We start from the raw sequence: 57,671 nt of genomic DNA, 5'->3' as shown, positions 1-57,671 counted from the left end.
CTCGTACTTCGACCAGCAGCCGCGCGGTGAGGTGCTCAGCCGGGCGACGAACGACGTCGACAACATCTCGCAGACCATGCAGCAGACGATGGGGCAGCTGATCAACTCGGTGCTGACGATCGTCGGCGTGCTGGGGATGATGTTCTGGATCTCGCCGCTGCTGGCCCTGGTGGCGCTGGTGACCGTACCGGTGTCGATCTTCGTGGCGACGAGGATCGGCAAGCGGTCGCAGCCGCACTTCGTGCAGCAGTGGAAGGTCACGGGCACGCTGAACGCGCACATCGAGGAGATGTACACCGGGCACGCGCTGGTGAAGGTCTTCGGGCGGGCCGAGGAGTCCGCGGAGGCGTTCCGCGCGGAGAACGACAAGCTGTACGAGGCCGGGTTCAAGGCGCAGTTCAACAGCGGGATCATGCAGCCACTGATGCTCTTCATCTCGAACCTGAACTATGTGCTGATCGCGGTCGTCGGCGGGCTGCGGGTCGCCTCCGGCACCCTGTCGATCGGTGACGTACAGGCGTTCATCCAGTACTCCCGGCAGTTCTCGATGCCGCTGACGCAGGTCGCGTCGATGGCGAACCTGGTGCAGTCCGGGGTCGCCTCGGCCGAGCGCATCTTCGACCTGCTGGACGCGCCGGAGCAGGAGCCCGACTCCCCGGCGGTGGAGCGGCTGCGGAAGGAGTCGCAGGGCCGGGTGGCGCTGGAGCACGTGTCCTTCCGGTACGACCCCGAGAAGCCGCTGATCGAGGATCTGTCGCTGTCGGTGGAGCCGGGTCAGACGGTGGCGATCGTGGGGCCGACGGGCGCGGGCAAGACGACCCTGGTGAACCTGCTGATGCGGTTCTACGAGGTCACGGGCGGCCGGATCACGCTGGACGGGATGGACGTGGCGCGCATGTCCCGGGAGCAGCTGCGCTCCGGGATAGGGATGGTCCTCCAGGACACGTGGCTGTTCGGCGGGAGCATCGCGGACAACATCGCGTACGGGTCCTCACGTGAGGTCACGCGTGAGGAGGTCGAGGAGGCGGCGCGGGCCGCGCACGCCGACCGGTTCGTCCGTACCCTGCCCGACGGGTACGACACCGTCATCGATGACGACGGTACGGGCGTCAGCGCCGGTGAGAAGCAACTGATCACCATCGCGCGGGCGTTCCTGTCCGACCCGGTGATCCTGGTGCTGGACGAGGCGACCAGCTCGGTCGACACCCGCACCGAGGTCCTCATCCAGCGGGCGATGGCACGCCTGGCCCACGGCCGTACGAGCTTCGTGATCGCGCACCGGCTCTCCACCATCCGCGACGCCGACGTCATCCTCGTCATGGAGAACGGCTCCATCGTCGAACAGGGCACCCACGAGGAACTCCTCGCGGCGGAGGGCGCCTACGCACGCCTCTACGCCTCGCAGTTCGCGCAGGCGGTCGCCGAGGTCGACTGAGGTCGACTGAGGCGGGAGTACGTGTCAGTCGACCGAGGCGGGAGAGTTCCTGCCTGTGCGGCGCCGCACCCGGGTTCACGGGGTGCGGCGCCGCCGTCAGTCCAGGTAGCCGCGCAGCTGATCCGCGTACGTGTGGTTGCGCAGTTTGCCGAGGGTCTTCGCCTCTATCTGGCGTATGCGTTCCCGCGTGACGCCGAAGATGCTGCCGATCTCCTCCAGGGTGCGGGGCCGGCCGTCGTCCAGTCCGTACCGCAGCTGTACGACCTTGCGTTCGCGCTCGCCGAGGGTGGAGAGGACCGCGTTCAGGTGCTGGCGCAGCAGCAGGAAGGCGGCGGATTCGACGGGGGACGCGGCGTCGCCGTCCTCGATCAGGTCGCCGAGCGCCACCTCGTCCTCCTCGCCCACCGGGGTGTGCAGGGAGATGGGCTCCTGGGCGAGGCGCAGCACTTCGCCGACACGCTCGGGCGAGACGTCCAGCTGGGCCGCGACCTCCTCGGCGGTGGGCTCGTAACCCCGCTCCTGGAGCAGCCGGCGCTGGACGCGGACGACCCGGTTGATCAGCTCGACCACATGGACGGGGACCCGGATGGTACGGGCCTGGTCGGCCAGCGCCCGGGACATGGCCTGGCGGATCCACCAGGTCGCGTACGTCGAGAACTTGAAGCCGCGGGCGTAGTCGAACTTCTCGACGGCCCTGATCAGCCCGAGGTTGCCCTCCTGGACGAGGTCGAGCATGGTCAGGCCGCGGCCGATGTAGCGCTTGGCGACGGAGACCACGAGGCGCAGGTTGGCCTCGATCAGCCGGCGCTTGGCCATCCGGCCCATGACCACGAGGCGGTCGAGGTCCAGGGCGAGGCGGGAGTCCAGGTCGGTGGCGGTGCCGAGCTTCTCCTCGGCGAAGAGGCCGGCCTCGACACGGCGGGCCAGTTCGACCTCCTCGGCGGCGGTGAGCAGCGGGATGCGGCCGATCTCGCGCAGGTACTGGCGGAACAGGTCGGAGGTGGGGCCGCTGTCGGCGCGGCTGCCCCGGCGGGGCTCGGGCACGTCGTCCACGGGATCCTCGATGAGGGTCTCGACGACGGCCACCCGGCCTTCGGCGTCGGGCTTCCCCCTGGTGAGGTGGAGGACGTCGGGGTGGTGCGGGTGGAGTGGGCGGAGCACCTCGGGGTGGTGCGCGGCGCGGGTCTGGGCCGGGACGGCCGGTGAGAGGGCCGAGACGGCCGGTGAGGCAGCCGGTTGTTCGGTCAGGTAGGCCGTGAGGTCTTTGGTCAGCGTCAAGGCCGGGCTCACGGACTGGGTCTGGGTCTGCACGGGGGGCGACCTCCAGGGTGATCACTGCCGGTTCGGGGGCGTGCGGCAGCGGGACGCAAACGGCCGGGCCGCATCCGTCCCGTACACGATGAGCGGATCCGCGGGGGGTGCGGCACCCGACGTGCGTGGGCCGGCCGCGCCCCGGGGACTCAGGCACCGCAACCAGTGTGGGGTACGACACATCGCCGCCACGAGGGGCGTGCGGGGTTTTTCTGAGTCCCGTGCGTGACTGGGCCGTTACGGAAGGGTGTCGTCCGGGCGGCGGGCGGGGCGCGTGGTGGCGGGCGGGCCAGGTCGGAGGGCGGCCGGGCCGGTCAGGGCGCCGCCGCACTCGTCAGAGCGCGGCCGCGCCCTGGTTGCGCAGGGACTGGCCGTACTGCTGGAGCACCCACAACTCGTTCTGTACGGCGGCGTAGTGCTCCGGGTCCGAGTGGGTGCCGAGGCGGGTCAGGGTGCCCGTGACGTCGCGGATCCGCAGGTCGACCGCGCGCAGCCGGACCTGGACGAGCTGCTCCCCCGCGTAGGTCTCGTCGATCGTCTTGCCGTGGAAGACCTCGACCGCCAGCTCCGTGACCATGGCGCGCACCGCGTCGTTGGGCGCGGCGTCGCGGACCCGGGCCAGGTACTCGAAGGCGGCGCCGACACCCTGTTCGGCCCCGCCCGCGTCCTCGATGGCGCGGCGCACGGCCGCGTACGGCTGGGCGGTGAACTCGTCGCCGCCGTACGCGTCGAAGGCCGGGGAGACCAGCTCCGGCCGCTGGAGGGCGAGCTTGAGCAGCTCGCGTTCGGTGCGGTGGGCGGGGCTGCGGAGGTTGAGCGCGGGGCCCGAGGGGCCGCGGCCCGCCGTGCCCTGGGCGCCGTGGGACCCCTGCGGGTCGTTGCGCCGGGAGCCGCGCTCGGGGGGCGCCGCGGGGCCGCGCCCGCCCCGGTCGCGTGCCCAACGCGCCACCTGTGCGACCCGCTTGACCACGAACTGGGTGTCCAGGATGCCGAGGATGCCGGCGAGCTGGACCGCGACCTCGTGCTGCGACGCGCCGTTCTTGATCCGGGCCACGATCGGCGCCGCCTCGTCCAGGGCGGCGGCGCGCCCCGCCGGGGTCTCCAGCGCGTAGCGCGAGACGATCTGGCGGATCGCGAACTCGAAGAGCGGCGTGCGCGGTTCGACCAGGTCCTGGACCGCTTCGTCGCCCTTGGCGAGGCGCAGGTCGCACGGGTCCATGTTGTCGGGGGCGATGGCGATGTACGTCTCGGCGGCGAACTTCTGGTCGTCCTCGAAGGCGCGCAGCGCGGCCTTCTGGCCCGCCGCGTCCCCGTCGAAGGTGAAGATCACGCGCGCGCTGCCGTTGTCCATCAGCAGCCGTCTGAGGATCTTGATGTGGTCGGCGCCGAAGGCGGTGCCGCAAGTGGCGATGGCGGTGGTGACGCCGGCCAGGTGGCAGGCCATCACGTCCGTGTACCCCTCCACCACCACGGCCCTGCTGGCCTTGGCGATGTCCTTCTTGGCCAGGTCGACGCCGTACAGGACCTGGGACTTCTTGTAGATCGCGGTCTCGGGGGTGTTGAGGTACTTCGGGCCGTTGTCGTCGTCGCGCAGTTTGCGCGCGCCGAAGCCGACGACCTCTCCGGAGATGTCCCTGATGGGCCACATCAGCCGGCCGCGGAAGCGGTCGATCGGGCCGCGGCGGCCGTCCTGGGAGAGACCGGAGAGCAGCAGTTCCTTGTCGGAGAAGCCCTTGCCGCGCAGATGGCTCGTGAGGTGGTCCCAGCCGACCGGGCTGTACCCGACGCCGAAGTGCTCGGCCGCCGCCTGGTCGAAGCCGCGCTCGGCGAGGAACTTCCGGCCGATCTCGGCCTCGGCGCCCGACAGCTGCTCGGCGTAGAACAGCGCGGCCGCCTTGTGGGCCTCCACCAGGCGCGTGCGCTCGCCGCGCTGGCTCGCCGGGTTGTAGCCGCCTTCCTCGTACCGCAGCGTGATGCCCGCCTGGGCGGCGAGCCGCTCGACCGTCTCGGAGAAGGAGAGGTGGTCGAGCTTCATCACGAAGGCGATGGTGTCCCCGCCCTCCTGGCAGCCGAAGCAGTGGAAGAGACCCTTGCTCGGACTGACCTGGAAGGAGGGGGACTTCTCGTCGTGGAAGGGGCAGAGCCCTTTCAGGTTTCCGCCGCCCGCGCTGCGCAATTGGAGGTACTCGGACACGACGGCGTCGATCGGGACCGCGTCCCGAACCGCCTTCACGTCGTCATCGTTGATCCTGCCGGCCACGCGTGGATTCTACGGTGGCGCTACGACATCGGCGGACAGCGCGGTCGGGGGAGGACCCTCGGAGCGGTCGGGTCAGGACCCTCGGAGTCGTCGGGGTCAGGACACCGGAATCGTCAGGTGCCGTCGGCGGCCAGCGAGGCGAGCGGCACCGACGGGTCGGCGAGCGCCTCCGGGTCCAGCCGGGCGCCGGAGCGGATCAGGCGCTGGATGTCCTCGGTGACGTCCCACACGTTGACGTTCATCCCCGCGAGCACCCGGCCGTCCTTGGTCCAGAAGGCGATGAACTCGCGCTTTCCCGCGTCGCCCCTGACCACCACCTGGTCGTACGAGCCCGGGGGCGCCCAGCCCGAGTACTCCAGGCCCAGGTCGTACTGGTCGGAGAAGAAGTACGGGATCCGGTCGTACGTCACGTCCTGGCCGAGCATCGCCCGGGCGGCGGCGGGCCCGCCGTTCAGGGCGTTGGCCCAGTGCTCGACGCGCACCCGGTCGACGGGCAGGCCCTCGCCCCAGCCGGAGAGCGGGAACGCGGCCACGTCCCCGGCCGCGAAGATGTCCGGGTCCGAGGTACGCAGCGAGGCGTCCACGGCGATGCCGCCGCCGGTGGCGCGGTCGGCGAGGGTGAGACCGGCCGCCTCGGCGAGGGAGACCCGGGGGGCGGCCCCGATCGCGGCGAGCACGTCGTGGGCCGGGTGCTCCTCGCCGTCGTCCGTACGGGCCGCCAGGACCATGCCGTCCTGGCCGACGATCTCGGTGAGCCGTACCCCGAAGTGGAAGCGGACTCCGTGCTCGCGGTGCAGGTCGGTGAAGAGCTGGCCCAGCTCGGGGCCGATGACCTGGTGCAGCGGGGTGGCCGCGGACTCGACGACGGTGACCTCGGCGCCGTACCCCCGGGCCGCCGCGGCGACCTCCAGGCCGATCCAGCCGGCGCCTGCGATGACGAGGTGGCCGTTGTCCCGGCCCAGGGCGGACAGCACCTGGCGCAGCCGGTCGGAGTGGGCGAGGCGGCGCAGGTGGTGGACGCCCGCCAGATCCGTACCGGGGACGTCGAGGCGGCGCGGTTCCGAGCCGGTGGCCAGCAGCAGCTTGTCGTAGTGCACGGAGGTGCCGTCGCCGAGGTGTACGCAGCGGGTGCTGCGGTCGATCGACGTGACCGTCTGGCCCAGGTGGAGCTCGACCTGGGACCGCGCGTACCAGGCGGGCTCGTGCACGAAGACGCTGTCGCGCTCGTCCTTGCCGATCAGGTAGCCCTTGGAGAGGGGTGGGCGCTCATAGGGATGGTCGCGCTCGTCGCCGATCAGGATCACCCGGCCGGTGAAGCCCTCCGCCCGGAGGGTCTCCGCGGCCTTCGCCGCGGCGAGCCCGCCGCCGACGATGACAAATGTCCGATGTGCGTCGACCACTTGGTGCCTCCTTTTTGCTCAGCCGCCATCTGCGAGCGTCCCGTACGGAGCGTAATGGGGGAAGAGGGGGCGCGCCGGTGCTGTGCGGCGGACGGCTGGCCCGGAGGGGCGGGGACGGCCGCCGTCAGTGCGTTCGTCTGTGGAGACCGCTGTGCAGGGAGCGGGCCGCCGCGTCCGTGAGGGAGGCGATCTGGTCGACGATCACCCGCTTGCGGGCACGGTCGTCCCCGGCCGTGTCGAAGAGCGCCCGGAACTGCGGGTCCAGCCCCTCCGGGGCGCCCGCCGTGAGCGCCTCGGCCAGCTCGGCCAGGACGATGCGCTGGTCGGCGCGGAGGGTCTCCTGCTCGGCCCGCTGCATGACGTAACGGTCGGCGACCGCCTTGAGGACCGCGCACTCGTGGCGCGCCTCGCGCGGGACGACCAGCTCGGCGCCGTACCGGGTGAGCGGGCCCGTGCCGTACGCCTCGCGGGTGGCGCCCTCCGCGGCCAGGCAGAAGCGGCCGATGAGCTGGCTGGTGGCGTCCTTGAGGCGGCCCTGGGCGACGGCCGAGCCGTCGTAGCCGTGCGGCCACCAGCGCTGTCCCATGAGGCGGTCCAGCGCGGCGGACAGCTCGGCCGGGTCGGTGTCCCCGGGGACGTACCGGCCTATCGCGACCGCCCAGATCGAGTCGCGCTCGGTCGCGGAGGAGAGCGCGGCCGGGTCCACGTGGCCGGCGTGCAGCCCGTCCTCGAAGTCGTGGACCGAGTAGGCGACGTCGTCGGACCAGTCCATGACCTGCGCCTCGAAGCACGTGCGGCCCGCCGGGGCGCCCTCCCGGGCCCAGGCGAAGACCGGCAGGTCGTCCTCGTACACGCCGAACTTGGCGGAGGCGGGCTCGGTGGGGTGGGCGCCGCGCGGCCAGGGGTACTTCGTCGCGGCGTCCAGGGCGGCCCTGGTCAGGTTGAGGCCGACGCTGACCGGCTCGCCCGTCTCCTCGGACACGACGAACCGCTTGGGCTCGATCCGGGTCAGCAGGCGCAGCGACTGCGCGTTCCCCTCGAAGCCGCCGCAGTCCTTGGCGAAGTCGTTGAGGGCCTGCTCGCCGTTGTGGCCGAAGGGCGGGTGGCCCATGTCGTGCGACAGGCAGGCGGTCTCGACGAGGTCCGGGTCGCAGCCGAGGGCCGCGCCCAGCTCGCGGCCCACCTGGGCGCACTCCAGGGAGTGCGTGAGGCGCGTGCGCGCGCTGGCGTCCCAGTCCTGGTTACGGGTCCCCGGAGTGACCACCTGGGTCTTGCCCGCCAGGCGGCGCAGCGCGGCGGAGTGCAGCACGCGGGCGCGGTCGCGCTGGAACGCGGTCCTGCCGGGCCTTTTGTCGGGCTCCGTGGCCCAGCGCTCGGTGGCGGCGCTGTTGTAGGGGGACGAGGGGGCCGGGGGGTGGGACGAGGTCGTACCGGTGGTGCCTGCCATGTATCGAAGGTAACCGGAGGGACTGACAGCGGATCCCCCCGGGCCACCGCATTTCGCCCGGAGGGTCCCGGACGGGCCCGGAGGGTCCGATCCTGTACGGTCCGGGCGAAAATGGAATGGTGAGTGGATTTCCCCAATGCGGTGGTGCGTATTGTGCGCACATTGTGGCCGAGTTGCGGTTCTTAATTTGCGAAAAGATTCCGTAAGGGCTCGAACACGCCGTGTAGTGTGCAATCGACCGCGGTGGGGGCTGCTTACGCGGTGGGGGCTGCTTAACGGAAAGCCTCACGCTTCACGGGGAAGTCCCGTGGAGGAAGGGGGGATCTGTGGAGACGATGTTCGCTGCCGCGTCGCAGAAGCGGCGCCAGGCCCGAGGCCTCTCCCCCCGGGAACTCTCCGCCCTCGTGCGGTACGGCGTGGGCCCGCTGAGCCGGGCGGCGCGTAGTAAGGATGCCCCGACTCCGTTGTCGGCGCGGGCCTGTGACGAGGCGTTGGGCGCGGACGGTGGGTCAGTGGCGCGCGCCGGGGGCGTGGCTCCGGCGGTCGCCGTCGGCGGCTCGCCCGGAGTCGGCACGTCGGCCGCGGCACCGCACGGGGCGCGTCACATCGCCGGCCAATTCCCGGAAGGCGTTCTGTACACGGATTTACGCGGCCATTCCCCGCACGGTCCCGCGGCCGGCCCGAGCGCTGTCCTCCATGACTTTCTTGGCGCGCCCGGCCAGGAGACGAGCGCCGGGCACTGTGCCCCGACCACGGGGCGGAGCCGCCTCATACGCCGTGCCCGGCCGATACGCCCCGTGGGCCGCGTGCCCCGTACCACCGCTGTGTCCGCCGCTCGCGTCCGTCGCACCGGCGTTGCGAGGGGCTGATGATGGCGGAAGGCGACTGGCGCCCGGTGATGCATCCCGCGGGCTCCGACACCGAGTTGAGGGTGGCCCTGGAGGAGGTCGCGTTCGGCCGGTGGATGTCCATGCGGACGCTGCTCGCGCGTACGGACACCTCGCGCTCCTGGGCGACCTGGACGTACCGCAGCCAGGTCCTCGCGGCGTCCGCCGCCGGCACCGACGTCGTCGAGGCCTGGGCGGACGACGAACCCGACGCCACCGCCACGGTGATGCTCGCCCGCGTCGCGTCCGAACGGGCGCTCCGGGCCTTCCGGGGCCGGCACCCGAACGCGGACAGCCTGTGGCACACGGCCCTCGGCGCCTGCCGGACCGCCGTACACGCGGCGCTGGACAACCCCGTGCCCTGGACCTGCTTCCTGGCCCTCGCCGTCATCGACGAGGACCAACAGGCGGGCGAGCACCGGGTGAAGGCCTCCGACCCCATGCTGCCGGCCGGACCCTGGGGGCTGCTGCGGCGGGCGGACGCCCTGGACCCGTACAACCGCGAGGCGTACCACCGGATGCTCCAGTACTGGCTCTGCCGGCCCGACGCCTCCGCGATCAGCCACGCGGACGGCTACACGCGGTGGGTGCTCAGCCGGGCGGAGCAGCCCGCGGCGGCGGCCCTGCTGATGCTGCCGGTGTACGTACGGGTCGAGCGGTGGCTCCGGCTTCCCAGGGAAGCCCTCGACATGCACTGGCTGAACAGCTACGCGATCCAGGACGCGCTGTCCGCCTTCCACGGATGGTTCGCCCTCAGTACGGAGGCAGAGCGTTCCGTACAGGACCTCAACTACCTCGCACACGCGCTGTGGGCCGGACAGCAGTACAAGGAGGCGGGGAGGGTGTTCCAGGCGATGGGGCGTCACATCACGCCGCGTCCGTGGCAGTTCCGGCTCGCCGACCCCGGTGACAAGGACGCGCTCGTCGATCACATCGCGCGCTGCCGCAGCCAGTGTCTGAGTGTCGCCGAGTCCACCGCGCGCAGGAGCCCGGCGCGGTTCGGCAGACACCGGCACCGGCCGGCCACCTGAGCGCGCCTCTCCGTCCCCGTACCCCGCCCGTCCCCGTACCCCGCCCGTCCCCGTACCCCCCGTCCCCGCCCCCCCATCCCCCACCACGGCAGAAGGACGACCGTTGTCTTCCTCGACAGGCACCTCACCGACCGGTTCGCCCACCGGCACCACTGCCACCTCCGGCACCTCCGGCACCTCCGCGATCGGCGACCGGGCCGACACACCGGACGCGCAGCGGCTCAAGGAGCTGGGCTACCAGCCCGTTCTGGCCCGGCGCATGGGCCCGTTCGGGAACTTCGCCATCAGCTTCAGCGTCATCTCGGTGTTGACCGGTTGCATGACCCTCTACGGATACGGCATGGGCCACGGCGGCCCCGCCGTCATGATGTGGGGCTGGGTCGGCGCCGGGGCCATGGTCCTGATCATCGGGATGGCCCTGGCGGAGGTGACGAGCGCGTACCCCACCTCGGGAGCCATGTACTACATGGCGCGCATCCTCGGCGGACCGCGCTGGGGGTACTACACCGGGTGGATCAACCTGCTCGGCATGCTGGGCGGCCTGGCGGGCAGCGGCTACGGCGCCGCGGCCTTCCTCGGCGCGCTGCTCAGTCTCCAGACGGGCTACGAACCCACACCCGGTTCGACGCTGCTGATCCTCGCGGTCATCCTGATAGCCGTCGCGGCGATCAACCTGTGCGGGGTGCGGATCGCCGCGTTCTTCAACGACCTGAGCGTGTGGTGGCACCTCGTCGGCATCGTGACGATCGTCGGCACGCTGTGGATCCTGCCCGACAGCCACCAGTCGCCCAGCTTCGTGTTCGGTGAGTTCGTCAACGACACGGGCTTCTCGAACCCGCTGTACGTGTGCGCGCTCGGCCTGCTGCTGACCATGTACACCTTCACCGGGTACGACGCCTCCGCGCACCTGTCGGAGGAGACCACCCAGGCCGCCGTCTCGGCGCCGCGCGGCATCATCAAGTCCATCGTGTGGTCGTGGATCGGCGGGTTCATCCTGCTGGCCGGCCTGACGTTCGCCATCCAGGACTACGCCGCCACGCAGGCGACCAAGACCGGGGTGCCGCCCGCCCAGATCCTCATCGACGCGCTGGGCACCGACGGCGCGACGCTGATGCTGCTCCTGGTGATCGGCGCGATGTTCTTCTGCACGATCGCCGTGACCACGTCGGGTTCGCGGATGGTCTTCGCCGTCAGCCGCGACGGCGAACTCCCCTTCTCGCACCTCTGGCGCCGCATCAGCCGCCGCACCCTGGTGCCGTACTGGGCCGTGTGCATGACGGTCGTCGCGGCCTTCGCGCTGACCCTGCCGTCGCTGTGGTCGACAACCGCGTACGGCGCGATCACGGCGATCAGCGTCGTCGGGATCACGCCGGTGTACATCATCCCGGTCTTCCTCAAGCTCGTGCGCCCCGAGCGGTTCACTCGCGGCCCGTGGCACCTGGGCCGCTGGAGCAACCTGGTGGGCTGGACCGCGGTGGTCTGGGTGACCTTCTGCACAGTCCTGTTCTGCCTGCCGCAGAGCTACCCCGTCACCATCGACACGATGAACTACGCCGTGGTGACGCTGGCCGGGGCGCTGCTGCTGGCGACGGCTTACTGGCCCTTCGCGCGCCGCGTCCAGGAGACCCGTACCCACTCCAACTCGCCCCGGGACATCCAGCAGATGGAGGACATCGTCTGACGCGGGCCGCACTGCCGGAGGAGGCCGGGCGCTGGACGCGCGGCCTCCTCCGGGCGTTTTCCACCGGCTCACCGGCCCGGCCGGGCCGTTGTCAGACCCCCCGCCTAACGTGGTGATCAGTTCGAGAACCAGAAGGTCGGGGAGGGGTCCTGCCATGGGTTGGATCGAAACGGCGGGCGGGTACGCCGTCTCGCTGGAGGGCACGCGGGTGCTGTGCCGCAATGCCGCCGGCAGGGCGCTGAAGCAGGTGCCGCCGAAGCTCAAGGACGACGTCGAGGTGGTCCGGCTGCGGCAGTTGGCCGAGTGGCTGGCGCGGCACGAGAGCGAGTGCCGGGAGCAGGTGGACGCCTGGCTGGTGCGGTCGCTGCCCGTGCCGGTCGCGCTGCTGGCGCGGGTGTGGCCGGACACGGCGTGGCAGGCGGCGCTGCGTGACCTGGTGGTGGCGCCGGTGACGGCGGACGGGTCGGCGGACACCGCGCGCGCCGGGTTCCTGCGGGACGCGGATCCGGTGAAGGGGCTCGGGATCGTGGATCTCGACGGGGACTCGGTGTGGCTGGACCCGGTCGGGGTGACGTCGGTGCTGATCCCCCATCCGGTGCTGCTCGAAGACCTGGCGGAGCTGCGGGAGTTCGCGGCGGAGCTGAAGGTCGAGCAGGGGGTGGAGCAGTTGTTCCGCGAGGTGTGGCAGCGGCCCGAGGGGGTCGCGGGGGCGACCGGCACGGACACGGCCTGGAGCGCGTACGCGGACGGGAAGTTCGCCCAGCTGCGGCATGCCACCGGGCGGGCGCTGACGCTCGGTTACCGGGTGCGGGGCGGCCAGGCGCTGTGCCGGCTGGTCGAGGACGGCCGGCAGTTGGAGGCGGCGTACTGGCTGGGGGGCGACTATCCGGACGCGGAGGCGCGGACGGGCGCGCTGGAGTGGCGGGACGGTACGGGGCGGCGGCTGCCGCTCGGCGAAGTGGGGCCGGTCGCCTGGTCCGAGGGTGAGCGGATGGCCGCGCTGGTGTTCGCGGGCCGTGTGGTCGAGAGCGAAGAGGAGGGGGCGCTGTGAGCGGGGGCGTGGTGAGCGGGGACGTGGTGAGCGGGGGCCTGGTGAGTGGAGGCCTGGTGAGTGACGGGCGGCTGTTGCAGGGCGGTCTGCCGGCTGCCGATCTGCCGGCCGTCGATCTGCTGGACGCCGGGGCGGTGCTGCCGCTCGGCGCGGAGGAGGGGGCCGCGCCGGGCGATGTGCTGACGGCCAGGGCGTACGGCCATCCGGTGCTCGACGGGCGCACGGTGGTACGGCTGGTGCCCGGCGCGATCGGGGCCGCCGAGGACCTCTCCGTCGAGTATCTGGGCTTCTCCGCCGCGGAGGTGGCCGAGGTCGGCCGGGTGAAGCGGCAGTCCCTGGGCTTCCCCGCGTGGGCGCTCGTGAACGACCCGGGGAACGGGCATCACGCCCTCGCCGTGGTCAAGGAGATGGAGCGGCTCGCACGGCTCGTGGCCACGAAGCCGGGGCTGGCGAAGGAGGGATTCGACGAGATCGGGGAGCGGCTCGACCGTTCCGTACCGCACTTCCTGCCCACCTTCTACGAACAGGTGGCGCGGCTCTTCCTGGCCGTGGAGTCCACGGCGCAGGCGGCGACGTTCTTCGGCAAGGCCAGGACGGCCGAGCAGCGGTACGCGCTGGCGGTGGACGAGGCGCGGCTGCGGGAGGTCTTCCTGGAGTTCGCCGCGGCGGGCGCGCTCAGCGGTAAGGCGCTGCGCGAGCATGCCAGGGGGCTGGCGGTACGGCTGTCTCCCGAGGAGGCGCACGCGCAGTTCAGGACCCTGTCCGTGGAGCGGTGCGCGGCCGGACTCGCCCCGTACGCGGGCATGCTGGAGGATCTGCGCCGGCTGTCGAAGGGCGCGGGGCTCGACGCGCGCGCCGAGGAGCGGTCCCTGCTCGCGGAGATCATCCACACGAGCGCGATGAACCGCGCGGCGGTGAGTTTCTGGCAGGCCGCCCTGCCGTCCCTGTCGGACGTGGCGACCGGGGACCGGGCGGTGCGGGAGCGGCTGTTGACGCTGCTGCCTGCTCCTGGCGGCGACGCGGCGGCGTTCGACGACTCGTGGCTGGCGCTGCTGGAGCGGTGCGGCGCGGTGGACCTGCTGCTGGACGGCTCGGTCCCGGCGGCCGGCTGGGTGACGTCCTGGGCGGCCCACCGGCAGCGCGGCTGGGGGCAGACCCCGCGGCTCGCCGCCGAACTGACCCTGGTGGAGCGGCTGGTGGACCGGCTGGTCGCGGACGCGGTGCCGGTGCGGCTGAGCAGCGGGACCGGGTGGCGGACCGGGGTGGACCTGGACCTGCTGGACGCCTGTCTGTCCTGGGGCGTGCCGGTCGGGGATCTCTCCGACGAGGGGAGAGAAGTGCACCTGGGCAGTTGGGTGTCCGACGAGCGGGAGGGCCGCAGGGATCTGCTGGCGGTGACCTCGGAGCCGCGGTTCGCCCCGGCGCTGCGAGCCGCCGTGGAGCAGGAGGCCGGCCGCGGCGGAGCGCCCGAGCTGCTCGAATCGATGGCCCGTCACCCCGCGCTGCGCACGGTGCTCGCGGGTTGGCTGGAGGAGCGGGCCGACGACCTGGCCCGGCCGTTCGGGCTGCCCGAGCTGAACGACAGGCTGCACCAGTTGTCGCGCTTCTCGTCGCCGTCCGTGCTGGCCACCGCGCCGGGGGCGGTCCGGCGGATCACGGCGGTGTCCCCCGCCCCCGCCCTGGCCAGGACCCTGCGCGCCGGGATCCTCGACGAACTGGGGCATCAGGGGTTGGAAGAGGCCCTGCCCCACCTGGGGAAAGTCACGAGGAAGGCCGCCTCGGGCGGCAGGGTCGGGCAGGGCGCGAACGAGCCGTACCGGCTGACGGACGCCTGGCCCGCCCTGCTCGTCCGCGTCGGCCTCCAGGTGGCGGCCGTCGGTCCCGACCAGGTGCTCGACCGGCGGACACTCACGCTGCCCACGGTCTCGAAGACCACGTGGGACACGACCCACATCGCGTACGTGGACGGTCAGTGGCTCGTCGTCAACGGATGGGGTGACGACCGGCGCGGTGTGTGGTCGGGCCGTCCCACCGAGGTCTTCAAGCCCCGGGGCGAGATCAACGGCCAGGGCAACGGCGGCGGCATGCCCTCGCTCCCCCTGGCCGACGGCAGCCGCTGCTACGGCGGCCGGCCGGTCCACCCGGGCGACATCTCGTTCGCGGACGAGCGCAGGCCGGTCGCCTCGGACGGTATCTCCGTCTGGGTCCTGCACGAGGACCACTGGTGGGAGTACGACCCCGCGTCGGCCCGCCGGGGCCGCGTCTCCGTGCCCGCCTTCTTCGCGACGGCTCTGACCGGCGACGCGATCCGGCTGCGGGAGAACGCCTGCCGGCTGCTTCCCGTGCGTCCCGGCCTGGAGTCCTCCCCGTTCGGGACGAAGGACGGACTGCTGGGCTGGTACGTGACGTACGACCCGGACGGGCGGACGCTGACGGCCTGTTCGGTCGACGGCAGCCGCGGCCCGGCCGTCCCGGAGCACTCCGGGGTCCCGCTGCCGCCGCTGCGGCTGCCGGGCGGAGCCGTCCTGCACCCGCGCGAGAAGGCGTCGTACGGCGGCGCGCGGATCGAGCTGTACGACGGCGAGGGAATCTGCCTGGCGTGGCACACCGCGGGCGGCACGGAGGAGACGTACGGCGCGGGCACCCCGCTCGTCCCGCCGACGTCGCACTGGCACGCGCTGCGGCCCCGCGACGAACGGGGATCGGCCGCGCTGCGCGCGGTGACGGACGCGGACGCGGAGTCGCTGCTGTCGGCCGTCGCCGGCGGTTCCGAGCCGGACGCGGCGGTACGCGCGCTGCTGCCGGAGGTCACCCACCCCGGGCTGGTGGCGGGGGTGGCCGGCGTGGTGAGGGAGGCGGCCCGGCACGCGGTACGCCTCGCGAAGCTCGCGGAGCGGGCGGAGCGGGGTCCCGGGGACCTGGCGGCGGACGGGCCGACGGTGCGTCATGCGTACGACAAGGTGCTGGAGGAGGCGTTCGAGGGCCTGGCGCCCGACGGGTACTACTTCGGCTACCGGAACACGTCCCAGGGCTCGACGGCGATCTTCGACCAGATCGGGCGGTTGTCGGCGCTGCTCGCGGCGGACGGCGTCCCGGGGCGGCCCGGGGCCGATCCCGAGAACAGCGGCTGGGTGCCCGTGTACGGATCCACGCTGGTGGCGCTCGCGGTCCGGGCCGCCGTACCGGTGACATCCGAGCCGCATCGGGAGGCCCTGCTGGAGTTCCTGGACGCGGCGCTGGCCGTACGGGCGGGCGGGGCGGGCGGGGCGGAGGACGCCGATTCCGGTGAGGACGGTCCCGGTGGGGGCGGCTCCGGTGAGGACGGTCTCCGTGAGGACGGCGGTGCGGCGATCATGGTCGATCCGCGCGGGCGGCTGCGGATCGTGGAGCTGCGGATGCCGGTCGGCCCCGAGGAGGACGCGGCGAACGCGGGGGACGCGGGGGACGACAACAGGCGGCGGCACGGCGAGGTGCGGCACGCGGGCGCGCGGCGGCTGTTGATCGTCGGCTGTTCGCGGGCCGACGAGAAGGAGGCGTACTGGCAGTGCCTGGAGTACGACCCGGCCGGCGTCTTCGGGGCCTGGGAGGGCACCACGGTCACCGGGTCCCGGGTGCTGGGCGCGGCGGACGATCCGGTGCGGGCGCCGGCGGTGCGCCGTCTGGTGGAGTCGGTGCGTGAGCGTGGTCCGCTGCCGTACCGCCCCGAGCGGGGCATCGAGTTCGCCGAGCGGGTGGGGATCACGCCCTCGGCGGGCGTGCTGTTCCAGCTCGGCTGCCCGGGGCTGAACCGCTACCGGGCGGATCAGGTCCCGGCCGAGTACCTGGAGCCGCTGGACGCGAAGAAGCCCGAGCTGGAGTGGGCGACGTCCCTGCTGAGCGCGCTGGGCAGCGAGCAGCGGCGGTCGTTCACCGCACTGCTGCTGCCGGCCGACCCGGAGCGGGTGGCCGACCTGTGGACGGCCGGGTTCCCGCAGGAGCCGCTGGTGGGCGAGTGGATCGCGACACGCGGCAAGCGGCGGGTCCTGCCTCCTTCGGTGATCCGTGGGGTGGCCGCCGAGTTGCACGCGAGCCAGGCGGTGGACGCGGTGCTCAATCCCGCGTGGCAGAGCGAGCTGACGGGCCGTACGGAACAGCGCCTGGTGGAGGGCGACCTGGGACCGGTCGACGCGGCGCGGCTGCTCACGGGGGACCGGCTGGGCAGCTGGGTCGAGGCGCTGCGCTGGCTGGCGTACCGGCTGCCGTTCGGCGATCCGCTGCGGGCGGTGCTGCCGGAAACGGTGCTCAGGCTGCGGGAGCGGCTCGCCGACCCGGGTCTGCTGATGGACCTGGGGGTGGACCGGGACTTCGCCTACGACCCGGTGTCACCGCGTCTGCGGGAGGCGTACGGACTGGCGGCGAAGCGGGCCGCGGGCGACGCCGAGCTGTTCGAGCTGTCGGCGGCGCTGGTCCTCAAGCCGACGCGGTGGGGGACGGGCGAGGAGGTGTGGGTGCGGCCCTCGGCCGTCCTGCCCGAGCCGGGGGTCGACGGCGGAGGCGGCGGGGGGCCCGACCACCCGGACCTCAAGCTGCTCGTGGCGACGGCGGGGAAGGCGTCGGCGCTGGAGGCGCTGCGGGCCGTCCTGAGTGACGAGTTCCTGGCGCTGGTCTCGGCGGACGGCCCGGCCGGCCCGCCGCAGAACCCGCAGCTGAGCGTGGCGGGCCTGGTGGCCGACGTGGCTCGGCGGTCCGGGATCTCCGAGGACGCGTCGGCCCTCTACCTGATGCTGCTGGCCCTGCCCGATCCGACCGACCGGAACCAGGCGGCGTGGACGGGGTGGAAGCCGGCCCGGTTGAAGAAGGCGCGGGCCGAACTGACCGCCACGGACCTGGTGGTGGAGGGCAGGCGGGCACGCGCGGGACGCACGGTGTTCCTGCCCGGCGGCTGGCTGGAGGAGAAGGACGCGCCCCGGCTGCCCGTGGAGAGCTGGAAGACGGCGCTGCTGCCGTGGGACAGGCCGGGCTTCGTGGTGCCCGACCTGCCGGTGCCCGCGTTGTTCGAGGCCGCGTGGCGGCGGGTGGGCGACGGCGATGTGCCGGCGTTCGAGGAGTTCAAGGGCCGTGGCGGCCGGGGAGGCAGACGATGAGGGAACAGACCGGGCCGGCGGCGGGGGCGGGCGGCGCCCGGCAGGTGGAGCTGCCGGAGGACCGGTTCGCGGCGGAGCTGGCGTTCCTGGCGTCGTACGACAACGGGCCGCGACCGCCGGGCTGGCGGCTGACACCCCGCGCGGTGGTGGTGTTCGTCTGCGGCACGGACGGCGAACAGCTCAAGGCGCCGGACGGCGGGAAGCTCGCGGTGTCACGGAAGTTCGTGGGGGACCGCTCGTTGGTGGAGCGGTGTGTGGTGACGCTCGCGGGCGAGCGCGGGCTGCTGCTCGTGGGCGAGCCAGGCACGGCCAAGTCGATGCTCTCCGAGCTGCTGTCGGCCGCCGTGTGCGGCACGAGCACGCTCACCGTGCAGGGCACGGCGGGCACCACGGAGGACCAGCTCCGTTACGGCTGGAACTACGCGATGCTGCTGGCCAAGGGCCCGAGCCGGGACGCGCTGGTCCCCTCCCCCGTCCTCAGGGCCATGACCCGGGGCGCGGTGGCCCGGATCGAGGAGGTCACGCGCTGTCTGCCGGAGGTGCAGGACGCGCTGGTCTCGCTGCTCTCCGAACGCCGGATGTCCGTGCCCGAACTGGCCGGCGGGGAGGACGGCGACAGCACGGTGCACGCGGCGCCCGGCTTCACGCTGATCGCCACGGCCAACTTGCGCGACAAGGGCGTCTCCGAGATGTCCGCGGCGCTGAAACGCCGCTTCAACTTCGAGACGGTGGGCCCGATCGACGACCTGGACGCGGAGACGGCGCTGGTACGCGGCCAGGCGACGGCGGCGCTGGTGCGGGGCGGGGCGCGGTTCTCGGTGGACGACACCGTGCTGGAGGCCCTGATCACCGCGTTCCGTGATCTGCGAACGGGGCGGAGCGCGGAGGGCTGGGAGGTCGAGCGCCCCTCGACGGTCATGTCGACGGCGGAGGCGGTCCAGGTGGCGACGGCGATGGGGCTGGGAGCGGCCTACCTCGGCGACGGCCGTGACGTACTCCGCATGCTGCCGGGCCACCTCCTGGGGACGGTCCAGAAGGACGACCCGGCCGACCACGCACGACTGCTGGGCTACTGGGACGGCCCGGTCCGCCGCCGCGCGGAAACGGGGGCGCCGCTGTGGAGGACGCTGTGGGAGCTGCGCGATGAACTGGGCTGAGGGGGCGGGGGTGGCGGCGTCGCCCGGGTCGGGGGCGGGGGCGGAATCGGGGGCGAGGCCCGGAGCGGAGGCGGTGGCTGGGGAGGCGGCCGCGCCCGGGGAGGCGTTGGAGCGGCTGGCCGGGTGCACGGAGCCGTATCTGATCGGGGTACGGCACCACTCCCCCGCCTTGGCCGCCGCCGTACCGGCGATGCTGACGCGCGCGGCACCGGAGGTGCTGTTCGTCGAGCTGCCGGAGGAGTTCGCACCCTGGCTGCCGTATCTCGCCGACCCGGCGACGGTCCCGCCGGTGGCCCTGGCGGGCGGCCGGGGGGACGGGACGGGCGGCGGGCTGGTGTTCCTGCCGTTCGCCGAGTTCTCCCCGGAGTTGGCGGCGATCCGCTGGGCCCGGGAGGCGGGGGTGGAGGTTGTCGCGTTCGATCTGCCGCTCGGGGCACGGGAGGAGCGGGTCCTGGGGGGCGGCGCGGAGGGGGATGACCACGGCGGGACGCGGGCTCCGGGCGGCGGGGATGTGGAGGGGAACGGTCACGGCGGGGCGTTGAGTGCCGCGTTGCGGGCGCGGGTTGGGGGACGGGACGGGGACGATCTGTGGGATCGGCTGGTCGAGACCACGGCCCCGGGCTCGGGACCGGAGGCGCTGCGGCGGGCCGCGCTGTTGGTGGGCTGGGCGCTGCGGGCGGACGCGGGTGCGGGTGCGGGTGCGGGTGCGGGTGCGGTTGACCCGTACGACCTCCGCCGGGAGGCGAACATGCGCCGCCGCCTGGCGGAACGGCCCGGCCGTCGTACGGCCGCGGTGATCGGGGCCTTCCACGCGCCCGCGCTGGTGAGGGGAGGGCCGGACGAGGGCGGGGCCGAGGTGCCCGGCTCCGTGGGAGCCGACTTGGCGCGGTCCGCCGAGGCCGACGGGGGCCGGCCTACGGGGGCCGACGCCTCGCGGCCTGCGGGGATCGACGTGACCCAGTCGGTGGGGGCCGACGCCTCGCGGCCCGCAGGGGCCGATGTGGCCGGGGCAGCCCGCGCCGGGGAGGAACGGCCTGCGGAGGCCGACGGGGCCCGAGCCGCCGGGGCCGGGGAGGCGCGGCCTGCGGGGTCCGACGTAACCCGGGACACCGAGGCCGGGGAGGCGCGGCCCGTAGGGGCCGACGAGGCGCGAGCCGCCGGGGCCGGGGAGGGTCGGGTTGTGGGGGGCGGCGCCTCGACGGCCGCCAAGGGTGGGGGCGTGGTTACCTCGCTCGTGCCTTATTCGTATGCCCTGTTGGACGAGCGGTCCGGGTATCCCGCCGGGATCAGGGATCCGGAGTGGCAGCGGGGCGTGCACATCGCCGCGGGCGATCCGGTGCTGCTGGACGACCTGTTGACGGCGACCGCCGTACGGATCTGCGCGGCCGTACGGGACGGCGGTCACCCCAGCGGGCCCGCCGACGCCCGTGAGGTGGTCCGGGTCGCGCGGGACCTCGCGGCGCTGCGCGGGCTTCCGGCCGCCGGGCGCGGCGAGTTGGTGGAGGCGGCGCAGACCGTCCTCACGCAGGGGCAGTTGTACGGGCGGGGCCGCGTCGTGGCCGCCGCGATGGAGAAGGTCCTGGTCGGCGCCCGGCAGGGACGGCTCGCGCCGGGGACGCCGCGTTCGGGGCTCGGACCGTCCGTCGAGACGCTCCTGGCCGGACTGTCGCTGCCCACGCCGACCGCGCCGGGCCGGCGGGAGCTCCGTCTGGACGCGCACCGAAGCGACCTGGACCGGCGCCGTGAGCTGGCCCTGCGCCGGCTGGCGGCCTGCCGCGTCCCGTACGGGGAGGAGGGCGGCGTCGCGGGCGTGGGCGACGCGGCTCCGCTGACGACACGGTGGACGGTGACCTGGTCCCCGTCGACGGCCGCGATGCTCGATGTGACCGGGGTGCGCGGAGTGACGCTGGAGCAGGCCACGGAGGGGACGCTGCGGCAGCGGCGGACACGGGAGCGCCTGCTCGGCGGCCCGACGGCCCCGGAGGTGCTGGCCGGCCTTGAGGCGGCGGCCCAGTGCGGCCTCCCGGGCCTCGCCGCGGAGCGTCTCTCGGAGACCGCCGAGTTGCTGCCCGCGTCCGGGACCCTGCCCGAACTGCTGGCCGGGCTGGCCCTGTTGGACCGGATCAGGTCCGGCCATCTGCCGGGCCTGCCCGACGGGTGGGAACGGGCCGCGCTCACCGAGGCGTACGACGACCTCACCGCCGCCGGGGTGCGCGCGCTGGACGGGCTGGCGGGGTCCACCGACGCGGAGGACGCGCGGGCCCTGGTCTCCCTGGCGGGGCGGGCCGCGGCGGCGCTCGGTGGAGGACTGCGGCTCGACGCCGCGCTGGTCCGGCTGGAGGCCGACGCCACGGCGCTGATCAGGGGCGCGGCGGGGGTGGCCCGGGTGCTGCTGGGGCGCGGGGACGCGACGGAGTTCGGCGTCCGGCTGGCGTCCCGCGTGGACGGCGCGACCACGTCCGCGCTCCGTACGGACCTGGGTGGATTCCTGCGCGGGGCGCTGCTCGCGGCGGGGGCACTGATGGAGACCGGTCCCGCTCTGGACCCCTTGATGGAACGGGTCGAGGCCCTGCCCGACCGGGATTTCCTGGACCGGCTGCCGGCCCTGCGCGCGGGTTTCGACACGCTCTCCCCGGCGGCGAGGAGTCGGCTCCTGGCCACGGTGGAGGACCGCACGGGTCTGGCGGCGGGCACCTTGCCGGGACCGATGACGGATCCGGCGACGCTGGCGCTGCTGGCATCGGCGGACCTGGCGGGCCGGGAGGCCCTGACGGCGAGGGGGCTGGTCCCGGACCTGAGGTGCGACCCGGCGACGGGCGCGGCGCACGGCAGGACGCCGGCGGTGAGCGGACGAGCGTCGCTGCTGGAGCCCGTGGGCTTGGGCGGCGGTGAGGCGGGGCCGGTCGCGGCCGAGGGGGTCGCAGCCGAGGGGGTCGCGGCGGAGCCGACCGGGGCAGGGCGGGTGACGGCCGAGCCGGTCGCGGCAGGGCCGGTCGCGGTCGTCGCGACGGTTGAGGTCGGTGGTGCGGAGGTCGGGAAGGTCGCGGTCGGACCCGTCGGGACCGGGACCGGGACCGTTGCGGCCGGGGGCGGCGAGGCCGGGACCGCTGGCGCGGGCACCATCACGGCCGGGACCGTCGGCGTCGGGACCGCTGGCGTCGGGACCGTTGGCATCGGGGCCGTCGCGGGTGGCGTTCCGTGGGAGGGGGAAGCGGGGCGCGGCGGCATCGCTCTCGTGCCCGGTGAGCGGTGGCGGTTGTTGCTCGGGCGGGGAAGGGAATTGCGGGGTGGAGCTGGACGGGTCGGGGCCGCGTTGGACGAACTGTATGGATTCGGGCGTGGTGAGGGGGCTCGGGGGGAGGACGGGCGGGGCGGTTCCAGGGGTGGGGACGGAGCGCCGTACCCCGATGTGCGGTCCTGGTCCGAGGAGTTGACCGCGCTGTTCGGGCCCGGCGTCCGCGAAGAGGTGCTCGCCGCCGCGGCCGACGCCGGGCGGATCGACGCCGCCATGGAGCTGGACCCCGCGGCCGCCCGCCCCTCCGTGGAACTGCTGCGGACCGTCCTGTCGTACGCGGGCGGCCTCCCCGAGCAGCAACTGGCCCGGCTGCGCCCCCTGGTGGCCAAGCTGGTGGCCGAGTTGACCGAGGCGCTCGCCAACCGGCTGCGGCCCGCGCTCACCGGCCTCTCCCATCCGCGCCCCACCCGGCGCCCGGGCGGTCCGCTGGACCTGGCCCGGACCATCCGGGCCAACCTGGCGACCGCCCGCCGGGACCCGGACACCGGCGCGTTGACCGTGCTGCCGGAGCGGCCCATGTTCCGTACCCGCGCCCGCAAGACGGCGGACTGGCGGCTCGTCCTCGTCGTGGACGTGTCGGGCTCGATGGAGGCCTCGACGGTCTGGGCCGCGCTCACCGCCGCCGTGCTGGCGGGGGTGCCCGCGGTGAGTACGCACTTCGTGGCGTTCTCCACCGAAGTCGTCGATCTCACCGACCAGGTCGACGACCCCCTGAGCCTGCTGCTGGAAGTGAGCGTCGGCGGCGGGACCAACATCGCGCTGGGGCTGCGCCACGCCCGGCAGTTGGTGTCGGTACCGTCCCGCACGCTCGTGGTCCTGATCAGCGACTTCGAGGAGGGCGGCCCGGTCTCGCCGCTGCTCGCGGAGGTACGGGCCCTGGTCGACGCCGGGTGCCACGTGCTCGGCTGCGCCTCGCTGGACGACGAGGGCAGGCCGCGTTATTCGACCGGGATCGCGGGCCAGTTGGTCGGGGCCGGCATGCCGGTCGCGGCGCTGAGCCCACTGGAGCTGGCCCGCTGGGTCGGCGAACGCGTAGGAGGTGCGCACCGATGACCCATCCCGCTCCGGTACTGCCACCGGTCGCCGCCGACGTGGCGGCCGCCGCGCTCGATCTGCTGCCCGTACGGCTGCGCAAGCGCGTGGACGGGGCCGTGGCGAAGGTGGCCGGCTGGCCGGTGGAGGCCACCGGCGACGGCGTCCTGATCCGGGTCGCCGAGGACACCGTGGTGACGCTCAGGGTCACCGCGGGGATCGTCGCCGACGCGGCGGACGCCGTGTGCGGCTGCCTGCTGGCGCCGGCCTGTCTGCATCGCGCGGCCGTCCTGTCGAGCGCGCCCCTCGCGGCCGAGGCGGAGGGGGAGGTGGAGGCGGCGAGCGGGGCGGCGAGCGCGCCCGGGACGCGGCCGGGGACGGTCGCGGGTTCGGAGAAGGGGACGGGTCAGGAGGTCGCCGTATCGACCTCGCCCGGCAACGGCCCCGCTTCCGGCGCCGCCCCCGTGGCGGTCACCCCCGTACAGTCCGCGGCCCTCGACTCGCTGCGGGAGGCCGCGACGGCCGTGCTGGTCGCCGGTGTCACCGGGTCCGGTGCGGTGCACCGGGCCGAACTGCTCCACGCCGCGCACTCCGCGCGGCTGGCGGGGCTGCACCGTCCCGCCGCCACCGCCGTGCGCATCGCGCGGCGGCTGGGTGAGGCGCGCTCGGAGGACCCGGCGTTCCGGCTGTCCGACCTCTCCGCCGATCTGGTGGAGTTGCTGGATCTGGTACGCAGGCCGGCGGCGGCCCTCGCACCCGCCCGCCGGAGTTATCAGCCCGAAGGCCCGCTGCGGCTGCACGGGCTCTTCACCGAAGCGGTGGTGACCGCGTCCGGTTACGCGGGCGCCACGGTCTACGCCCTCGCCCCCGACGGCACGCTCAGGACGCTCTCCGACGTGGCTCCGGGCGGTCCGGAGCGGGCGCTCCAGGCGTCGGGGTCGCCCGTGCCCGGCGGCTGCGCGCTGGGACTGCGTGACCTGGGGGACGGCCGTGGCGTCATCCTCACCTCGGCGACCGTGTCCCCGGACGGCCGGATCGGTGGTGGCGGGCAGGTGCGTTCCGTACGGGCGCCCGGTGCGGGGTGGCACGAAGCACCCCTGGCCGGGCTCTGGGAGCGGTCGCCCGCCGCCCAACTGGCCGCGGCTCTCAGCTGGTCGGCCGAGCCGGCCGACGCCAGGGCTGCGGGCGGTGATCTGCTGTTCCTGGACGGTACGGTCACGGACGCGGGCTTCGTCGTGTCGGGCGGCCCGACGCTCCGCCTGGCCGCCCCTGACGAACGCCCCGACCTCCCGTACGCCGACAACCTCCGGCTGCTGGCCTCCCGGCCGGGGCTCACGCTGCGGTTGATCGCCCGGGCGGTGCACGACCGCCCCGACCGGGTGCACGTCCTGGCGGCGGCCTGGCGGGGGCACGACGACAGGACCGTACGTACGGATCTGGGCCTGCGGCTGCTGAACCGTTCGAACCTCGCGCCGGGAGGAGGCGCGACGGTCGCGGTGTCCGCGCCGAGCGGCGGGAGTGGGCCGGTCGCCGGGGGCGGGCCGGTTGGAGCGACCGCGCCGACACGGGCGATCGTCCCCGACGCCGTGCCCCGCAGCACCCCCCTCCCCGGGCTGCCGATCGAACTCGACCTGCTGCGGCGGGCGGTGGAGCGCGGGGTCGCGGGTGGGCGGGCGGTGGCCGCGGCGGCGGGCGACGGGGACCTTCCTCGGCGGCTGCGGGCCGTGGGGCTCACCACCGGCGCGCAGCGCGTCCAGGCGCTCGCCGAAGCGGCGGCGGACCGGCGCCACGACGTGCTCGGCCGGCTGCTGCCCGCCGACCCCACGGGATTCGCGCTGGCGTGGCTGGCCGCGGCGGTCTACGCGTCGGCGGCGGCCGAATCACTGCTGCTCGCCGCCTGGGCACCACCGGAACCGGCGGCGAACTGATCGGCGCCGCCGATCGTCCTCAGGGAAGGGGAAGGCGCACACGCACGCTGGTCGGCGCACCCACACGAACGACCGCACAGCACGATCCAGTCAGGGAGACCCATGCCACTGCCGAAGCTGCCACACCTGCCCCGGCTGCCGCGTGTCCCGCGCCTCCCGCGCCTCCCGCGCCTGGCGGGCTCGGCGCGTCCGGTCCGTCTCCCACGCCTCCCCCGCACCCGGCGCGGCCAACGCCTCGCCGTGCAGGCCGTGATGGTGGGGTGCGTGCTGGCGCTGGCACCGGCGACCTGGATGTACACGGCCGCCGGAAGCCACATCCGTACGGTCGCGGACGTCCCGGCCACGGACGTCGCCGTCGTGTTCGGCGCCGGGCTGCGGGAGGGCCAACCGTCGCCGTATCTGGCGCACCGCCTCGACGCGGCGGCCGAGTTGTACCGTACGGGCAAGGTACGGGTCGTGCTGGTCACGGGCGACAACAGCCGCGTGGAGTACGACGAACCGGACGCGATGCGCGCGTATCTGACCGGGCACGGCGTGCCGGACGGGCACATCGTCAGTGATTACGCGGGGTTCGACACCTGGGACTCCTGCGCCCGGGCCAAGAAGATATTCGGGGTCGACCGGGCGGTGCTGGTCACGCAGGGGTTCCATGTCCGGCGGGCGGTGGCGCTCTGCCGTTCCGCCGGGGTCGACTCGTACGGGGTCGGGGTGGACGAGCGGCACGACGTGACCTGGTACTACGGCGGCGTGCGGGAGGTGTTCGCGGCGGGCAAGGCGGCGCTGGACGCCGCCCTGCGGCCGGACCCCCACTTCCTCGGGCCGGCGGAACCGGGAGTGGCCGAGGCACTGGGGTCGGCGTCGGCGAGGTGAGCGTGGGCCTGGGCGTGGGTACCACCACCCCGGCCGCGAGCGGCGGTTCGGCCGGATCGCGTCGACAGCCCGGCGGGCGGCCTCAGGCGGGCTTGCGCCACACGGAGACGTGCTTGCCGGAGTCCTGGGTGAACGGCGCCCCGTCCCAGTCCGCGACGCGACGCTCCAGTTCGAGCCCGGCGATCCGTGCCATCAGGTCCAGCTCCGCCGGCCAGGCGTAACGGTGACGGGAGTTGTCGCGACGGTAGCGGCCGTCGTCGCCCTCGCCCTCGCCCTCGCGGGAGAAGTGGTGCGAGACAAGGATCTGCTCGACCAGGTCGAAGGTGTCGAAGCCCAGGTGCCGCTCGGAGACGTCGAACGGCACCGCGACCTGACCGGGCGGCAGGAACCGCAGCGGCGGCACCCCCAGCTCGATGACAAATCGGCCACCGGGCTCCAGATGACGTGCGGCGTTGCGGAAGCACTCGACCTGCTCGTCCTGCGTGAGCAGGTTCGAGATGGTGTTGTAGACGAGATAGACCAGGGTGAATCCGCCGGGGACGACGGTGGTGGCCATGTCCCCGATGGTCACCGGAAGCGTGTCCTCGTCGACCTTGCGGCGCAGCACCGCCGCCATGTGCTCGGACAGTTCGATGCCCACGACCGGGACGCCGCTTTCCCGGAGCGGGACACCCACGCGTCCGGTCCCGATGGCGAACTCCAGTGCCCGGCCGTCTCCGGCCAGTTCCGCCAGAAAGGCGACGGTCGGTCCGAGAACGGCGGGCGAGGACGTTTCGGTCTCCCCGGCGTCGTAGCGGTCGGCGGTCTCGCGGCTCCACAGTTCACTACTCGTCACGGACGATCACTCTGCCGGGTGCCGAGGGGCGCTGTCGACACCATTATCGGCCGCTGCCCTCCCCCGGCTCCGATCACACGGGCAGGCGCGTGCTCATGACCCGGACCGGCCTTGGGTGACATGGGCGATCTAGTCGCCGCCCGCGATCGGACGGCCCGCCGCTCTCAGTTCGCGGGCCACGCGCGGCGCGGCGAAGTACACCCACGCCCGGACCGTGGTGCCGTCCGCGCGCCGCACGTCGCGCGGCACCCGCTCGTACAGGTTGCGGGGATCGCCGGGTGCCACGTACTCCTCCAACTCGTCCAGAACGGAGAGCAGTTCGCCGTACGTGCCCGGCCCCGCCGCCGCCTCCGTCCCCGGCGGCCCCGCCCCCGGCCGCCCCGCCCCGGGCAGCGCCGAGACGATCTCGCCGACGATCGTCGCTCCCGGGGTCTCGATCGCGTACGGGTAGCCGGGGCCGTCGTACAGCGCCGCGTTCTCCAGCCGGGACGGCTCCTCCCCGGTCGTACGGCCGCGAAGGAAGAGTTCGTAGTTGTCCTCGCCCGGCCGCAGGGTGCCGTACACGAAGAAGGGCAGCTCTTCGCCCAGGTGGTGGTCGGGCCGTGGCACGGGGGCGGCTCCTTCAGGGCGGGTGGGGCGGGGGTGGCGAGGCGGGGCAGTCGGGCTCTTCACCGGCGGTTCTACCGCATCCCGCAGCCCCGGACCTCCCCGGCCCCCACCCGCCCTACGCCACCAGCACCGCGAATTGGGACGCGTAGAGGCGTGCGTAGGCGCCCTCCGCCGCGAGGAGTTCTTCGTGGGTGCCCTGTTCGACGATGGAGCCGTTCTCCATGACGAGGATGACGTCGGCGTCGCGGATGGTGGAGAGCCGGTGCGCGATCACAAAGCTCGTACGGCCGGTCCGCAGCGAGGACATGGCCCGTTGGATGAGCGTCTCCGTCCGGGTGTCCACCGAGCTGGTCGCCTCGTCCAGCACCAGGATGGCCGGTTCGGACAGGAACGCCCGCGCGATCGTGAGGAGTTGCTTCTCCCCGGCACTCAGACCCGCGCCCTCCTCATCGATGACGGTGTCGTACCCCTCGGGCAGGGTGCGCACGAACCGGTCCGCGTGCGCGGCCCGCGCCGCCTCCTCGACCTCCTCACGCGTGACCTCACGTGAGGACCCGTACGCGATGTTGTCCGCGATGCTCCCGCCGAACAGCCACGTGTCCTGGAGGACCATCCCTATCCCGGAGCGCAGCTGCTCCCGGGACATCCGCGCCACGTCCACCCCGTCCAGCGTGATCCGCCCACCGGTGACCTCGTAGAACCGCATCAGCAGATTCACCAACGTCGTCTTGCCCGCACCCGTAGGACCCACGATCGCCACCGTCTGACCCGGCTCCACCGACAACGACAGATCCTCGATCAACGGCTTCTCCGGGTCGTACCGGAAGGACACGCGCTCGAAGGCGATCCTGCCGTGGGAGCGCGCCGGACCGGTTCGTACGGCCGGTCCGGATGCGGCTTCGTCCGGCGCCGCCAACTCCTCCTCGGCGTCGAGCAGTTCGAAGACCCGCTCGGCGGAGGCCACACCCGACTGGAGGAGGTTCGCCATCGAAGCGATCTGCGTGACCGGCCCGTTGAATTCGTACGAGTACTGGACGAAGGCCTGGACGTCGCCGATGGACAGCGTGCCCGACGCGACCCGCAGCCCGCCGACGACCGCGATCAGCACATAGGTCAGGTTGCCGACGAAGCCGAGCGCGGGCTGGATGACCCCGGAGATGAACTGCGCGCGGAAACTCGCCCCGTACAAAGCCTCGTTGTACTCCTCGAAGGTCCGGACGGCCTCCCGCTTCCGGCCGAAGACCAGCACCTCCGCGTGGCCGGTGTACATCTCCTCGACATGGCCGTTGAGGCGGCCCGTGACGGCCCACTGCGTGATGAACTGCGGCTGGGACCGCTTCCCGATGACCATCGCCGCGAACACCGACACCGGCACGGTCGCCAGCACGATCAGCGCCAGCAGCGGGGAGATCCAGAACATCATCCCCAGCACGCCCACGAGCGTCAGCAGCGCGCGGACCATCTGGCCGAGTGCCTGCTGGGTGGTCTGGGTGACGTTGTCGATGTCGTTGGTGGTCCTGGACAGCACCTCGCCGCGCGGCCGGCGGTCGAAGTACGACAGCGGCAGCCGCGCGAGTTTGGTCTCCGCCTCCTCCCGCAGCCGGAAACCGGCCCGTTGGACGATCACCATCGTGAGGCGCAGCTGCACCCAGGTGAGTCCGGAGGCGACCGCGACCAGTGAGAGGGCGAGTGCGAGGGCCCGGGCCACCGCCCGGAAGTCGACCCCGCCCGGCCCGGCGGCGCCGGACACCACCAGGTCGGTCGCGTGTCCCAGGATCCTGGGCGTGATCACCGACAGGGCCACGGCAGCGGTGCCGGTGGCCAACACGCCCGCGCTCAGGGCCCGTTCGGGCGCCATCATGCGTAACAGGCGCAGGCTGGAGCGGCGGAAGTCCAGGGAGCGTTCCAGGGAGGGGACGGCCGGCTGGCCGGGGACACGCTGCGGTGCGGGTCCCCGGCGTTCGGGGGCGCCCACCTGGCGCGCGGACTTGGGGAGTTGGCCGTTGTCCGTTCTCATGCCGCTTCCTCCTCGCTGAGCTGGGAGAGGACGATCTCCCGGTAGGTGGTGTTGTCCCGCATGAGCCGGTCGTGGGTGCCCGAGCCGACAACCCGGCCGCCGTCGAGCACGACGATCCGGTCGGCGCCGCGAATGGTGGACACCCGCTGGGCGACGATCACCACCGTCGCTCCCCCGGTCTCCCGGGCGAGCGCGGCCCGCAGCGCCGCGTCCGTCGCGTAGTCCAGCGCCGAGAACGAGTCGTCGAAGAGGTAGACGGCGGGCCGGGCGACCAACACCCTGGCGATGGCGAGACGTTGGCGCTGGCCGCCGGACAGGTTGTTGCCCCCTTGCGCGACCGGCGCGTCCAGCCCCTCGGGCAGCGCGGCCACAAAACCGTCGGCCTGCGCGGTCTCCAGCGCCCGCCACAACTCCTCGTCGGTGGCGTCCGGTTTGCCGTATCGCAGGTTGGAGGCGACCGTGCCGGAGAAGAGGTACGGCTTCTGGGGGACAAAGCCCACCGTACGGGCGAGGAGTGCCGGGTCCAGGTCGCGGACGTCGACACCACCGATCCGTACCGTCCCCCCGGTCGTGTCGAACAGCCTCGGCACCAGGCTGAGCAGCGTGGTCTTGCCGCTGCCGGTGGAGCCGACGACGGCGGTCGTACGGCCGGGGCGGGCGGTGAGCGCCACGTCACGCAGGACCGGCTCCTCGGCGCCGGGGTAGCGGAAACCCGCGCCCCTGATCTCCACCGCGACCCCGGAACGGCCGGGGGCGGGGTCGAGCGGCACCGGGACAGCCGGGGGTACGACGCCCGGCTCGGTGTCCAGCACCTCTTGGATGCGTTCGGCGCTGACGACGGCCCGTGGCAGTTGCATCAGCAGGAACACCGTCATCAGCACGGACGTCATGATCTGGAGCAGATAACTGAGGAAGGCGATCAGTGAACCGGCCCGCAGCTCACCGGAGTCGATCCGGTGGCCGCCGTACCAGATGACCGCGACGGTCGCGCACTGCCAGACCAGCAGGACGGTCGGCAGCATCAGCGCCATCAGCCGGCCGGCCCGCAGGGCGGTGGTCATCAACTCCCGGTTGGCGACGGCGTACCGCCGCTGCTCGTGCTTGTCCCGTGTGAAGGCGCGGATGACCCGGATGCCGGTGATCTGTTCCCGCATCAGCCGGTTGACCTGGTCGACGCGCTGCTGCATCCCCCTGAACAGCGGAGGCAGCTGACGGACGATCAGCCCGACCGCCGTCGCGAGCACCGGTACGAGGGCAACCAGCAGCAGCGACAGCGGCGCGTCCTGGCGGACGGCCATCACGATGCCACCGACGCAGGTCAGGGGCGCGGCGACGAGCATGGTGAGGACCAGGACGGTCAGCGTCTGGACCTGCTGGATGTCGTTGGTGGTGCGGGTGATCAGTGAGGAGGTGCCGAAACGGCTCATCTCCCTTACGGAGAAGTCCTGTACGCGCGAGAAGAGGGCGGAGCGCAGGTCACGGCCGACGCCCATCGCGACCCGCGCCCCGCAGTGGACAGCTGCCCCGGCGGCGAGGATCTGGAGGAGGGTGACCCCGGTCATCACCCCGCCGGTGGACAGGACATGGCCGGTGTCGCCCGTCAGGACCCCGTCGTTGATGAGGCCGGCGTTGAGGGTGGGCAGGTAGAGCGTGGCGACGGTCTGGGTCAGCTGGAGCAGGACGACCAGGGCGATCATCCGCGTGTAGGGGCGCAGCCGGTCGCCGAGGAGACGGATCAGCATGTCATTTCCCGTACGGGCGGGCGGACTTGGCGTCCCGCAGGGCCAGCCCCCACCAGGCGAGCTGGTCGAGCATCGCGGTGGCGGCGCTCTCGGCGGCGGACGGGTCCTTGTGCCGGCCCTCGTCGTCGAAGTGGGCGCCCGCGTTGTGGAAGGAGACCGTGTCCCGGACGGTGACGGCGTGCATCTCCGCGAAGATCTGGCGCAGTTGCTCGACGGCCCGCAGACCGCCGGAGATTCCTCCGTACGAGACGAACCCGACCGGCTTGGCCTGCCATTCGCCGTAGTGCCAGTCGATCAGGGACTTGAGGGCGGCGGGGAAGGAGTGGTTGTACTCGGGGGTGATGACAACGAAGGCGTCGGCGTCGGCCAACCGGGGGCTGACCTTCGCCAGTTGGGTCTGTACGGCGGGACCGGGGCGGAAGGAGAGCGCGGTGGGCAGGTCGATGTCGGCGAGGTCGACCAGGTCGGCGGAGAACCCGGCGTGCCGGTCGGTCCGGCTCAGGAACCAGTCGGCGACAACCGGGCCGAAGCGGCCTTCGCGGGTGCTGCCGAGGATGACGGCGAGCTTGAGGGGGACGGGGGCCGCCGGTTCGGAAGCGGCGGAAGCGACTGGTTCGGAAGCGGTGAGTCGCGCTGAGGGCTGTGCTGTGTCGAGGTCCATGGGAGGAGCCTCATCCCTGAACCTTGGTTGAGGTCAAGCGGGACATGCGGCGTCCTACGGTGGGGGTATGACGTTCTCCGCATCGCATCCGCTCATAGAGGTCGACGGCCGGCCCGCCACCGAGGACGGCCTGCGGTTCCGCGCGCTCGACCACTACGGGCACTTCACCGCCATGCAGGTCAGGGACGGCCGGGTGCGCGGCCTCGCGCTCCATCTGGCCCGGCTGGACTCCGCGACCCGGGAGATGTTCGGCGCGGGCCTGGACGGGGAGCGCGTACGGGCCCTGCTCCGGCACGCGCTCGGTGACGTACGGGACGCCTCGGCCAGGGTCCACGTCCAGTGGCCGGAAGGGTCGGCGGACGCGACGGTCATGGTGACCGTCCGGCCGCCCGCGGACCCGGTCGGCGGGCGGCCGGTGACCCTGATGTCCGTCCCGTACCTGCGGACCGCTCCCCACCTCAAACGCCTCGGCGACTTCGGCCAGGCCCACTACGGCCGTCTCGCGGTACGAGCGGGCTTCGACAGCGCGCTGCTCACCGGGGACGGCGGGGTGGTGGCGGAGGGCGCCGTCGCCAACATCTGCTTCTGGGACGGCACTTCACTCGCATGGCCCGACGCGCCCGTGCTGGTCGGCATCACCATGGCGCTGCTGGAGGCCCAACTGCCGGGCTCCGGCCTGTCATCGGTACGGCGCGAGGTCACCCTCGCCGAACTCCCGCGTTTCCAGGCGGCCTTCGTCACCAACGCCCGTGGCATCGCGGCGGTCTCCCGCGTCGACTCGACGGAGTTCCCGGGGGAACCGGGGCTGCTCAAGACGGTGACGGACCTGTACGAAGGAGTGGAGGGGGACCGCCTCTGACCGGGCGGGCGCGGGGTCCCGGTTCAAGAGCCGCGCGGCCGAAAAGCGTCCGGATCACGACGTGTGCAGCCAGATGCGGAGGGGGCCCAGCGCGTCGAAGCCGGTGGCGAGCGCGGGGGCGAGGTCGTCGCCCTGTTCGTAACCGACCAGGGCCAGGCCCGGGTGGTAGTCGGCGGCGGCCGTGACCGCCGAGGACCAGACGGCGGCGACCGCCGCGCTGTCCACGGCGAAGAGGTTGGAGACGCCGACCACCCCCGCCCCCTCGTTCAGGACAACTCCCCCGGCGAGGTCGTCCCCGTCGCGGAAGGCCAGTACCAGCACGGTCGGATCGTCCAGCAGGACGGGCCGGAACACGTCCGGGGTGTCCTCGCCGCCCGCCCACGCGGCCTGCCACTCCAGAAGCCGGTCGGCCGTCAGGACACGTTCGGCGGGCAGGTTGGGCCACTCGGGTACGGGCCGCTCGGCCGGACGGTGGATCCAGCGCGCGTCGACCATCCCGGTGAAGCCCTCCGAGGCCAGGTCCAGCGCGCCGAAACTGTCCTTGACCGAGCACCCCGGTGCCCCCCTGTCGACCGACGGGAGGAAGTCGGCGGGGGCCGCGTCGGGACGCAGCGTGACGGCGTCCGGATAGTACGGCGGCGTCCTGCGGGGGCTCCACCACACCCGCTCGCCGAGGGTCCCGGAGATCCCGTGGGACCGGGAGACGGACGCGCACCAGTCGGCATTGTTCCGGGCGGCGGTGGCGCTGAGCGAGGTCATGTCGGATGCGTTCATCGAGCACAGAGTGACAGCCTCCGGGAGGCGCCGCACGTGGATAGGGGCCGTGTGGCGTCACCCGTTCGGCGCGGGCGGGCGGCCGGGCCGGCGATGGGGCCGCCGTTCCCGTATGACCTGCGACAACGCCCTCCCGGCGTGGACGGCCACGGTCCGTGTAGGGCGAATCTGATCGGCCATCAGCAGGCGTACGGGCCGGGCTGCGCCTTACCTCGGAGAAGAAGCCCGTCCCGCGCCGCTCCGGAGGACCGCCATGCGCACCACCGCCCGCCTGCTCACCGGCACCGCGCTGGCGGCCGCCGCGACCGTACTGACGGCGGGAGGAGCGACTGCCGCGTTCGCGAGCGGTACGGCTCCGTCCGCGCTCGCCGCGCCCTGTGGGGCCGCGGACACACGGCTCGGTACGGCGGACGCGGGTACGGCGGACCCGGGTACGGCGGACCCGGGTACGGCGGACACGGGTACGGCGGACCCGGGTACGGCGGACACGGGTACGGCGGACCCGGACGCAGCCGAGCCGCTCGGTACGTACGGCGTCCCCATGACGTGCGAGGACGGCGCGGCGGGCACCGGCGACACCCTCGCCGACCGCAGCGAGCCGGCCGACCTGGGCCTCCAGGACGACCTGGGCGAGCCGGACGACCCGGACAACGCCGACCCCACCGGCGCCGACCCGAACGACGCCGACCCCACCGGCGCCGACCGGAACGGCGCCGAGCCCGGTGACCACGACCGGGGCGGCCACGACCCCGGCCGCCACGAGCCGGACGGCCGGGAGCCGGGAGGGGACCACGGGCGCGACGGCGAGGGCCGGGAGGGCCATGAGCCGGACAGCCGGACGCCCCGGGGCCATGTGAACACCGGAGTCGGCGGCAGCATCGCCCCCGACACCACCCAGATCGCGGTGGGCGCGGCCGTTCTGGCCGTGGCCGCCGTCGGCGGGGTCACGCTCCTGCGCCGCCGGGCGAGCGGCGCGCAGGGCAGCTGACGGGGCCGGTCTCCACCGCCCCGTACCCCGCCCCCGTCCCCGCCCCCGTCACGCTCATCGCTGACGGGGGCGGGGGCACCTTCATCCGGAGCAACCGGAAAGCGAGCCGAAGGACCGGAGGAGCCGCCCCATGAACGCGCAGGTCAAGGGCCAGGCCTGGCTGTTGGTGGTCGCCGTCTTCGCCGGGGTCTGGCTCATCAGGACCGGCTCCGAGGAGACCACCCCGCCCACTCCCCCGCCCTCCGAGGCCTTCGCGGCCGGCCCGGGCCCGTACCAACAGTCCCCACCGTCGCACCAGACCCAGAAGTCACCGGGGTCCGAACGAACCACAGCAGCGGCCCCCCTCCCCTCCTCCGCCCCGGTACGGCTGCGCATCCCCGGCATCCGGGTCGACACGCCGCTGACCGACCTGGCCCTGACGCCGGCCGGCAGCCTGGAGGTCCCGCCGGCCGGGAACGCGAACCTCGCCGGCTGGTATCGGGACGGACCTTCCCCCGGCGCCCGGGGAACCGCGATCGTCGCGGGCCACGTCGACAACGCGCGCGGGCCCGCCGTCTTCTACGCCCTGGGCTCGCTCAGGAAGGGCCACCGGATCGAGGTCACCCGGCAGGACGGCCGTACGGCGGTGTTCACGGTCGACGCCGTCGAGGTCTACGCGAACGAGGACTTCCCCGACCGCAAGGTGTACGGGGCCGCCGACCGGGCCGAGCTACGGCTGATCACCTGCGGCGGCGGCTTCTCGAAGCGAACGGGCTACGAGGGCAACGTGGTGGCATACGCCCACCTCACCGAGACCCGCTGACCACCCACCGCCCCACTGACCCGCCACGATCAGCCCCCACCCACCCCTCAAGCCGTCCACTGGTCGAACGCCAACTTCGCCACCAGGGAGAACACCACCACCAGCAGCACCCCCCGCACGAACTCACTGCCCTTCCTGAGCGCCATCCGGGCCCCGAACATCCCGCCCGCCAGGTTGAACACCGCCATCAGGCCCGCCAGCTGCCACATCACCGTGCCCTGGTACGCGAACATCGCGAGCGCCCCGGCGTTGGTGCAGACGTTCACGATCTTCGCGGTGGCGGACGCGGTCACCAGGTCCAGGTGGAGGACGGCGGTCAGGGCGAGGACCAGAAACGTTCCCGTACCGGGTCCGAAGAGCCCGTCGTAGAAGCCGATCCCCCCGCCGACCAGGACAATCGCCGTGACGGTACGGCCCCGGCCGACCGGTCCCCCCGCCTCCGCGCGGCCGAACGCGGGCCGCAGCATCACAAAGGCCGCCACCCCCAGCAGCACCACCATGATCACGGGCCGCAGCACGTCACTGCTGATCCCGGCCGCGAAGAACGCCCCGGTCATGGACCCGGCCAGCGCCGCGCCCCCGATCCTGACAGCGGTCCGCACATCGACCGGGGCCTTGCGGAGGTACGTCACCGCCGCGCCCGAGGTGCCGACGATCGCGACGGCCTTGTTCGTCCCGAGAATGTGCGCGGCCGGCACGTGCGGCAGCCCGAGCAGCATCGCGGGCAGAAGAAGCAGCCCGCCCCCGCCCACCACGGCGTCGATCCAGCCCGCCCCGGCGGCGGCGAGGCAGAGCAGGAGGAGCGTGGTCACGGATATGTCGGGCACGCCCGCGACCTTACGGCGGAGGTGGGAGCGCGACACCGCCCGGGTGGGCCCGCCCCGGTCAAAGGCCGGTCAAGCACCGACCACTGCACCTCAACTCCCGTTCAGCGCACGGCCATTCGCACCCCCTAACATTTGTCGGCGTGCGACCCCGCGTCGCCGGCCGGCGTCGCGGGGCGGTCACGACACCCCCATGGAGCGACCAGTGGAACGTCGCAGTTTCCTGCGCGGAGCCGTCATCGGCACGTCGGCCGCCGCCCTCGGCGGCACCTTGTGGCGCGGCGCCGCCCTCGCCGCGCCCGCCCAGCCGGGCGCCGGGCCCTACGGGGCCCTCGGCGCGGCGGACGGCAACAACATCCGGCTGCCCGCCGGGTTCACCAGCCGCGTGATCGCGCGGTCCGGGCAGCAGGTGTCCGGTACGGCGTACACCTGGCACAACGCGCCCGACGGCGGGGCCTGCTACGCGGACGGCACCGGCTGGATCTATGTCTCGAACTCGGAGATCGATCCGTCGGGCGGCGCGGGCGCGGTCCGCTTCTCCTCGACCGGGGCGATCACCAGCGCGTACCGGATCCTCTCCGGGACGCACCAGAACTGCGCGGGCGGCAAGACCCCGTGGAACACCTGGCTCTCCTGCGAGGAGGTCGACCGCGGGTATGTGTACGAGACCGATCCGTGGGGGGTGAAGGCGGCGGTACGGCGGGACGCGATGGGCCGGTTCAAGCACGAGGCCGCCGCCGCCGACCCCGTACGGCGCACGATTTACCTCACCGAGGACACCACGGACGGGTGCTTCTACCGCTTCACGCCCACGACGTGGGGCGATCTGTCGGCGGGGCGGCTGGAGGTGCTCGTCGCGGGCACGGCCACCAGCGGGCCCGTCACGTGGAAGACCGTCCCCGACCCGAGCGGCGCCACCGCCACCCGTAACCAGGTCTCGGGCGCCAAGCGGTTCAACGGCGGCGAGGGCTGCTACTACGCCGACGACACCTGCTGGTTCACCACCAAGGGCGACAATCGCGTCTGGCAGTACAACGCGGCCGCCTCGACCCTCGAACTCGCCTACGACGACTCGCTCGTGTCCGGTACGGCGCCGCTCACCGGCGTCGACAACGTCACGGGGTCGGCGTCCGGGGACCTGTTCGTGGCGGAGGACGGCGGGAATCTGGAGATCTGCGTGATCACCCCGGACGACGTCGTCGCCCCGTTCCTGCGGGTCGGCGGGCAGTCCGCCTCGGAGATCACCGGGCCCGCCTTCTCCCCCGACGGCAAGCGGCTGTACTTCTCCAGCCAGCGCGGCACGAGCGGGAGTTCGTCGGGCGGCATCACCTACGAGGTGACGGGCCCGTTCCGGGCGTAACACCCGTCGGTGGAGGCGCCGCCCCGCAGGAGGGCGGCGCCCAGGGGCGTCAGCGTGTGCAGTACGGAGCTGCCGTGCCGCAGGGTGACGACCAGGCCGGCCTCCCGGAGGACGGAGGCGTGCTGGCTCGCCGAGGCGAGGGACACCGCGGTCCTGCGGGCCAGTTCGCTGGTCGTGCAGCCGTGCTCGATGGCTTCGAGGACGGCGGAGCGGGTGTGGCCGACGAGCCGGCCCAACGAGAGGCGCGCGCCCGGCCGTTCGTAGGGCACCGGTACGTCGGAGTGCGTGACGGGATAGACGAGGACGGGCGGCAGCGCCGGGTTGTGGAGGACCACCGGGGTGCTGCGGCAGAAGAAGGACGGCTGGAGCATTAACCCCCGCCCGTTCAAGTGCAGTTCGCGGTCAACCGGGTAGTCCGCCTCCAGGACCGGGGCGCGCCAGCGCAGCATCGGCGGGAGGGTGGCGAGCAGTTCGTCCGCGCCCCCGTCGAGCAGGGCCCGGCCGCGCAGCGCGCGGTCGGCGTCGGCCCTGGCTCTGATGTGCGGCCAGTACGGCTCGACGGCGGCCCGGTGGTAGGCGCGCAGCACCTCCACGAGCCGGGCCAGCGGGGCCGGTTCGCCGTTGGCGAGGTCCGCGAGCCGCGTGGGGTCGGCAAGCCGCGCGGTATCGCCGTGCCGGGTGGAGTCCTTGCGCGCCGGGCGGGCCTTGCGCGCGCCCCGGCCCGCGGCGAGCAGGGCCAGTTCCGCGCGGATGCGCTCGGGGGTGGTGGCGCGCAGGGCCTCCAGGCCGGCGTCGAGGCCGTACCGGCCCTCGGCCGGGGTCAGGAAATCGGGGAAATAACCGCGCTGGGGAACGAGCGCGGAGAGCAGCCGTGTTTCACCATTCAACCGGCCGCGGGTTTCCGTTCGCCATTCTCCGAAGACAACCGGGCCGCGCCGATCCCGTATTCGGTGAAAGCTGAGAATCGTTTCCCACAGGGGGTCGGGCCCTCCGGCCATCCGGACCCCGCCGAGATCCTTCCCCGTGAAATGAATACGCAGCACTCAAATCCCACCCGTTCACCGCTGGTTGCATCCGCAATTATCCCCACCACCGAGTATGCACGCCATCACAGGCGGTCACCACGGAGTTTCAGCCACAGTTGAAACCTATCGCGGAGGTGCGGTCCCAAGCGAAAAGCTATACCTCGTCGGGCATGAAACCTGAACGAGCGTAAAGCGCAGTGAAGGCCGTGGGGGGCTTTCTGCGCTCGGCGGCGGTCGTTCGCGGTTGCGGCTCCATGTCCGGCCCGGGTAATGGAGCGCGGCCTGTGGGTGGGGATCCGCAGGCCGCGCTCCGCCCGCTGTTAATTTCCATGGTTCCTCAATAACTCTCCGCCCCGGCGAAGAAAGATGACGCGGCCATGACGAGAGCATGGCGGCCGGAAGTACGCGGCGCGGGTGCGCGTGACGTACGGCGCGCGTACGCGTGACGAAGGGGCGGGCGTCTCCGCACGGGACGCCCGCCCCTTCTCTGTGCCCCGGAACCGTCCCCCGGGTCGGCGAGGGTGGGTGAACCGAAGGACGGTTCCGGTGTTTCGGGGTGTGTCGGAAAGCCGACCGTTACCGGGAGTCACTCCCGGCCGACGCCGCCGCCGCGCGCCCCGCCTCGAGACGGGCGACGGGGATGCGGAACGGCGAGCAGGACACGTAGTCCAGGCCCACCTCGTGGAAGAAGTGCACCGACTCGGGGTCACCGCCGTGCTCGCCGCAGACGCCCAGCTTGAGGCCGGGACGCGTGGCGCGGCCCGCCTCGCAGGCGCTGCGGACGAGCGCGCCGACACCGTCCCGGTCGATCGTCTCGAACGGGGAGACCCCGAAGATGCCCTTCTCCAGGTACGCGGTGAAGAAGCTCGCCTCGACGTCGTCACGGGAGAAGCCCCAGACGGTCTGGGTGAGGTCGTTCGTACCGAACGAGAAGAACTCGGCGGCCTCCGCGATCTGACCCGCCGTCAGCGCGGCCCGGGGCAGCTCGATCATCGTGCCCAGCGCCAGGCGCAGTTCGACCCCCGTGGCCCGCTCGACCTCGGCGATGACCAGCAGCGCCTCGTCCCGCACGATCTCCAGCTCCTGGACCGTACCGACGAGCGGGATCATGATCTCGGCGCGCGGGTCGCCCTTGGCGAGGGTCCGCGCGGCCGCCGCCTCGGCGATGGCCCGTACCTGCATGGCGAACAGCCCGGGGATGACCAGCCCGAGCCGTACCCCGCGCAGGCCGAGCATCGGGTTCTGCTCATGGAGCTTATGGACGGCCTGGAGCAGCCGCAGGTCGTTCTCGTTGTGGTCCTCGCGCGCCTCGGCGAGCGCGACTCGTACCGACAACTCCGTGATGTCCGGCAGGAATTCGTGCAGCGGCGGGTCCAGCAGCCGTACGGTGACGGGCAGTCCGTCCATCGCCTCGAACAGCTCGACGAAGTCCTTCTTCTGGAGCGGCAGCAACGCCCCCAGCGCGTGGTCCCGTTCGTCGTCGGTGTCCGCCAGGATCAACTTCTCGACCATCGTCCTGCGCTCGCCGAGGAACATGTGTTCCGTACGGCACAGGCCGATGCCCTGGGCGCCGAAGCGGCGGGCACGCAGGGCGTCCTCGGCGTTGTCGGCGTTGGCGCGCACCCGCAGCCGGCGGCGCCGGTCCGCGTACGCCATCATCCGGTGCACGGCCTCGACCAGTTCGTCGGCCTCCTCGGCGCCCGCGTGCATGCGGCCCTCGAAGTACTCGACCACGGGCGAGGGGACGACGGGCACCTCGCCCCGGTAGACCTTGCCGGTCGAGCCGTCGATGGAGACGACGTCCCCCTCCTCGATGACGATCTGACCGGCCGTCATCCGGCGGCGTTTGGTGTCGACCTCCAGCTCCTCCGCGCCGCACACACAGGTCTTGCCCATGCCCCGGGCCACCACCGCCGCGTGGGAGGTCTTGCCGCCCCGCGAGGTCAGGATGCCCTCGGCGGCGATCATGCCTTCCAGGTCGTCGGGGTTGGTCTCGCGGCGGATCAGGATGACCTTCTCGCCGGAGCGGGACCACTTGATCGCGGTGTACGAGTCGAAGACGGCCTTGCCGACGGCCGCGCCGGGTGAGGCGGCGATCCCGCGCCCGAGCAGCTCGCCCTTCGAGTCCTCCGCGAAGCGCGGGAACATCAGCTGCGCCAACTGGGCGCCGTTGACACGCTGGAGGGCCTCGGCCTCGTCGATCAGTCCCTGGTCGACCAGTTGGGTGGCGATCCGGAAGGCGGCGCCCGCCGTGCGCTTGCCGACGCGGGTCTGGAGCATCCACAACTGCCCGCGCTCGATGGTGAATTCGATGTCGCAGAGGTCCCGGTAGTGCGTCTCCAGGGTCTCCATGATCGCCATCAGCCGGTCGTACGACTTCTTGTCGATGGTCTCCAGCTCGGCGAGGGGCACGGTGTTGCGGATGCCCGCGACGACGTCCTCGCCCTGCGCGTTCTGGAGGTAGTCCCCGTACACCCCCTGGTGTCCGCTGGCCGGGTCCCGGGTGAAGGCCACGCCCGTGCCCGAGTCGGGGCCGAGGTTGCCGAAGACCATCGAGCAGATGGTGACGGCCGTGCCGAGGTCGCCGGGGATGCGCTCCTGGCGGCGGTAGAGCTTGGCGCGGTCGGTGTTCCAGGAATCGAAGACCGAGCGGATCGCGAGGTCCAGCTGCTCGCGCGGCTCCTGCGGGAAGTCCCGCCCCGCCTCGCGGGAGACGATCTTCTTGAACTGCTTGACCAGCTTCTTGAGGTCCCCGGCCTCCAGATCCACGTCGGTGGCGGCCTTCTTGGCGTGTTTGATCTCTTCGAGCGCCTCCTCGAAGAGGTGGCCGTCGACGCCGAGCACGGTGGCTCCGAACATCTGGATCAGCCGGCGGTACGAGTCCCACGCGAAGCGTTCGTCCCCGGACTGGGTGGCGAGCCCCGCGACCGAGTCGTCGGAGAGACCGACGTTCAGGACGGTGTCCATCATGCCGGGCATGGAGAACTTGGCGCCGGAGCGTACGGAGACGAGCAGCGGGTCGTCGGACTGGCCGAGCTTCTTGGCCATCCGCCGCTCCAGGGCGTCGAGATGGGCGCTGACCTCGTCGCGCAGGGCGGCCGGTTCCGTACCGCAGCCGAGGTAGACGTTGCACGCGTCCGTGGTGATGGTGAAGCCCGGAGGGACGGGCAGCCCGAGGTTGGTCATCTCGGCGAGGTTGGCACCCTTGCCGCCGAGGAGGCCCTTCATGTCCTTGTTGCCCTCGGTGAAGTCGTAGACGTACTTCTCCGTCTTTTCGGTCTTCTCCGTGCGCTCGCCCTGCTCGGGGTGATCTTCGTTTTCCGACACGGGTCTCGACTCCTCGACGACGCGGTGGCTGCCTTGACGTGGAGGGAACATACCCAGATCGAAGGTGTGGGGGTACGTCCACCTGACCGTCGTACGGCTTTAACCACCCGTCCGCCAGCAGATCGAAAGCGATACATGGCGTACGCCCCCGCCCGCGCCCCTTCACAGTCCGAAGCGGGCATGACCTGCCCATGACCTGACACGCTCATACGAGCGAACCTCGGATCGTTTGAGTTCGGGAAGTGAACGCGAAAGGGGTGGCACGGCGTGCCACCCCTTTCAGAAGTACACCCTCGCGCGGCGATCATGATTTCGCTCTTCTGAGCGAGTGCCGCATCAAACGTGGCAAGAATCACTCGGTCCGAGGACCGTGCGGGTCAACGCGAGGGCCATCGCCGGGGGCCCTTCCGGCGGCGAATCCGCGCAGCACCCCCAGATCCACGTCCTCCAGGCTCCGGGCGAAGTACCGCCCGTCCGCCGGGGGCACCGGCAGCAGCGAGGGCACCACCAGGACCGCGCACCCGGCCGCCTGCGCCGACGCGGTGCCGTCGGGCGAGTCCTCCACCGCCACACACGCCTCGGGCGGCACACCGAGGCGGTCGGCCGCCTCCTGGTACGGGTCGGGGTGCGGCTTGGTCCGTACGGTGTCGTCGGCCGACAGCGTGAAGGCGAACCGTACGTCGGCGAGGGCCCCGGCGACCACGGAGTCCACGACGGCCCGGGGCGACGCGCTCACCAGGGCGAACGGCACACCGGCGCGCTCCAGCTCGGCCAGCAGCCGCTGCGCGCCGGGGCGCAGCGGGGCGCCCTTCTCGACGCGCCGGAAGAAGGACCCGGCCAGCTCGTCCGCGACGCGCCCGGCGTGACCGGTGCCCGCCACCCGTACGAGATGGGCGGCGGTGTCCTGGACGGCCCGCCCCACGACCTCGGGCGCGTCGGCGTCACCGAGCCGGTGGCCGAGCCCCGAGGCGACCTCGTCGGCCGTCTCCCACCAGAGCACCTCGGTGTCGACGAGGGTGCCGTCCATGTCGAAGAGGACGGCGGCGGGCGAAGGGGCGGGCGAGGAGGAGGAGGAGGAGGCCGGTGGTGGGGCCGGCGTGTTCACGCCGCCTTCCCGGCGGCCGGGGTGGCCGCTGCCGAGGCCGCGACGACCAGGACCGGCCGGTCGGCCGGGCGGACGGACGCCCGTACCCCGGGCACCAGCTCCCCCGCGTCACGCGATGCCACATCGGCCTTGACCGTGCCGCCACCGGGCAGGTCGAGCAGGACCCGGGTGACCGAGCCGAAGAAGGACGCGGAGACGACCGTGGCGGTGCCGTCCGGGTCCACCGTCGCGGTGACGTTCTCGGGGCGGAGCAGGACCTCCACCTCGCGCCCGGCCGGAATCTCCCCGTCCACGGGCAGGACACTGCCCGCGACCTCGACGCGGCCCCCGTCGGTGAGCCGTCCGGGCAGCCGGTTCATCGTGCCGACGAACTCCGCGACAAACGCCGTCGCGGGCCGCTCGTACAGCTCCGAGGGTGCCGCGCACTGCTCCAGCTTCCCGGCGTTGAGCACGGCCACCCGGTCGGCCATGGACAGCGCCTCCTCCTGGTCGTGCGTGACGAAGATGGTGGTGATGCCGAGCGACAGCTGGAGGCGGCGGATCTCCTCGCGCAGCGTGAGCCGGACCTTGGCGTCGAGCGCCGAGAGCGGCTCGTCCAGCAGCAGGACACGCGGGCGCAGGGCCAGGGCGCGGGCGAGCGCCACGCGCTGCTGCTGGCCGCCGGACATCTGGTGCGGGAAGCGGCCGGCGTGGGCGGGCAGGCCGACCAGTTCGAGGAGTTCGTCCGCGCGCTTGTGGCGCTCGGCGGTCGACACCTTCCGTACGCGCAGACCGAAGGCCACGTTGTCCCGGGCGTTGAGATGCGGGAAGAGGCTGTACGACTGGAACACCATGCCCGCGTCTCGCCGGTTGGCCGGCACCCCGGTGATGTCCTTGCCGTCCACGAGCACTTCGCCCGCGTCCGGGTGTTCGAAGCCGGCGAGGACGCGCAGGGCGGTGGTCTTGCCGCAGCCCGAGGGGCCCAGCAGGGCGAGCAGTTCGCCCGGCCTGGCCGTCAGGTCGAGCCCGTCGAGGGCGACGGTGGGGCCGAACTCCCGGCGCAGGCCGCGGAATTCGACCAGGGCTCCGGGGGCGGCCGGCTCGTCGGGCCGCTCGGCGGTCGCGGTGGACGTGGAAGACATGGCTACTCCTTGGCGGCGGACGAGGCGGACGGGGTGGACGGGGTGGACGAGGCGGTGGGCGCGGACCCCGCGGCGGCGGCCGCACCGGCGCCGGCCCCCGAGCGGGACCCCACGCGGGAGAGCACCAGCAGCAGGAGCCACGTGATCAGCAGGCTGAGCAGGGACACCGCGACCGAAGTCTGCGCCTCGGAACCGGAGATCGAGACGATCCACACCGCGAAGGGCCGGAATCCGAGCAGCGCGGCGATGGTGTACTCGCCGAGCACCAGCGCGAGGGTGAGGAAGGACGCGCTGGCGAGCGCGGAGCGCAGGTTGGGCAGGATGACGCGCAGGACGGTGTACGGGATGCGCGCCCCGCAGTTACGGGCGGCCTCCACGAGCGTCGTGACGTTGATCGCGCTCAGCCCGGCGTCCAGCGAGCGGTAGACGAACGGCAGCGCGAGCACGGTGTACGCGAAGACGAGCACCAGCGGGAACGACTCGTCCTGCACGGCGATGAACGTCTGGTAGAGCGGGGTGGTGGACAGGTGGTCCGGGCCCCAGCGCAGCACGGTCGTGATCCCGCTGACCAGCGCGATCGGCGGCACCACCAGGGGCAGCATGCAGACGACCTCGACGACGGACCGCAGCCGGGGCGCGCCGAGCCGTACCGCGATCAGCGCCGGCACGGTCAGCAGCAGGACGAGGGCGATGGTCGCGGCGGCCAGGCCCAGGGAGAGGAACAGGCTCTGGGAGAAGCCGTCGGCGGACAGGATGCCGGTGTACGCGTCGAACGAGACGCCCTGTCCGGGGGTGTGGACGGTGAAGACGAACGAGGCCAGCAGCGGCACCACGAAGTAGACGCCCGCCAGGGCCAGGACAACACCGCGCCAGATACGGCGGCGGGGGCGCCGGGCGCGTGCCGTACCGCCCCCGTCGGACGGCGTGTCGTCCCGGAGGTCGGCGGTCGCGGTGGGGGTCAGTGCAGCCATCGGGTGCTCCGTCGCTGGAGGGGCAGATAGACCGCCATGACCAGGCCGGCGATCACGATCATGTCGAGGCTCAGCGCGAGCGCCACGTTCTCCTGACCGACCTGGACGTTGCCGGACAGCGCGTCCGCGATCTTGAGGGTGACGAGCGGGACGGATCCGCCGACCAGCGCGGCGGCGGTGGCGTACGCGGCGAAGGCGCTGCCGAAGAGCAGCACGAATCCGCCGAGCAGGGTGGGCGCGAGGACCGGCAGGCCGACGTGGCGCCAGAACTGCCCGTCGGTGGCGCCGGCGTTCTGCGCGGCCTCGCGCCACTGCGGGCGCAGCCCGTCCAGCGCGGGGACGCTGATGAGGACCATCAGCGGCACCAGGAAGTAGAGGTAGATCACGGACAGGCCGGTGAAGGAGTAGAGGTTCCAGCCGAGCGAGTCGAGGTGCACGAGCTGGGTGACCACACCGGAGATGCCGAGGGTGGCGACAAAGGCGAAGGCGAGCGGGATGCCGCCGAAGTTGGCGAGCACACCGGACGCGGTGAGGACGGACTCGCGCAGCGCGCCTCCGCGCGAGGTGACGACGGCCTGGGCGATCAGCATGCCGAGGACGGTGCCGATGAGGGCGGTGAGGGCGGACAACTCCACACTTCCGGCAAGGGAGTTGAGGTACGGCCCTTGCAGGGTGGTGGTGATGTTCTCGCCGGTCAGGGAGGTGGCCCGGCCCGGCTCCTTGTGGGTGACGGCCCCGTACAGCAGGGCGCCGACGGGAAGTCCGAAGCACAGTCCGGCGAAGACGAGCAGCGGCAGCGTACCGAGCCAGGCGCGCGGCGCCCGCCGCCGACGGCGTGTGCCGTCGGCGGCGCCCGGTGCGGGCAGGGTCTGGGCGTTCTGGGTGGGCATCAGGAGACGGCCTTGTCCCAGTTCTTGGCGAGGACGGCCTTGACGGCGTCGAGGTCGGCGGACTTGGGGAACGTCGGCGTGCCGGCGACCTGGGGGAGGTTGGCGACGAGGGTCTTGTCGACCGTGCCGTCGGCGGTCATCGAGGGCAGCAGGACCGGCCGGGCGAAGCCCTTGAGCCAGAGGTTCTGGCCCTCGGCGCTGTACAGGTACTCCATCCACAGGCGGGCGGCGGCCGGGTGCGGCGCGTCCTTGTTGATGGCCTGGGAGTAGTACTGGGCGTAGACGCCGTCCGTGGGGACGGAGACCTTCCAGTCGAGGCCCTTGGACTTGAACTCGCCCGAATAACTGGCGTTCAGGTAGTCCCAGTCGATGGAGATGGGCGTCTCGCCCTTCTCGACCGTGGCCGGGGTGGACTCGACGGGGATGAAGTTGCCGTTCTTCTTCAGCTTGCCGAAGAAGTCGATGCCGGGCTGGATGTCGGTGAAGGAGCCACCGTTGGCGAGGGCGGCCGCGTACACGCCGCCGAAGGCCGAGCCGGACTTGTTCGGGTTGCCGTTGAGGGCGACCTTGCCCTTGTACTCGGGCTTGAGGAGGTCGGCGAAGGTCGTGGGGCAGACCTTGATGCGCGAGGCGTCGCAGCCGATGGAGATGTAGCCGCCGTAGTCGTTGTACCAGCGGGCCTGGGCGTCCTTCTGCTCGGCCGGGATCTTGTCGTACGAGGCGACCTTGTACGGCGCGAAGAGGCCTTCGGCGGCGCCGCTCTGGTTGAACGGGACACCGAGGTCGACGACGTCGGGGGCGCGGTCCTGGCCCTTGCGGGACTTGACGGCGTTGATCTCGTCGGCGCTGGCGGCGTCCGGGGTCTCGTTCTTGATCTTGATCTTGTACTTGGCCTCGAAGGCCTTGATGATCTCGCCGTAGTTCGCCCAGTCCGGCGGGAGGGCGATCGTGTTGAGCGTCCCCTCCTTCTCGGCGGCGGCGACGAGGTCGTCCATGCTGCCGAAGGCGGCGACGGAGGTGGCGGTCCCGGCCTTGACGCCGCCGGCCGTGGTGGCGTCGGCGGTGTCGGACTTGGCACCACAGGCGGTGAGGGCGGTGAGCGCGGCGGTACTGAGCGCCACGGCGGCTATCAGCCTGCCGTGGGGACGGACGCGGAGTCGGGTCACGCTGGGTCTCCCGGGGAGCGAGGGTGGGTCTCACTTGTTCATACAAGCTGGCATCAGTTCGCACGGCGCAGGTGTCCGGAGAGTGAACGTCCAGTGACCATGACCACACGACCCGAGGAAGACACAAATACCCATAACGACCAGATCACGGGCGCGAGTGGGGTACTTTTCCGGATCTTCCGCGCCATCTCCTCCCTGGACACACAGGTTTCACGTGCGGTTAGAGTGAAGAGCGGCTGGGCGACGGGTAGCGATACCTGCGCACAGCTCACGTATCAAACGGGCCGACCGACCATCGACCGCCCGTGGACGACCGACCAAGGGGGCAGGCGTGCCGAGTTCGCGCTATCTGGAGATCGCGGAGGCGCTGAGGCAGGCGATCCTGGCGGGTGAGCATCCGGTGGGGGCCCGGCTGCCGTCGGAGAGCGACCTGGCGGCCCGCTGGTCGGTGTCGCGCGGCACGGTACGGCAGGCGGTGGGCCTGCTCGCCTCGGAGGGCCTCATCGGCTCCCGGCAGGGCGCGAGACGTGTCGTACTGCGGCAGGAACTGCGGCACAGCTTCCAGCAGTTGAACAGCTTCGCGCAGTGGGCGCACGCGATGGGCCGCGAGCCGTCCAGCCTGATCCTCAGCCGCGTCACCCGCCCCGCGAACCCGGAGGAGGCGTCCCGGCTCGGGACCACGGCGGGGGCCGAAGTCCTGTACGTGCTGCGGCTGCGGCGCCTGGACGGCGAGCCGGTCCTGGTGGAGCGCACGGCGTACACGGACTGGGTGGCCCCGGCCGTACGGGAGTTGCCCGACGACTGCGTCTCGATCATGAACAGCATCGCGGAGAACGCGGGCATCGTGGCCCACTACGGCGAGCACCTGATAGACGCGGTGGCGGCGGGCAGCGAGGACGCCCGCCTCCTGAACGTCCGCCGGGGCAGCCCCCTCCTGCGCCAGCGCTACCTGACCTACACGGCGGCGGGCCGCACGATCGAATGGACGGACGACCGCTACCGCGCGGGCACGGTGGCCTTCAGCGTCTCCAACTCGGCGGCGGCGGCCCCGCTGGCCCGCACGGCGGGCCCGGACATGACGCAGCCGGCGTCGGGCTGAACGCTGTCAGCCGTTCTCCCGGCCAGGAAGGGGCGCGCCCTCCAGGAAGGCGCGATAGGCGTCGACGGCATCCGGTTCGATTTCGGGGGCGGAGGGGCCGTAGCGCGTGTCGGTGTGATCCCGCTTCGGTCCCGAGACCCAGAGCTCCTCGTGGGTCTCCGCGTCATAGAAGTTCGCGTCGTACATCCCGCCTGCCCGGCGCAGTGTCCTCCCCTGGAAGTACGCGGTGCTCCAGGTCTTCGAGAAGTCCACCCACCCGATCCAGGAGGGTCCGCGGTCGGTGTCGTAACCGGACTTCAGCTGAACGAACATGAGACGTCGAGGCATCCGCCCAGGATCCCGCACGAACCGTACCCGCGACGAGCGCTTTAACAGCCAGGCCCGTGACCCCGGTCCCGCGCGCCGACGGAACCCGGCCTCCGCTTCCGACGCCCCGGGCGGCCCACGGCATCAGGGCCTGTGGCCTGCTCCGGCTACCCCGCGCCGCGCACCCGGAGACCCCTGCGCCGCCGCTCTACCGACCAGCGACTCGCTGCTCTCCGGATCACGGATCCCCCGAGCCCGGCGTCCCAGCTGAAATCCGGAACCAGCTCCAGCCAAGCCGTTCAGTCCGGGTCGGCACTCGCGCTGATCAGCGTGGGATCGTGAGTCAGATCGGACGGACCGGTGCCGACCGGTATCTCCACATCGATGTACTCCCACCTCACGTCGGACTGGCGGGTGTTGGAGACGATCACGTACACCGTCCCCACGGACGGCGCCCCGGGCTGCGACGCTTGCAGCGAAGTCGGATCGGTGAGGACGGTGTAGTTCAACAAGGACGGCACGGACAGGACTCCCTAGCTCGGCAATCTCGAAGACGGTCCCGAGCCGGAAGCCGACAGACCCGGCAACAGCACCGCCCCACCCACCGCCCACCGAATCGCCTTCAGGCACACCTGACGCAAACCTCCGCCCCGCTGTCCGGATCGCCGACGGGCGAACGCACGAAGCACTGGAATCGGACCAGTCCATTCCCCTTTTTTCCTCATACGCCACAGTCGACTCGGACGCCACTCCCGCCGCAGATGCTCCATGCCCATAAGCCTTTCCAGCACAACAGGGCCGAGGCTACAGTTGCACTTCCGACCGGCGCATGGCATGCCGTTGCGGAATCTCAGGGGGAAAAATGCCTTCTATGTTGCATCGATTCGAGCGGACGGCCGCCTACATCCCACTCTTCGGCACCGCCGTAATTCTTTTGGTTCAGAATTTCATGCAGGGGTTCCTCACAAGCATAAAAATAAATGTCGCCGTCGCCACCCTCGCCCTGTCCTTCATTCTCCTCTCGTGGTATCTCGAAAGTCGCATTCAACGTTTCGAGAGGGCTTTCAGCGGCCTCAAGGACGCCGTGGACAATTTGGCGCGTGAGCAGCCGCGCCTTCTGGGTGAGGCAAGTTCGAATTTTGAGATCCGGCCGATCTCCGCCGCTTTCCAGGTCGCCGCGACTCTCACTCCGAGCGTAGGCGTACTGAGGCTCCACGCGCTGAGCGGAGTCCAGATGAGCAGCTTCCTTCAACACTCGGGCATCGCGGTCGAGAAGTGTCAACTGCTCGTATACCTTCCGCCCGCCGAAGAGGCGGAGTTCGTCACGCAGATCGAGTCCCATCTCAGATCATGGAAGGCCGCCGTGACGAACGGCCAGATAAGGCGCCTCGAAGTACGGAGATACCAGTCCTTCCCGACGCAGTACACGGCGATCTTCGATTCCAAGTTCCTCATCGACGGACTGTTCCACCCGAATCCGGACGAACCAGGAAAGGCGACGGTGCGCGATCCGTTGACCGTGCATGCCCAGTCGCTTTCCGGGGCTCGTCTGGTGTCCGAGTACATCGACCGCTTCGATCGCCTTTTCGCGTCCCTTGAGAACACCCCGGAGGGGTTCTCAATGAATCACGCGTGAACGCTTTTCAAGCCGGTTTACGGCACCGGTTTACGGGCCCGTGGTCCGGCACGGGGAAACGGAGGATACGTGCACTCCGAGCGGATCGAGGAACTCTGCGAGTTCTGCCCGACGCTCCTCGAACGGTACTGGTTCAATGGACCGCTGATGAGTTGCGGGTCGGCTGTCGCGATCCCTGCGGTCGGTTCACTCGTTCCCGGCTACCTGCTCGTCCTGCCATTGCGCCATGTCGTCAACGCATCCTTGCTGAGCCCGGGCGAACGGGCCGAGTTCGCGGACTTCGTCCAGTCGGTCCAGGTCCGCCTGTCCGCTGTCTATGACCGCCCTGTCACCATGTTCGAACACGGCGGTTGCGAATCCGAGGAGCGTCCGCGCTCTTCCTGCGTGGACCATGCGCATGTCCACCTCGTTCCAGGGGTGTACAACCTTCCTGCCGCCACACCCGGGCGCCCGGAACGGCACGACTCGTGGTGCGAATTCATGGAGTCGGAACCCAAAGGCCCATATTTGGCCTGCTCAGACGCGGATGGCACCGTATGGCAGTTTCCAGACGTCCGACGACCGCAGTTCTACAGGCGCGTGGTGGCGAAAAGTCTGGGCATGGCGGACCACTGGGACTACGCTCTCCATCCTCAGTGGGAGAACGTGCGGCGGACCTACGCCGATTTCTCTTCGGCCCGCGATTGATTGCAACTCGGTCAGCCACCCGTCAACCCACGCGGGCGGCGCGCTCACCGACCCAACTCCAGCTCCCCGACCCGCTCGTCACCGCTCGTCTCCCCGGTCGCCCGGAAGCCGAGGCCCAGGTAGAAGCCCTCGGGCCCGTCGTCACCGGGGTGCCAGGTGACCGTCAGACGGGTGCCGCCCCGCCGGCGGATCTCGGCGGCCACGGCCTCGACCGCGAAGCGGCCGTAACCGCGCCCCTGTTCGCCGGCGACGATGTTGAGGCGCCACAGGCCCGAGCGGATGTCCTTGCCGGTGCCGTCCCCGGCGAAGTCGATGTCGAAGAACGCCATCAGGAAACCCACGATCCGGTCGCCGTCCAGGATGAGGCGCGGCCACGCGACGCCCGGGTGGACGTACGCCTCCGCCAGGGACTTCACCACCGGCGCGACCAGATGCTCCTGATCGGGGCGGACCTTCACCCCGATCGCGTCTTCGAAGTTGGCGGCGGTCACCTCGGCGAGACGCAGAGTCGTCGTCATGCAGGAACCGTAAACGACCAGGTCAAGTGGTTTTCCGCACGCCCTCTGGACCGCGTTCCTCCTCAAGGATCCATTCGATCTCCCACTGGGAAGACTCCACGAACGACTCGAGCTCCGCCCTGTCCGCCACCCAGTAGTCGCCCCCGTCCGTCGGTGCGGACAGGTCGTTGACCAGGTAGACGTAGTACCCGCCGGTGCCCTCGGAGTCGTCATGGAGTTTCACGAAGTAGCCCTCGTAGAACCCCGACAGAATGCGCCCGTATCGCTCCAGTTCAAGCTTCGTCATCACGGCTCGTCCTGGTCGCCGGCCGGCCGCGGTGGCGCAGCCGTCGTCCGCTGACGTTGCCGTCAGCATTGCCGTCATCGGGACTGATGCCTGTCAGGCACGTTCCGCACCCTTCGGCCATTCGAAGGACTGAGGTGGCGCCACCAGAGCCGCGAGAACACCTCCCACACTTTCGTCGGTAAGAGCGATCAAGCTCCACCCACCCCCCCGGACGGTGAATAGGCCAACCGGAGGGCCATCCTCGTCGAGAACCGCAAAGAAATCCCGCCATCCAAATCTATTCTTCCGGAACTCATCCAGTGTGGAATACCGGTCTCGATACGTGCCTCGAAGTGTGGACCTCGGCCCGACTCCAACGCGGATCAAACCGGATACCTCATCAAGAATTTCCGACAAAACGGAAGACGGCAGCAAAACCAACGACTGACATGTGGCCCTTTGAAGCAGCTCCGCAATCTTCGAAGTGGGCACTTCTTGCACGCTCGCCAAGATGACTCCATTGAGAACGTTGGTGGGCAGTACCCGCAGGCACCGCCCACCAGAGCTTAATTATCAGAACCCGAGATCCTCTGGTCGCGCACCGGGCCATGCCGCCCTGGCTCGACCTTGCATGACCCCTTGAATGATCACTTCAGCCTCGCCGCGAAGGTCACCTTCGACCCATGGCTGATCGTTTACATGAACGTGGAAACGTCCGCTGGGGATAGTGGCTCTAATAACAACTCCACTGCCTCCACCTCGGCTGGCCGCCCGCACAGCGGCCGCGGGACTGGTGGTCCAGCTGGTGTAGTCACTGTCGGTCATACCGAGATGGTGCATCTCAGGCGTCGAGTCCCCGCCGCGCGGCGTTGCGATTCCTTCCACCGCATCATCAAAGGCGGGGTTGGGGCCGCCGGTTTCGCCGCTCACTTCCGCAACTCCCCGATAGACCGTGGTGCCGCCACCGCAATTGTGCACAAGTACCGGCGTGGCGCCCGCCAGCACATAGTACGTGTGCGTGACCTTGATGGTGAGGTCGTGCGTGAGCCTGGGGTGGTGCCAGACGTGGACCGCTTGGATCAGCGCCGTCCCGCCGGCCGCGGTGCGGAGGCTCATCCTGGGCTTCAGCCGGCCCGCGTCGATCCAGGAATGTGTGGTCGCGACCCAGAAGGGGTGAGTGACGGTCGCCGAGATGGTGGAAGTCTTCGCGCCGTCGCGGATGGTGATCGTGGCGAAGTCTTTGTCGTCCTTCGTCGTGATGAGCTTTTCGACCGTTCGGGCCTGGCTCTTTCCGGTCTCCGGGTCGGTCGCCTTGACCTTGTCGCCCGCCCTGACGTCCTTGATTTCCTTCGTCTTACCGTCCGCCAGAAGAACTCGGGTCGCGGGAAGGAAGCTGTGCGTGCATCCACTCGGGCTGGAGCCGCTTCTGGGTGCCGACTTTTCCGCGCGGGTGGCGGCTTTCGCCGCGCCGCCGCGCGAGGTGCTGTCCGCCGTGGCCTTCGCCGCCTGTGCGCCGGCGGCGGCTCCCGCTTCGGCCTTCTCCGACGTTACGGCGACTTTGGCGAGCGCCGTCGCGCCGGTGGTGGCGAGAACCGAGGTCATTCCCAGCTCCGCGGCGCCCGCAGCGGCTCCGGTCGCGGTCGCGACGCCTATTCCCGCTCCGGCTTCCGCGGCGCCGGTGAAGGCCAGGGCGGCTTCGGCGCCCGCCGCCAGTACGCAGGCCGTGCAGGCGACAACCACAGCGACGACGACGGCCGTGGCGATGACGATCGCGATGACCGGGTGTTTCTGAATCTCGTGGTACGTCTTGTGCGCGATGCTGGAGACGTGGCAGGAGAGGGACCAGCCGCAGCTGTGGTGGGTGCTCCCGCCACCGCCACCCCCGGAGCCTGAGCCCGAGCCCGAGCCGCCTCCCGAGCCTCCGCCGTTGCTGCCCTTGTCGACCAGGTTGCCGCTGTCGTCGACCTTTCCGTTGCCCCCGCCGTTCGGCATCATCTGCATGAGCCCGGTCGGGTCGCTGCCCGTCACCGGATTGTCGGCGGCGTACGTGTAGCCGTTGATCTGCTGCGCGTCGGTGAGTTCCAGGACCGGGTCCACCGAGATGAAGCGGCCGGTCGTCGGGTCGTATTCGCGGGCGCCCAGGTGGGTGTAGCCGGTGACCGTGTCCGTGATGCCGTTGACGAAGCCCTTGTCGCCGAGCCAGTCACCCGCGGTGTCCCCGGGGCCCCGCGCGTTGCCGAAGGGGTCGAGGTAGCGGCGGGTGACGGCCTGGGTGGTGGCGTCGACCGCTGTTTCCGCCGTGTTGTGGCCGTCGGTGACCTGCCATTGCAGGCTGCCGGTGCTGGTACGGACCGCGATGGTCTGTCCGCCCCAGCTGTAGTAGCGGGTCCCCGTGGGCGTGGTGGCGCCCTTGGCGAGATGGATCTCGTCGGTGCCCACGTACAGGGTGGTCCCGGTGTTGTCGCGGGTCAGCAGGCGGTTGCCGTCCGCGTCGTAGAGGTACGAGGCCGAGGAGCTGTCGGCGTTCGTGGCCTTGCTGAGGTGGCCCTCGTCGTCCCAGTCCAGGGTCTGGGTCTCGCCGTCCACCGTGCGGGTGTGGGTGTTGCCCGACGAGTCATAGGTGTACGAGGCGTCGGAAGCGGTGCCGTCCGGCTTGGTGGTCGTCGAGGAGGTGAGGGTGTGCGGGCGCGTGGTCCCCGCGTCCGGGTAGCGGTACGCGGTGGTGGTGTCCCCCGCCCCGCTCGCCGTCCCGTGGTCCACGGCGGTGGTGCGGTTGCCCAGCGCGTCGTAGTCGTAGGTCTGCCAGTACGGCGCCGGCCCGCCGAGGACCGCCGCCGAAGGGTCGGTGGCGCACGCGTTGGTCGCGGTCCAGGCCTGGGTCAGCCGGTCGTGGCCGTCGTACCGGTAGCACTGGACGTCGTCGGTGCCGTCGGCGTGGGTGGCGACCTGGGTCGGGTTGCCGGCGTCGTCGTACGTGTAGTGGGTGTCCTGGACCGGTGCGCCCCCCACGTCGCCGGTGACCAGTTGCCGGGACAGTCTGCGGGTGCCGTTCTCGTAACTGTCGCTGATCTGGAGCCACTTCGCGGAGGAAGAGACTCCGAGGGTGACCTGCTGAACGTCACCCTGGCTGGTGTAGGCGGTGTTCTGGACCAGGCCGGTGGCGCCTTGCAGGGTGGTGGGCATGCCCAGGCTGTTGTATCCGTATTCGAGTGACTCGGACGGCAGGCCGCCGGCCTTGGGCAGCCCGGTCACCTGGACCGTACCGTCCAGGTTGTAGCCCGTGTTGGAGGTGTACGAGCCGGCCAGCGCCTCCTCCCCCGCGACAGAGGGGATGGTGACCCTCGTAACCGTCGGGCGATAAAGGTCGTCGTACGCGCCGACCTGGCTGATGTAGGCCTTCCCGCTGGTGCCCGCCCCGCCGACATAACGGATGGACGAGGTCGGCTGCCCCTTGGCCAGGGAGTCGAAGGTCCACCTGGCGAGCTGGTGGTCCGGATCCTGGACCGTACCGTCGAACATGCCGGTCCTGCGGCCCAGTTCGTCGTACGTGTAGCTCAGCGGGGTGTCCTGCGCGTGCTGGGTGGAGGCGACCTGGTCCAGGTCGTTGTAGGTGGTCGTCGTCGTGCCGGCGTCCGGGTCGGTGGCCGACGTCTGACGGCCCATCAAGTCGTAGCCGTAGGACCAGGTGTTGCCGTCGTTGTCCTGGACCTCCTTGAGCCGGCTCTTGGCGTCGTAGTCGTACGTGATGGTGGAGTGCGGCCCCGCGGGCAGGCTCGCGGAGTCATACTGCCGGGTCTCGGTGGTCCGTCCCAGGGTGTCCGTCAGGGTTGTGGTGACGGTCCCCCCGTCGGGCGGGGTCGTGGTGACCCGGTCACCGCCGTACGCCGTGGTGCTCGTCCACTTCTTCGTACCGTTGGCGTAGAAGTCGGCGGACGTGGCGCGGCCCGCTCCGTCGTAGGTGGTCAGCGTCTGCGACGGAACGGCGGAGGTGATGTTCGCGAGCGTTCCGGACGGCGCCTGGGTGTCGGTGTAGCCGGTGTCCGCCTCGACTTCCAGCCCGCGGCTGTCGTACACGGACTGCGTCATGATGCGGCCGCCGCCGGGAGCGGCGATCTGGGACTGCCGGGGCCGGAGCAGCCCGTCGTAGAGCGCGTAGGTGGTGTCGTACGTGCTGCCGTCGTTGTTGAGCTTGCCGGTGGTGACGACCGACGCGGCCGTGTTGGAGAGCTGGTACGTGTAGACCAGGCTCGCCGACTGGTCGGTCTGGTCCCGGTTGGGCAGCCAGAGGCTCTTCAGCCGTCCGAGGGCGTCGTAGGCGTACCCGGTCCGCTTGTTGTTCGGGTCGGTGACGGAGGTCGCGACGCCCCGGGCCGGGTCGAAGGCCGTGGTGGTCTTGAACGGCTTCGTGGCGACGGTCTGGAGAGTCACGCTGCTGGTGAGCGGACCGCCGGTGGGTGGGACGTAGGAAGTGGTGGTCTTGTTCTGCCCGGCGTCGGTGACCGACAGGACACGGCCCTGTGTGTCGTACGCGGTGGTGGACACCGTCTGATAGCTGGGCGTGGTGCCGCTGTACGACGCCAGGCGCTGGGTGGTCTCCTGTTCGCCCTTGGTGGGCGCGGTGCCGAAGGGCTGTCCGTCGTAGAGGGACCGGGAGTCCGAGATGACGTCGGCCGGGCGGGAGGTGGCCTCGGAGCATCCGACGTCGACCGTCTCGACGCGTACGGGAACACCCCTGAGCCACGCCGTGTCGTTGTTGACGAGAGTGGTACGGGTGCACTGCTCGTCGCCGCCGGCCTTGTCGTCACCGGAGTCGTCCACCTGGGTGGCCTCGCCGGTGGCGGGGTCGTAGGTGGTGGTGGCCGTGGTGGTGCGCAGGCCGCCGCCCGGCACGAGGTCGGTGCGGTTGCGGACCGCGGCGGGGCGGGTGAAGGCGGCCGTGCGGGTGCCGTCGTCGGCGGTCCGGTGGATCCACTGGTCGGTGATGGTCCCGCCGACCTCCGCCGCGCCGTTGTAGGTGACCGACTCCCGTACCGTGCCTGCCAGTTCGTCGGAGTCGGCGACCGAGGCGCCGGTGGTGTCGGTGACCTTGTGGCTGCGGGTGGTGCCGTCGGACTGCTTGTCGCCGTCCATGCCCTGGAAGTAGGTGTCGACGGTTTTGGTACGGGTGGACTGGTCGTTGCCGGTCGTGGTGGTCACGCCGCCGTAGCCGCGCCAGACCGACCAGGTCTTGCGCTTGGCGGGCGCGGTGACGTTGTCGGTGTCGTAGTGCCAGGCGGGGTCGCCGTTGTAGGTGTAGTCGGTCTCCTTGAGCGGCGCGCCGCCGGTGGGGTCCGACTCGTTGATCTGGGTGACGACGTACTTGTGGAACCAGTCCAGTTGGACGTCAGGGGTGAAGGGTGGCTGCCAGTAGGAGGGGAAGCAGCGCATCGTGTCGGAGTCCGGTGCGCCGGGCATCTTGGTCCCGGCGGCGCACTGCGTGTCCGAGTAGGTGACGGTCAGGACCGATCCGGTCTCGGAAGTGATCGTCCGCACACGCCACTTCACGAGGGCGGCGATGTCGTCGTGGGTGGTGTCGACCCGGTTGAAGAGCTGGACGCCCCCGAAGGTGACCGGAGGCATGGCGGTGCTTCCGCCGTCCTTGCCCGTACGGGTGATCGACTTCAGCCAGAGGCCAGCGGACGTGCCGTCCCCCGGCGACGGGAAGGACTGGTCGAGGGCCCAGGAGTCGACCGGCCGGTAGGCGGGCGTGGCCAGGGACGCGTCCCACACCTGGGTGGCGACGGTCGTCAGGCGCTTGCGGGAGAAGAAGGTCGGGCCGGTGTTCCCGGTGCAGGCCGCGGTGGAGGCGCAGATCTGGTCGAAGGGAACGTCCGGCCAGTCCTTGGCCGTGGCGGTCGTCGGTGACGAGCACGTCTCGGTGGAGGTGGTCAGGCAGCGTTCGGCCGTGGTGAAGGTGACCTGGTCCGGCGCGGTGCCGAAGACGGTGGAGCCGGTGATGCCGTAGTCGATGCGCTTGAGGTAGCCGCCCCGGTCGTAGACGGTGGTGGGAGCCGTGACGCCGTTCTTGGCGTAGAAGTTGGTCTCCTTGGTGTACCAGTACGACATCGCGTTGCCGTGGACGTCGACCACGTAGTCGAGGTTCCAGCGCCAGGCCTGGGTGCAGGCGCTCGCGGCGA

At 71.7% G+C, this 57,671-nt stretch carries 39 protein-coding genes (2 of these 39 running past the window's edge); 16 read left to right on the top strand and 23 right to left on the bottom strand.

Features of this window, described 5'->3' with window-relative positions; genetic code table 11:
- Positions 1 to 1,435, top strand: partial view of an ABC transporter ATP-binding protein gene (locus tag ACIO1C_RS08475; protein WP_401859876.1) — the 3' portion only. 497 nt of this gene lie to the left of the window's left edge; the window shows 1,435 of its 1,932 coding nt (coding positions 498-1,932); its start codon lies beyond the left edge, outside the window; its stop codon occupies positions 1,433 to 1,435.
- 96 nt (positions 1,436 to 1,531) lie between these two features.
- Here the strand turns inward: ACIO1C_RS08475 and ACIO1C_RS08470 are convergent, their stop codons facing one another.
- The 4 genes from ACIO1C_RS08470 to ACIO1C_RS08455 all read right to left on the bottom strand — a co-directional run bounded on the left by ACIO1C_RS08470 (position 1,532) and on the right by ACIO1C_RS08455 (position 7,853).
- The gene (locus ACIO1C_RS08470; RefSeq protein ID WP_401859874.1) at positions 1,532 to 2,746 is read right to left on the bottom strand and encodes an RNA polymerase sigma factor; all 1,215 of its coding nucleotides are present in this window, start codon (positions 2,744 to 2,746) and stop codon (positions 1,532 to 1,534) included.
- A 334-nt stretch (positions 2,747 to 3,080) separates the two neighbouring features.
- Entirely contained in the window at positions 3,081 to 5,006 is a 1,926-nt protein-coding gene (dnaG, locus tag ACIO1C_RS08465; protein WP_401859872.1) for a DNA primase, read from the bottom strand.
- A 113-nt stretch (positions 5,007 to 5,119) separates the two neighbouring features.
- Positions 5,120 to 6,406 carry an NAD(P)/FAD-dependent oxidoreductase gene (locus tag ACIO1C_RS08460; protein ID WP_401859870.1) on the bottom strand — a complete coding sequence of 429 codons (1,287 nt, stop codon included), beginning with the start codon at positions 6,404 to 6,406 and terminating at the stop codon, positions 5,120 to 5,122.
- A 124-nt stretch (positions 6,407 to 6,530) separates the two neighbouring features.
- Positions 6,531 to 7,853 (bottom strand): deoxyguanosinetriphosphate triphosphohydrolase, encoded by a 1,323-nt coding sequence (locus ACIO1C_RS08455; RefSeq protein ID WP_401859868.1) that lies wholly within the window; start codon positions 7,851 to 7,853, stop codon positions 6,531 to 6,533.
- An 868-nt stretch (positions 7,854 to 8,721) separates the two neighbouring features.
- Between ACIO1C_RS08455 and ACIO1C_RS08450 the strand changes: the two genes are divergently transcribed.
- From ACIO1C_RS08450 to ACIO1C_RS08415, 8 genes are all read left to right on the top strand, one after another.
- Complete coding sequence (locus ACIO1C_RS08450) at positions 8,722 to 9,771, top strand: hypothetical protein (protein ID WP_401859866.1); 1,050 nt, start codon at positions 8,722 to 8,724, stop codon at positions 9,769 to 9,771.
- Positions 9,772 to 9,955: 184 nt separating this feature from the next.
- Positions 9,956 to 11,452: an amino acid permease gene (locus ACIO1C_RS08445; RefSeq protein WP_401860000.1), complete on the top strand. Its 1,497-nt coding sequence runs from the start codon at positions 9,956 to 9,958 to the stop codon at positions 11,450 to 11,452.
- A 154-nt stretch (positions 11,453 to 11,606) separates the two neighbouring features.
- Positions 11,607 to 12,503 carry a DUF4132 domain-containing protein gene (locus ACIO1C_RS08440; protein WP_401859864.1) on the top strand — a complete coding sequence of 299 codons (897 nt, stop codon included), beginning with the start codon at positions 11,607 to 11,609 and terminating at the stop codon, positions 12,501 to 12,503.
- Positions 12,500 to 17,626, top strand: a complete 5,127-nt coding sequence (locus ACIO1C_RS08435; RefSeq protein WP_401859862.1) for a hypothetical protein — start codon at positions 12,500 to 12,502, stop codon at positions 17,624 to 17,626. Before ACIO1C_RS08440 ends, ACIO1C_RS08435 begins: the two co-directional genes overlap by 4 nt.
- Positions 17,623 to 18,783: an AAA family ATPase gene (locus ACIO1C_RS08430; RefSeq protein WP_401859860.1), complete on the top strand. Its 1,161-nt coding sequence runs from the start codon at positions 17,623 to 17,625 to the stop codon at positions 18,781 to 18,783. Before ACIO1C_RS08435 ends, ACIO1C_RS08430 begins: the two co-directional genes overlap by 4 nt.
- Positions 18,770 to 23,131 carry a DUF5682 family protein gene (locus ACIO1C_RS08425; RefSeq protein ID WP_401859858.1) on the top strand — a complete coding sequence of 1,454 codons (4,362 nt, stop codon included), beginning with the start codon at positions 18,770 to 18,772 and terminating at the stop codon, positions 23,129 to 23,131. The genes ACIO1C_RS08430 and ACIO1C_RS08425 overlap by 14 nt, the downstream gene beginning before the upstream one ends.
- On the top strand, positions 23,128 to 25,038 hold the full coding sequence (locus ACIO1C_RS08420) for a hypothetical protein (protein ID WP_401859856.1): 1,911 nt from the start codon (positions 23,128 to 23,130) through the stop codon (positions 25,036 to 25,038). The genes ACIO1C_RS08425 and ACIO1C_RS08420 overlap by 4 nt, the downstream gene beginning before the upstream one ends.
- Positions 25,039 to 25,140: 102 nt before the next feature.
- Positions 25,141 to 25,908, top strand: a complete 768-nt coding sequence (locus ACIO1C_RS08415; protein ID WP_401859855.1) for a vancomycin high temperature exclusion protein — start codon at positions 25,141 to 25,143, stop codon at positions 25,906 to 25,908.
- An 82-nt stretch (positions 25,909 to 25,990) separates the two neighbouring features.
- On the opposite strand, the gene ACIO1C_RS08410 is transcribed toward ACIO1C_RS08415, so the two are convergent.
- The 5 genes from ACIO1C_RS08410 to ACIO1C_RS08390 form a co-directional block, all read right to left on the bottom strand.
- Positions 25,991 to 26,743, bottom strand: coding sequence for a class I SAM-dependent DNA methyltransferase (locus ACIO1C_RS08410; protein ID WP_401859853.1), 753 nt, complete (start codon positions 26,741 to 26,743; stop codon positions 25,991 to 25,993).
- 129 nt (positions 26,744 to 26,872) lie between these two features.
- Positions 26,873 to 27,352 (bottom strand): gamma-glutamylcyclotransferase family protein, encoded by a 480-nt coding sequence (locus ACIO1C_RS08405; protein WP_401859852.1) that lies wholly within the window; start codon positions 27,350 to 27,352, stop codon positions 26,873 to 26,875.
- A 115-nt stretch (positions 27,353 to 27,467) separates the two neighbouring features.
- Positions 27,468 to 29,369: an ABC transporter ATP-binding protein gene (locus tag ACIO1C_RS08400; protein ID WP_401859850.1), complete on the bottom strand. Its 1,902-nt coding sequence runs from the start codon at positions 29,367 to 29,369 to the stop codon at positions 27,468 to 27,470.
- Positions 29,366 to 31,111, bottom strand: a complete 1,746-nt coding sequence (locus ACIO1C_RS08395; protein ID WP_401859848.1) for an ABC transporter ATP-binding protein — start codon at positions 31,109 to 31,111, stop codon at positions 29,366 to 29,368. Before ACIO1C_RS08395 ends, ACIO1C_RS08400 begins: the two co-directional genes overlap by 4 nt.
- Before the next feature lies 1 nt (position 31,112).
- Positions 31,113 to 31,772, bottom strand: coding sequence for an NADPH-dependent FMN reductase (locus ACIO1C_RS08390; RefSeq protein WP_401859846.1), 660 nt, complete (start codon positions 31,770 to 31,772; stop codon positions 31,113 to 31,115).
- 67 nt (positions 31,773 to 31,839) lie between these two features.
- Here ACIO1C_RS08390 and ACIO1C_RS08385 point away from each other — a divergent pair, with 67 nt between their 5' ends.
- Complete coding sequence (locus ACIO1C_RS08385; RefSeq protein ID WP_401859844.1) at positions 31,840 to 32,631, top strand: aminotransferase class IV; 792 nt, start codon at positions 31,840 to 31,842, stop codon at positions 32,629 to 32,631.
- Positions 32,632 to 32,685: 54 nt separating this feature from the next.
- On the opposite strand, the gene ACIO1C_RS08380 is transcribed toward ACIO1C_RS08385, so the two are convergent.
- Positions 32,686 to 33,405: a hypothetical protein gene (locus tag ACIO1C_RS08380; RefSeq protein ID WP_401859843.1), complete on the bottom strand. Its 720-nt coding sequence runs from the start codon at positions 33,403 to 33,405 to the stop codon at positions 32,686 to 32,688.
- Positions 33,406 to 33,658: 253 nt separating this feature from the next.
- On the opposite strand from ACIO1C_RS08380, the gene ACIO1C_RS08375 reads away from it, so the two are divergent.
- Positions 33,659 to 34,393, top strand: a complete 735-nt coding sequence (locus tag ACIO1C_RS08375; RefSeq protein ID WP_401859841.1) for a hypothetical protein — start codon at positions 33,659 to 33,661, stop codon at positions 34,391 to 34,393.
- Positions 34,394 to 34,523: 130 nt separating this feature from the next.
- On the top strand, positions 34,524 to 35,195 hold the full coding sequence (locus ACIO1C_RS08370) for a class F sortase (RefSeq protein ID WP_401859839.1): 672 nt from the start codon (positions 34,524 to 34,526) through the stop codon (positions 35,193 to 35,195).
- A 47-nt stretch (positions 35,196 to 35,242) separates the two neighbouring features.
- On the opposite strand, the gene ACIO1C_RS08365 is transcribed toward ACIO1C_RS08370, so the two are convergent.
- Positions 35,243 to 36,022 (bottom strand): sulfite exporter TauE/SafE family protein, encoded by a 780-nt coding sequence (locus ACIO1C_RS08365; protein WP_401859837.1) that lies wholly within the window; start codon positions 36,020 to 36,022, stop codon positions 35,243 to 35,245.
- 202 nt (positions 36,023 to 36,224) lie between these two features.
- On the opposite strand from ACIO1C_RS08365, the gene ACIO1C_RS08360 reads away from it, so the two are divergent.
- On the top strand, positions 36,225 to 37,379 hold the full coding sequence (locus ACIO1C_RS08360; protein ID WP_401859836.1) for an alkaline phosphatase PhoX: 1,155 nt from the start codon (positions 36,225 to 36,227) through the stop codon (positions 37,377 to 37,379).
- On the opposite strand, the gene ACIO1C_RS08355 is transcribed toward ACIO1C_RS08360, so the two are convergent.
- The 7 genes from ACIO1C_RS08355 to ACIO1C_RS08325 all read right to left on the bottom strand — a co-directional run bounded on the left by ACIO1C_RS08355 (position 37,349) and on the right by ACIO1C_RS08325 (position 46,984).
- Positions 37,349 to 38,422 (bottom strand): DUF5937 family protein, encoded by a 1,074-nt coding sequence (locus ACIO1C_RS08355; RefSeq protein ID WP_401859834.1) that lies wholly within the window; start codon positions 38,420 to 38,422, stop codon positions 37,349 to 37,351. The genes ACIO1C_RS08360 and ACIO1C_RS08355 overlap by 31 nt on opposite strands.
- Before the next feature lie 558 nt (positions 38,423 to 38,980).
- Positions 38,981 to 41,632, bottom strand: coding sequence for a pyruvate, phosphate dikinase (gene ppdK, locus ACIO1C_RS08350; protein ID WP_401859998.1), 2,652 nt, complete (start codon positions 41,630 to 41,632; stop codon positions 38,981 to 38,983).
- A gap of 451 nt (positions 41,633 to 42,083) precedes the next feature.
- Complete coding sequence (locus tag ACIO1C_RS08345) at positions 42,084 to 42,836, bottom strand: HAD family hydrolase (RefSeq protein WP_401859832.1); 753 nt, start codon at positions 42,834 to 42,836, stop codon at positions 42,084 to 42,086.
- Positions 42,833 to 43,957, bottom strand: coding sequence for an ABC transporter ATP-binding protein (locus ACIO1C_RS08340; RefSeq protein WP_401859830.1), 1,125 nt, complete (start codon positions 43,955 to 43,957; stop codon positions 42,833 to 42,835). Before ACIO1C_RS08340 ends, ACIO1C_RS08345 begins: the two co-directional genes overlap by 4 nt.
- A gap of 2 nt (positions 43,958 to 43,959) precedes the next feature.
- Positions 43,960 to 44,928, bottom strand: coding sequence for an ABC transporter permease (locus ACIO1C_RS08335; protein WP_401859828.1), 969 nt, complete (start codon positions 44,926 to 44,928; stop codon positions 43,960 to 43,962).
- On the bottom strand, positions 44,916 to 45,818 hold the full coding sequence (locus ACIO1C_RS08330) for an ABC transporter permease (protein WP_401859827.1): 903 nt from the start codon (positions 45,816 to 45,818) through the stop codon (positions 44,916 to 44,918). The genes ACIO1C_RS08335 and ACIO1C_RS08330 overlap by 13 nt, the downstream gene beginning before the upstream one ends.
- Complete coding sequence (locus tag ACIO1C_RS08325) at positions 45,818 to 46,984, bottom strand: ABC transporter substrate-binding protein (protein WP_401859825.1); 1,167 nt, start codon at positions 46,982 to 46,984, stop codon at positions 45,818 to 45,820. The genes ACIO1C_RS08330 and ACIO1C_RS08325 overlap by 1 nt, the downstream gene beginning before the upstream one ends.
- A 331-nt stretch (positions 46,985 to 47,315) precedes the next feature.
- Between ACIO1C_RS08325 and ACIO1C_RS08320 the strand changes: the two genes are divergently transcribed.
- On the top strand, positions 47,316 to 48,083 hold the full coding sequence (locus ACIO1C_RS08320; protein WP_401859823.1) for a GntR family transcriptional regulator: 768 nt from the start codon (positions 47,316 to 47,318) through the stop codon (positions 48,081 to 48,083).
- A gap of 6 nt (positions 48,084 to 48,089) precedes the next feature.
- Here ACIO1C_RS08320 and ACIO1C_RS08315 read toward each other — a convergent pair whose 3' ends face one another.
- Positions 48,090 to 48,410, bottom strand: coding sequence for a hypothetical protein (locus tag ACIO1C_RS08315; RefSeq protein WP_401859821.1), 321 nt, complete (start codon positions 48,408 to 48,410; stop codon positions 48,090 to 48,092).
- Between the two features lie 278 nt (positions 48,411 to 48,688).
- On the bottom strand, positions 48,689 to 48,910 hold the full coding sequence (locus ACIO1C_RS08310; protein ID WP_401859819.1) for a hypothetical protein: 222 nt from the start codon (positions 48,908 to 48,910) through the stop codon (positions 48,689 to 48,691).
- Between the two features lie 350 nt (positions 48,911 to 49,260).
- Between ACIO1C_RS08310 and ACIO1C_RS08305 the strand changes: the two genes are divergently transcribed.
- Together ACIO1C_RS08305 and ACIO1C_RS08300 are read left to right on the top strand one after the other, a co-directional pair.
- Positions 49,261 to 50,025: a hypothetical protein gene (locus ACIO1C_RS08305; RefSeq protein ID WP_401859817.1), complete on the top strand. Its 765-nt coding sequence runs from the start codon at positions 49,261 to 49,263 to the stop codon at positions 50,023 to 50,025.
- A 69-nt stretch (positions 50,026 to 50,094) separates the two neighbouring features.
- Positions 50,095 to 50,712 carry an HIT family protein gene (locus tag ACIO1C_RS08300; RefSeq protein ID WP_401859815.1) on the top strand — a complete coding sequence of 206 codons (618 nt, stop codon included), beginning with the start codon at positions 50,095 to 50,097 and terminating at the stop codon, positions 50,710 to 50,712.
- Positions 50,713 to 50,756: 44 nt separating this feature from the next.
- On the opposite strand, the gene ACIO1C_RS08295 is transcribed toward ACIO1C_RS08300, so the two are convergent.
- From ACIO1C_RS08295 to ACIO1C_RS08285, 3 genes are all read right to left on the bottom strand, one after another.
- On the bottom strand, positions 50,757 to 51,230 hold the full coding sequence (locus ACIO1C_RS08295) for a GNAT family N-acetyltransferase (RefSeq protein ID WP_401859813.1): 474 nt from the start codon (positions 51,228 to 51,230) through the stop codon (positions 50,757 to 50,759).
- Positions 51,231 to 51,252: 22 nt separating this feature from the next.
- On the bottom strand, positions 51,253 to 51,516 hold the full coding sequence (locus ACIO1C_RS08290; protein WP_401859811.1) for a hypothetical protein: 264 nt from the start codon (positions 51,514 to 51,516) through the stop codon (positions 51,253 to 51,255).
- Between the two features lie 552 nt (positions 51,517 to 52,068).
- Positions 52,069 to 57,671, bottom strand: the 3' portion of a protein-coding gene (locus ACIO1C_RS08285; RefSeq protein WP_401859810.1) for a polymorphic toxin-type HINT domain-containing protein. Its footprint extends 1,402 nt past the window's final position; the window shows 5,603 of its 7,005 coding nt (coding positions 1,403-7,005); its start codon lies off the right edge, out of view — the gene reads right to left on this strand; the stop codon is at positions 52,069 to 52,071.

It is taken from the genome of Streptomyces sp. NPDC087420 (genome assembly GCF_044744165.1).
Classification (GTDB): Bacteria; Actinomycetota; Actinomycetes; order Streptomycetales; family Streptomycetaceae; genus Streptomyces.
The sequence above is the reverse complement of the archived record's forward strand: the minus strand, read 5'-3'. Positions and strand labels throughout refer to the sequence as shown.

Excerpts from the sequence above, each read along its gene's own strand:
- ACIO1C_RS08455 (WP_401859868.1), bottom strand. The coding sequence starts at position 7,853 with ATGGCAGGCACCACCGGTACGACCTCGTCCCACCCCCCGGCCCCCTCG.
- ACIO1C_RS08450 (WP_401859866.1), top strand. The coding sequence starts at position 8,722 with ATGATGGCGGAAGGCGACTGGCGCCCGGTGATGCATCCCGCGGGCTCC.
- ACIO1C_RS08440 (WP_401859864.1), top strand. The coding sequence starts at position 11,607 with ATGGGTTGGATCGAAACGGCGGGCGGGTACGCCGTCTCGCTGGAGGGC.
- ACIO1C_RS08430 (WP_401859860.1), top strand. The coding sequence starts at position 17,623 with ATGAGGGAACAGACCGGGCCGGCGGCGGGGGCGGGCGGCGCCCGGCAG.
- ACIO1C_RS08425 (WP_401859858.1), top strand. The coding sequence starts at position 18,770 with ATGAACTGGGCTGAGGGGGCGGGGGTGGCGGCGTCGCCCGGGTCGGGG.
- ACIO1C_RS08420 (WP_401859856.1), top strand. The coding sequence starts at position 23,128 with ATGACCCATCCCGCTCCGGTACTGCCACCGGTCGCCGCCGACGTGGCG.
- ACIO1C_RS08415 (WP_401859855.1), top strand. The coding sequence starts at position 25,141 with ATGCCACTGCCGAAGCTGCCACACCTGCCCCGGCTGCCGCGTGTCCCG.
- ACIO1C_RS08400 (WP_401859850.1), bottom strand. The coding sequence starts at position 29,369 with ATGAGAACGGACAACGGCCAACTCCCCAAGTCCGCGCGCCAGGTGGGC.
- ACIO1C_RS08395 (WP_401859848.1), bottom strand. The coding sequence starts at position 31,111 with ATGCTGATCCGTCTCCTCGGCGACCGGCTGCGCCCCTACACGCGGATG.
- ACIO1C_RS08390 (WP_401859846.1), bottom strand. The coding sequence starts at position 31,772 with ATGGACCTCGACACAGCACAGCCCTCAGCGCGACTCACCGCTTCCGAA.
- ACIO1C_RS08385 (WP_401859844.1), top strand. The coding sequence starts at position 31,840 with ATGACGTTCTCCGCATCGCATCCGCTCATAGAGGTCGACGGCCGGCCC.
- ACIO1C_RS08380 (WP_401859843.1), bottom strand. The coding sequence starts at position 33,405 with ATGAACGCATCCGACATGACCTCGCTCAGCGCCACCGCCGCCCGGAAC.
- ACIO1C_RS08375 (WP_401859841.1), top strand. The coding sequence starts at position 33,659 with ATGCGCACCACCGCCCGCCTGCTCACCGGCACCGCGCTGGCGGCCGCC.
- ACIO1C_RS08370 (WP_401859839.1), top strand. The coding sequence starts at position 34,524 with ATGAACGCGCAGGTCAAGGGCCAGGCCTGGCTGTTGGTGGTCGCCGTC.
- ppdK (WP_401859998.1), bottom strand. The coding sequence starts at position 41,632 with ATGAAGGGCCTCCTCGGCGGCAAGGGTGCCAACCTCGCCGAGATGACC.
- ACIO1C_RS08340 (WP_401859830.1), bottom strand. The coding sequence starts at position 43,957 with ATGTCTTCCACGTCCACCGCGACCGCCGAGCGGCCCGACGAGCCGGCC.
- ACIO1C_RS08335 (WP_401859828.1), bottom strand. The coding sequence starts at position 44,928 with ATGGCTGCACTGACCCCCACCGCGACCGCCGACCTCCGGGACGACACG.
- ACIO1C_RS08330 (WP_401859827.1), bottom strand. The coding sequence starts at position 45,818 with ATGCCCACCCAGAACGCCCAGACCCTGCCCGCACCGGGCGCCGCCGAC.
- ACIO1C_RS08315 (WP_401859821.1), bottom strand. The coding sequence starts at position 48,410 with ATGCCTCGACGTCTCATGTTCGTTCAGCTGAAGTCCGGTTACGACACC.
- ACIO1C_RS08305 (WP_401859817.1), top strand. The coding sequence starts at position 49,261 with ATGTTGCATCGATTCGAGCGGACGGCCGCCTACATCCCACTCTTCGGC.
- ACIO1C_RS08295 (WP_401859813.1), bottom strand. The coding sequence starts at position 51,230 with ATGACGACGACTCTGCGTCTCGCCGAGGTGACCGCCGCCAACTTCGAA.
- ACIO1C_RS08290 (WP_401859811.1), bottom strand. The coding sequence starts at position 51,516 with ATGACGAAGCTTGAACTGGAGCGATACGGGCGCATTCTGTCGGGGTTC.